Origin of the sequence: Kitasatospora sp. NPDC086791 (assembly GCF_040685975.1) — a bacterium.
GTDB lineage: Bacteria > Actinomycetota > Actinomycetes > Streptomycetales > Streptomycetaceae > Kitasatospora.
This window is the reverse complement of record NZ_JBFBOC010000039.1, coordinates 1-57,019: the sequence shown is the minus strand read 5'-3', so window position 1 is coordinate 57,019 and position 57,019 is coordinate 1. Positions and strand designations below refer to the sequence as shown.

Annotated in this window: 45 protein-coding genes and 1 pseudogene; 30 read left to right on the top strand and 16 right to left on the bottom strand. The window is 71.4% G+C overall.

Going from position 1 to position 57,019, the window contains the following annotated elements; all coding sequences use genetic code 11:
• The first annotated feature begins 185 nt into the window (after positions 1–185).
• Complete coding sequence (locus tag AB0Q99_RS30960) at positions 186–554, top strand: DUF4180 domain-containing protein (protein ID WP_363576996.1); 369 nt, start codon at positions 186–188, stop codon at positions 552–554.
• A 166-nt stretch (positions 555–720) separates the two neighbouring features.
• Here the strand turns inward: AB0Q99_RS30960 and AB0Q99_RS30955 are convergent, their stop codons facing one another.
• From AB0Q99_RS30955 to AB0Q99_RS30940, 4 genes are all read right to left on the bottom strand, one after another.
• On the bottom strand, positions 721–2,700 hold the full coding sequence (locus AB0Q99_RS30955) for a hypothetical protein (RefSeq protein ID WP_363576994.1): 1,980 nt from the start codon (positions 2,698–2,700) through the stop codon (positions 721–723).
• Positions 2,701–2,711: 11 nt separating this feature from the next.
• A complete protein-coding gene (locus AB0Q99_RS30950; RefSeq protein WP_363576992.1) occupies positions 2,712–3,575 on the bottom strand; it encodes a carbohydrate ABC transporter permease in 864 nt (287 codons plus the stop codon).
• Positions 3,572–4,516 (bottom strand): sugar ABC transporter permease, encoded by a 945-nt coding sequence (locus AB0Q99_RS30945; protein WP_363576990.1) that lies wholly within the window; start codon positions 4,514–4,516, stop codon positions 3,572–3,574. The genes AB0Q99_RS30950 and AB0Q99_RS30945 overlap by 4 nt, the downstream gene beginning before the upstream one ends.
• A gap of 180 nt (positions 4,517–4,696) precedes the next feature.
• Positions 4,697–6,016, bottom strand: a complete 1,320-nt coding sequence (locus AB0Q99_RS30940; RefSeq protein ID WP_363576988.1) for a sugar ABC transporter substrate-binding protein — start codon at positions 6,014–6,016, stop codon at positions 4,697–4,699.
• A gap of 179 nt (positions 6,017–6,195) precedes the next feature.
• On the opposite strand from AB0Q99_RS30940, the gene AB0Q99_RS30935 reads away from it, so the two are divergent.
• The 11 genes from AB0Q99_RS30935 (at position 6,196) to AB0Q99_RS30885 (ending at position 21,292) form a co-directional block, all read left to right on the top strand.
• Positions 6,196–7,476, top strand: a complete 1,281-nt coding sequence (locus AB0Q99_RS30935; RefSeq protein ID WP_363576986.1) for an ROK family transcriptional regulator — start codon at positions 6,196–6,198, stop codon at positions 7,474–7,476.
• A 193-nt stretch (positions 7,477–7,669) separates the two neighbouring features.
• On the top strand, positions 7,670–10,282 hold the full coding sequence (locus AB0Q99_RS30930) for an RICIN domain-containing protein (protein ID WP_363576984.1): 2,613 nt from the start codon (positions 7,670–7,672) through the stop codon (positions 10,280–10,282).
• A gap of 214 nt (positions 10,283–10,496) precedes the next feature.
• Positions 10,497–10,757 (top strand): transposase, encoded by a 261-nt coding sequence (locus AB0Q99_RS30925; RefSeq protein WP_363576982.1) that lies wholly within the window; start codon positions 10,497–10,499, stop codon positions 10,755–10,757.
• Positions 10,754–11,164, top strand: a complete 411-nt coding sequence (locus AB0Q99_RS30920; RefSeq protein ID WP_363576980.1) for a hypothetical protein — start codon at positions 10,754–10,756, stop codon at positions 11,162–11,164. The genes AB0Q99_RS30925 and AB0Q99_RS30920 overlap by 4 nt, the downstream gene beginning before the upstream one ends.
• A gap of 780 nt (positions 11,165–11,944) precedes the next feature.
• Positions 11,945–12,844 carry a slipin family protein gene (locus tag AB0Q99_RS30915; protein WP_363576978.1) on the top strand — a complete coding sequence of 300 codons (900 nt, stop codon included), beginning with the start codon at positions 11,945–11,947 and terminating at the stop codon, positions 12,842–12,844.
• An 82-nt stretch (positions 12,845–12,926) separates the two neighbouring features.
• Entirely contained in the window at positions 12,927–13,292 is a 366-nt protein-coding gene (locus tag AB0Q99_RS30910) for a hypothetical protein (RefSeq protein ID WP_363576976.1), read from the top strand.
• 262 nt (positions 13,293–13,554) lie between these two features.
• A complete protein-coding gene (locus AB0Q99_RS30905) occupies positions 13,555–14,871 on the top strand; it encodes a GAF domain-containing SpoIIE family protein phosphatase (RefSeq protein ID WP_363576974.1) in 1,317 nt (438 codons plus the stop codon).
• 199 nt (positions 14,872–15,070) lie between these two features.
• The gene (locus AB0Q99_RS30900) at positions 15,071–17,827 is read left to right on the top strand and encodes a cation-transporting P-type ATPase (RefSeq protein WP_363576972.1); all 2,757 of its coding nucleotides are present in this window, start codon (positions 15,071–15,073) and stop codon (positions 17,825–17,827) included.
• Positions 17,828–18,020: 193 nt separating this feature from the next.
• Positions 18,021–19,760, top strand: a complete 1,740-nt coding sequence (locus AB0Q99_RS30895) for a proline--tRNA ligase (RefSeq protein WP_363576970.1) — start codon at positions 18,021–18,023, stop codon at positions 19,758–19,760.
• Entirely contained in the window at positions 19,757–19,939 is a 183-nt protein-coding gene (locus AB0Q99_RS30890; protein WP_363576968.1) for a hypothetical protein, read from the top strand. The genes AB0Q99_RS30895 and AB0Q99_RS30890 overlap by 4 nt, the downstream gene beginning before the upstream one ends.
• 786 nt (positions 19,940–20,725) lie before the next feature.
• Positions 20,726–21,292 carry a hypothetical protein gene (locus tag AB0Q99_RS30885; RefSeq protein ID WP_363576967.1) on the top strand — a complete coding sequence of 189 codons (567 nt, stop codon included), beginning with the start codon at positions 20,726–20,728 and terminating at the stop codon, positions 21,290–21,292.
• A gap of 133 nt (positions 21,293–21,425) precedes the next feature.
• Here AB0Q99_RS30885 and AB0Q99_RS30880 read toward each other — a convergent pair whose 3' ends face one another.
• On the bottom strand, positions 21,426–22,310 hold the full coding sequence (locus AB0Q99_RS30880) for a UbiA family prenyltransferase (RefSeq protein ID WP_363576965.1): 885 nt from the start codon (positions 22,308–22,310) through the stop codon (positions 21,426–21,428).
• Between the two features lie 79 nt (positions 22,311–22,389).
• Here AB0Q99_RS30880 and AB0Q99_RS30875 point away from each other — a divergent pair, with 79 nt between their 5' ends.
• From AB0Q99_RS30875 to AB0Q99_RS30860, 4 genes are all read left to right on the top strand, one after another.
• Positions 22,390–23,454 carry a 3-oxoacyl-[acyl-carrier-protein] synthase III C-terminal domain-containing protein gene (locus AB0Q99_RS30875; protein WP_363576963.1) on the top strand — a complete coding sequence of 355 codons (1,065 nt, stop codon included), beginning with the start codon at positions 22,390–22,392 and terminating at the stop codon, positions 23,452–23,454.
• Between the two features lie 6 nt (positions 23,455–23,460).
• A complete protein-coding gene (locus tag AB0Q99_RS30870) occupies positions 23,461–23,982 on the top strand; it encodes an isoprenylcysteine carboxyl methyltransferase family protein (RefSeq protein ID WP_363576961.1) in 522 nt (173 codons plus the stop codon).
• Complete coding sequence (locus AB0Q99_RS30865) at positions 23,979–25,001, top strand: NAD(P)/FAD-dependent oxidoreductase (RefSeq protein ID WP_363576959.1); 1,023 nt, start codon at positions 23,979–23,981, stop codon at positions 24,999–25,001. The genes AB0Q99_RS30870 and AB0Q99_RS30865 overlap by 4 nt, the downstream gene beginning before the upstream one ends.
• A gap of 352 nt (positions 25,002–25,353) precedes the next feature.
• Positions 25,354–26,706, top strand: a complete 1,353-nt coding sequence (locus AB0Q99_RS30860; RefSeq protein WP_363576958.1) for an endonuclease domain-containing protein — start codon at positions 25,354–25,356, stop codon at positions 26,704–26,706.
• 378 nt (positions 26,707–27,084) lie between these two features.
• On the opposite strand, the gene AB0Q99_RS30855 is transcribed toward AB0Q99_RS30860, so the two are convergent.
• Both AB0Q99_RS30855 and AB0Q99_RS30850 read right to left on the bottom strand, forming a co-directional pair.
• Positions 27,085–27,513, bottom strand: coding sequence for a thioredoxin family protein (locus AB0Q99_RS30855; RefSeq protein ID WP_363576956.1), 429 nt, complete (start codon positions 27,511–27,513; stop codon positions 27,085–27,087).
• Positions 27,506–27,964 (bottom strand): DUF4395 domain-containing protein, encoded by a 459-nt coding sequence (locus tag AB0Q99_RS30850; protein WP_363576954.1) that lies wholly within the window; start codon positions 27,962–27,964, stop codon positions 27,506–27,508. The genes AB0Q99_RS30855 and AB0Q99_RS30850 overlap by 8 nt, the downstream gene beginning before the upstream one ends.
• 829 nt (positions 27,965–28,793) lie before the next feature.
• Here AB0Q99_RS30850 and AB0Q99_RS30845 point away from each other — a divergent pair.
• The gene (locus AB0Q99_RS30845) at positions 28,794–30,152 is read left to right on the top strand and encodes a bifunctional o-acetylhomoserine/o-acetylserine sulfhydrylase (protein WP_363576952.1); all 1,359 of its coding nucleotides are present in this window, start codon (positions 28,794–28,796) and stop codon (positions 30,150–30,152) included.
• On the top strand, positions 30,149–31,297 hold the full coding sequence (locus tag AB0Q99_RS30840) for a homoserine O-acetyltransferase (protein WP_363576998.1): 1,149 nt from the start codon (positions 30,149–30,151) through the stop codon (positions 31,295–31,297). Before AB0Q99_RS30845 ends, AB0Q99_RS30840 begins: the two co-directional genes overlap by 4 nt.
• A gap of 393 nt (positions 31,298–31,690) precedes the next feature.
• Here AB0Q99_RS30840 and AB0Q99_RS30835 read toward each other — a convergent pair whose 3' ends face one another.
• Entirely contained in the window at positions 31,691–33,235 is a 1,545-nt protein-coding gene (locus AB0Q99_RS30835; protein WP_363576950.1) for a nucleobase:cation symporter-2 family protein, read from the bottom strand.
• 1,460 nt (positions 33,236–34,695) lie between these two features.
• Positions 34,696–35,481 (bottom strand): HAD family acid phosphatase, encoded by a 786-nt coding sequence (locus AB0Q99_RS30830; protein WP_363576949.1) that lies wholly within the window; start codon positions 35,479–35,481, stop codon positions 34,696–34,698.
• A gap of 417 nt (positions 35,482–35,898) precedes the next feature.
• On the opposite strand from AB0Q99_RS30830, the gene AB0Q99_RS30825 reads away from it, so the two are divergent.
• Together AB0Q99_RS30825 and AB0Q99_RS30820 are read left to right on the top strand one after the other, a co-directional pair.
• Positions 35,899–38,037: a hypothetical protein gene (locus AB0Q99_RS30825; protein ID WP_363576947.1), complete on the top strand. Its 2,139-nt coding sequence runs from the start codon at positions 35,899–35,901 to the stop codon at positions 38,035–38,037.
• 91 nt (positions 38,038–38,128) lie between these two features.
• Positions 38,129–39,037, top strand: a complete 909-nt coding sequence (locus tag AB0Q99_RS30820) for an ABC transporter substrate-binding protein (protein WP_363576945.1) — start codon at positions 38,129–38,131, stop codon at positions 39,035–39,037.
• 678 nt (positions 39,038–39,715) lie between these two features.
• Here AB0Q99_RS30820 and AB0Q99_RS30815 read toward each other — a convergent pair.
• Positions 39,716–40,225, bottom strand: coding sequence for a hypothetical protein (locus AB0Q99_RS30815; protein WP_363576943.1), 510 nt, complete (start codon positions 40,223–40,225; stop codon positions 39,716–39,718).
• Here AB0Q99_RS30815 and AB0Q99_RS30810 point away from each other — a divergent pair.
• The 4 genes from AB0Q99_RS30810 (at position 40,224) to AB0Q99_RS30795 (ending at position 44,356) form a co-directional block, all read left to right on the top strand.
• Positions 40,224–40,784 carry a CAP domain-containing protein gene (locus tag AB0Q99_RS30810; protein WP_363576942.1) on the top strand — a complete coding sequence of 187 codons (561 nt, stop codon included), beginning with the start codon at positions 40,224–40,226 and terminating at the stop codon, positions 40,782–40,784. The genes AB0Q99_RS30815 and AB0Q99_RS30810 overlap by 2 nt on opposite strands.
• Before the next feature lie 109 nt (positions 40,785–40,893).
• Positions 40,894–42,408: a sigma-70 family RNA polymerase sigma factor gene (locus tag AB0Q99_RS30805; RefSeq protein ID WP_363576940.1), complete on the top strand. Its 1,515-nt coding sequence runs from the start codon at positions 40,894–40,896 to the stop codon at positions 42,406–42,408.
• An 882-nt stretch (positions 42,409–43,290) separates the two neighbouring features.
• Positions 43,291–43,767, top strand: coding sequence for a DUF5994 family protein (locus AB0Q99_RS30800; protein ID WP_363576938.1), 477 nt, complete (start codon positions 43,291–43,293; stop codon positions 43,765–43,767).
• 358 nt (positions 43,768–44,125) lie between these two features.
• The gene (locus tag AB0Q99_RS30795) at positions 44,126–44,356 is read left to right on the top strand and encodes a hypothetical protein (RefSeq protein WP_363576936.1); all 231 of its coding nucleotides are present in this window, start codon (positions 44,126–44,128) and stop codon (positions 44,354–44,356) included.
• A gap of 118 nt (positions 44,357–44,474) precedes the next feature.
• Here the strand turns inward: AB0Q99_RS30795 and dnaK are convergent, their stop codons facing one another.
• Positions 44,475–46,331 carry a molecular chaperone DnaK gene (gene dnaK / locus AB0Q99_RS30790; protein ID WP_363576934.1) on the bottom strand — a complete coding sequence of 619 codons (1,857 nt, stop codon included), beginning with the start codon at positions 46,329–46,331 and terminating at the stop codon, positions 44,475–44,477.
• 352 nt (positions 46,332–46,683) lie between these two features.
• Between dnaK and AB0Q99_RS30785 the strand changes: the two are divergent.
• From AB0Q99_RS30785 to AB0Q99_RS30775, 3 genes and pseudogenes are all read left to right on the top strand, one after another.
• Positions 46,684–46,901, top strand: a pseudogene (locus tag AB0Q99_RS30785) (SpoIIE family protein phosphatase); the annotation flags it as partial.
• Between the two features lie 155 nt (positions 46,902–47,056).
• Positions 47,057–47,548 carry a DUF5994 family protein gene (locus tag AB0Q99_RS30780; RefSeq protein WP_363576933.1) on the top strand — a complete coding sequence of 164 codons (492 nt, stop codon included), beginning with the start codon at positions 47,057–47,059 and terminating at the stop codon, positions 47,546–47,548.
• A 54-nt stretch (positions 47,549–47,602) separates the two neighbouring features.
• Positions 47,603–47,851 carry a hypothetical protein gene (locus tag AB0Q99_RS30775; RefSeq protein ID WP_363576931.1) on the top strand — a complete coding sequence of 83 codons (249 nt, stop codon included), beginning with the start codon at positions 47,603–47,605 and terminating at the stop codon, positions 47,849–47,851.
• 198 nt (positions 47,852–48,049) lie between these two features.
• Here AB0Q99_RS30775 and AB0Q99_RS30770 read toward each other — a convergent pair whose 3' ends face one another.
• On the bottom strand, positions 48,050–48,223 hold the full coding sequence (locus AB0Q99_RS30770) for a hypothetical protein (protein ID WP_363577000.1): 174 nt from the start codon (positions 48,221–48,223) through the stop codon (positions 48,050–48,052).
• 594 nt (positions 48,224–48,817) lie between these two features.
• On the opposite strand from AB0Q99_RS30770, the gene AB0Q99_RS30765 reads away from it, so the two are divergent.
• Entirely contained in the window at positions 48,818–49,201 is a 384-nt protein-coding gene (locus tag AB0Q99_RS30765) for a hypothetical protein (RefSeq protein ID WP_363576929.1), read from the top strand.
• Positions 49,202–49,221: 20 nt separating this feature from the next.
• Positions 49,222–50,226 (top strand): IS3 family transposase, encoded by a 1,005-nt coding sequence (locus AB0Q99_RS30760; RefSeq protein ID WP_363576927.1) that lies wholly within the window; start codon positions 49,222–49,224, stop codon positions 50,224–50,226.
• Here the strand turns inward: AB0Q99_RS30760 and AB0Q99_RS30755 are convergent.
• The 3 genes from AB0Q99_RS30755 to AB0Q99_RS30745 form a co-directional block, all read right to left on the bottom strand.
• Positions 50,221–50,625: a hypothetical protein gene (locus AB0Q99_RS30755; RefSeq protein WP_363576925.1), complete on the bottom strand. Its 405-nt coding sequence runs from the start codon at positions 50,623–50,625 to the stop codon at positions 50,221–50,223. The genes AB0Q99_RS30760 and AB0Q99_RS30755 overlap by 6 nt on opposite strands.
• 43 nt (positions 50,626–50,668) lie before the next feature.
• A complete protein-coding gene (locus AB0Q99_RS30750) occupies positions 50,669–51,154 on the bottom strand; it encodes a hypothetical protein (RefSeq protein WP_363576923.1) in 486 nt (161 codons plus the stop codon).
• A 673-nt stretch (positions 51,155–51,827) separates the two neighbouring features.
• Positions 51,828–53,279 (bottom strand): hypothetical protein, encoded by a 1,452-nt coding sequence (locus AB0Q99_RS30745; protein WP_363576921.1) that lies wholly within the window; start codon positions 53,277–53,279, stop codon positions 51,828–51,830.
• Positions 53,280–53,585: 306 nt separating this feature from the next.
• On the opposite strand from AB0Q99_RS30745, the gene AB0Q99_RS30740 reads away from it, so the two are divergent.
• A complete protein-coding gene (locus AB0Q99_RS30740; RefSeq protein WP_363576919.1) occupies positions 53,586–55,529 on the top strand; it encodes a hypothetical protein in 1,944 nt (647 codons plus the stop codon).
• 118 nt (positions 55,530–55,647) lie between these two features.
• On the opposite strand, the gene AB0Q99_RS30735 is transcribed toward AB0Q99_RS30740, so the two are convergent.
• On the bottom strand, positions 55,648–56,769 hold the full coding sequence (locus AB0Q99_RS30735; RefSeq protein ID WP_363576917.1) for a Fic family protein: 1,122 nt from the start codon (positions 56,767–56,769) through the stop codon (positions 55,648–55,650).
• Between the last annotated feature and the right edge of the window lie 250 nt (positions 56,770–57,019).

Sequence of the window (57,019 nt, the reverse complement as noted above, 5' to 3'; positions counted from 1 at the left end):
CACCGCGCCGATCGAGCCGATCGCCACCTGGCAGCGCCTGGAGCGCCGCCCGGCCTACTACTCCCCGGTCAGCTGGCAGCAAGCCGCCTGACGGAGCGTAAGGCCCCCTGACGGAGCGTCGAGTCCCGTGACATACATTGGACCTCGCTCAGTACGTGATCACGTTCAGCCCACCGGGAGGCACCATGTCCGACGAACTGCAGGAGCGGCACGGAGTGCAGGTGTTCGTCTGCGACCCGGCCGGCCCCAAGGTGACCACCATGCAGGACGCCCTGGACCTCGTCGGCGCGGCCTTCCTCGGCGCCGAGATCGTGGCCGTCCCCGCCGAGCGACTCGACGAGCAGTTCTTCTCCCTGGGCACCCGATTCGCGGGCGAGATCATGCAGAAGTTCGTCAACTACCGCGTCCGCCTGGCCGTCATCGGCGACATCTCCCGCCACCTCGAAGCCAGTTCGGCACTGCGCGCCCTGGTCCACGAGTCGAACGGCGCCGACCACATCTGGTTCCTCCCCTCCCTCGACGACCTCGACACCCGCATCAAGTCCCTGACCTGACCCACCCCGATGCTGCCCGCCGGCCCCACCCTCCGGCGGGCAGGGTGGAGCGTGGCGGTCGGAAGGCAGCCGCCTCGGTGCCACGACCGGTCGCCGGTTCCGCTGGAACCGGCGACCGGTCGTGGCACGCGGGCTCCGCCATGCCGAGGAGCCCGGCTTCCCGCCGCTACCGCCAGTCGAGGAGCAGCCAGCCGCGGTGCGGCAGGTTCCGGTCGAACTCGACGGTGCGACCGGTGGTGATGGCGTCGACGGCCTCGGGGTCGGCCAACGGGCGGAGCAGGGTGGCCTCCGCGCGGACGGGTCCGCCGGGCAGGTGTACGCGCGGACGGGCGGGGTCGGCGCTGCCGTTGGCGACGGCGAGTCGCCAGCCGTCCTCGGTGCGGGTCAGGTGTGGGATCAGGTGCGGGCCGCCGGTGACCAGCGGCAGGGTCGGCGTGTCGCCTTCCAGGTAGCGGAGCATCGCGTGCAGCAGGCGCTGCCCGTCGTCGTCGTAGGGCAGCAGCTCGACGGCGGTGGCGGCCAACACTCCTACGCGGCCGCCGAGTTCATTGGTGAAGACACACCGTCCGGGACCCCAGGCCCGGTGGTCCGAGGTGAGGATCTCGGTCCAGGTCTCGGCTCCTGCCGCAGGCCGCAGCCGGGCCAGGGCCGGCTGGACGTTGACGCTCAGGTACGCCCCGGCGCCGTCCCCCGAGAGCACGCGCTCCAGCGCGTACGGGCCCGGCTCGCACGCGCCCTCGCGCTCGACGACGTCCTCGACGGTGATGCCGAGCAGGTCGCCGAACCCACGCGCCCGCAGGATGTGGGCTGCGGTGCCGTCGAGCATCAGGCCGCCGGAGAGCATCCGCCGGATCTCGGTGTCGTCGTAGGCCCAGGCGAGCTGCCCGAACAGAACCCGCACGGGGGCGTCCTCGGCGGTGACCGGCACGCCGTAGCGGAGCAGGAAGTCCGCGGCCGGACCGGGGTCGACGGCCAGTTCGGCGAGGTCGCCGCCCCGACGGGTGCGGACGTGGGCGGCGGCGTCCTGACGTACCGGCAGCGCCACGCCGTAGGTGCGCGACGCGGGCCCGGCGATCAGGTCGAGCGCGGGCCGGGAGTGGCGCAGCAGCTCGGCCACCCGGGGAAAGCGCTGGGCGCGGCCGGACTGCATGGGGTGGATGTTGAGGAACATGGCGTCCGCGCCGGCGAGTTGGGCGGCGACCAGTTCGGACCAGGTCTGGGTGTCGGACTTGGACCAGGCGGTGTGCGGCCAGTTCTCGATCTCGGGTTCGCTGCGCACGTAAGCCGGCCGCAGCGCCCGCTGGAGCTCCAGCATCCAGACGGAGAAGCTGAGTTCACGTCCAGGGGCGTCGCCGTACCGGGCGAAGTGCGGGCGGTGCGAGACCTGCCCGTCGATGGCGAGTGCGTCGAAGAGGGCGGGCCAGTCGCGGCCCTCGACGGAGTGGACGCCGGGTTCGGAGCTCATCAGGCCGAGCTGCGAGCGTCCGCCGGAGGCCTTCGCGACCGCTGCCGCCACCTCGGCCGCCACCTCCAGCTGCGCTGTGCGCCAGACCTGTTGCAGGAGGGCGCGCCACGGATGTGGGGCGCCCGGGGCGGTGACGGCGGCGACCGCCTGTTCCCGGGTCACGGGCTCCCCCACCAGTTCGGCGAGGCGCTCCAGCATCAGGGGTTCGAAGCCGCCGCCCCAGGTCAGCGGAGCGTGGTTGTGGTAGCGGAAGTCGTCCTCCAGCCACAGCACGCGGGAGCCGAGGTCGGCGAAGCGGGCGTAGTGGGCGGTGATCCAGGAGCGGAAACGCGGGCAGGCGAAGGAGGCCTGGGCGGTGGCCACCGTTCCGTCCGGTCCGACCATGGGGGTGAAGCCGAGGCGGTCTGCCCGGCCGCGGTCGGCGTGGCCGGCGGTGACCCAGGGGTTGAGGCTGACGTCGAGTCCCGCCCCGCGCAGGACCTCGACGGCCGTCGCCGCGGTGTCGTACAGGTGGTCCTCGGCCTCGCCCGTGGGGTGGCCGGTGTACAGCTCCTCGGCGCCGAGCAGCAGGACGACCTCGTCCACGCCCGCCTCCCGGCAGAACGCGGCGAGTTCGGCGGCGCGTTCGGCGGCGTCCGGGGTGGGGTGGAGCTGGAACCGCAGGTGGTACCGGGCGGGCACGCCGGGCCTCCTCATTTGACGCTGCCGGCGGTGAGGCCGGCGCGCCAGAAGCGTTGCAGGGACAGGAACAGGACGACCAGGGGTATCGCGGAGACCATGGCGGCGGTGACGACGATGTTGAGCGGCGGCGCACCGGGGCCGATCGCGCGCTGGGCCTGCCAGCCGACGACCCCGACGGTGACCGGTTGGAGGTGGTCGTCGGCCAGCATCAGCACGGGCAGCAGGTAGTTGGTCCAGATGGAGACGAACTGGAACAGGAAGATCGTGACCAGCGCCGGGGACATCACCCGCAGCGCGATGGTGGCGAAGATCCGGAACTCGCCGGCGCCGTCGATCCGCCCGGCCTCGATGAGCTCGTCCGGCACGGAGGCGGCGGCGTAGATCCGGGCCAGGTAGACCCCGAACGGGCTGACCATGCTGGGCAGCAGCACCGCCCAGTAAGAGTTCACCAGGTGCAGCTGGGAGAACATGAGGTAGAGCGGGACGGCCAGCAGCGGCTGCGGGACGAGCACGGCGGCGAGCACGCCGTTGAACGTCAGCTCCCGTCCCCGGAAGTGATACGTCGCCAGCGCGTAGCCCGCCATGGCGGAGATCAGGGTGGAGACGCCCGCGCCGCCGACCGCGTAGAGGGCGCTGTTGCCCAGCCATCGCCAGTAGATGCCGTCCTGACGGGTGAACACGTCGTCCAGGTTGTCGAAGAGCGCGAAGTCGCCGAACCAGAAGCCGTTTCCGGAGAAGAGGCCGCTGCTGGTCTTGGTCGAGGCGACCAGCAGCCACCACACCGGGGCGAGGAAGTAGACGGAGGCGATCAGCAGCACGCCGAGCGTGAGCCAGCGGGAGGCCGCGTACCGGACCGCGCGGGTGGTGGTGTTCACAGGACGTCTCCGCGGCGCTGGACGAGCTTCAGGAAGCCGAAGGACAGCACGAACGCCAGGGCCGCGAGCACGACGGACTCGGTGGCGGCGAGGTTGAAGTTGTTGGCGTCCACGGCGTTGTAGGCGGCGTAGATGGGGGTGTAGCTGCTGCTCAGGTTGGGCGCGACGTTGTGCAGGATCGCGGGCTCGTTGTAGAGCTGGGCGGTGCCGATGATGGAGAACACCGTGGTCAGCACCAGGGCCGGACGGATCATCGGCACCTTGATGCGCCAGGCGATGCCGAAGGCCGAACAGCCGTCCATCGTGGCCGCCTCGCTGAGCTCCGCGGGGATGGCCTGGAGGGCGGAGTAGATGATCAGCATGTTGTAGCCGGTCCAGCCCCAGGTCAGCATGTTGCCGACGGTCGGGCCGAGCATGCCGTCGGAGGTCAGGTTCAGGTGCAGGCCCAGGTGGTGGGCGGCGGCGGTGATCGGGCTGAGCCCCGGGGCGACCAGGTAGGACCACATGATCGCGCCGACCACCCCGGGCAGGGCGTAGGGCAGGAAGAAGGCCAGCCGGAAGAACCGCTTGAACATCGTCGACCGGGCGTCCAGCAGCAGCGCCAGGACCAGCGCGAACAGCAGCATCAGCGGCACCTGGACCACGCCGATCAGCAGCACCCGCAGCAGCGAGCCACGGAACGCCGGATCGCCCAGCGCGGTGGCGTAGTTGCCGAGGCCGGCGAAGGTCTGGGTGGGTGCCGAGAGGCCGAGGCCGGAGCGCCGCATCCGGTACAGGCTCTGGTGGACGGTGTAGCCGATCGGCGCCAGGTACAGGGCCGTGAACAGCAGCAGGAAGGGAGCCAGGAACAGCGCGGCGGTCCGGGCCTGACGGCGTGCCCGCCGGGCGGGCCGGGCGGCCGCGTCCTGCCGTGCTGTCCGCCCGGCGAGGGCGATGGTCATGGGTGTCGTCTCTCCTTGATCGGGCCGGGCACCCGGCCCGGCCGGTCCCGTGCCGCCGGGCGGCGGGCGGCACGGAACCGGCCGGTGCCCGGCCCCGCACCGGCGTGGTCGGGGTTGGTGCGGGGCCGGCCGGGGGGTGTCCCCGCACCCTGGGGGTTGGCGCGGGACCGGTCGGTGGTGTCAGCCGGCGACGGCGAGGCCCTGCTGCTTCATGCCGGCCGCGGTCCTGCCCTGCACGTCGGCGAGCACGTCCGGCAGGGTGGCGCCGCCGGTGCCGGCCTTGCCGAGCCCGTCGCCGAGGTCGGTGGAGGTCTGCGTCATGGTCGGGCCCCACTGCCAGTCGGTGGTGATGTGGGCGGTCTCCGCCTTGAAGACGTCGTAGATCACCTGTCCCCCGTAGAACGCGTCCGGCTGGGTGAGCGCCGGGTTGGACAGGCCCGAGGTGGCGGCCGGGTAGATGCCGGTGACCTTGATCAGGTTGCCCACGCTGTCGGCGTTGGTGCTCATCCAGGTGGCGAACTCGGCGGCCTCCTTGGCGTGGGCGCAGCCCTTGAGGACCGCGGTGGCCGAGCCGCCGTCGTTGCCGTACGCGGGGTTGGCGGCGTCCCAGACCGGCATCGGGGCGACGGCCCACTGACCGGCGCCGTCCTTGACGCTGCTCGCGATGATCGGGGCGTCCCAGACGGCGTTGACGTCCGAGAGGATCTTGCCGCTCGCCATGTCGCCGAACTGCGAGGCGTCGTTGCTCGGGTCGGTCTTCAGCAGCTTCCGGTCCAGCAGGTCCTGCCAGTAGGAGGCGACCTTCCGGTTGGCGTCGCTGTTCAGCGTCACCCGCCACTGGTCGTTGCCCGTGCCGAACCAGGCGGCGCCCGCCTGCCAGGCGAGCCCGGCGTAGTTGTAGGCGTCGTTGCCGAAGTTGCCGAGGTAGACGGTCGGGTCGGCGGCGTGCACCTTGGCCGCGTCGGCCGCGTACTCCTCCCAGGTGGCCGGGGGCTTGTCGATGCCGTACGTGGCGAACAGGTCCTTGCGGTACATCAGCGCCATCGGCGCCGTGTCGACCGGGATGCCGTAGGTCTTGCCGTCGATGGTGACCTGCTTCCAGGTCCAGTCGGCGAACTGGCCCTTGACGTCGGCGGTGTACTTGCCGATGTCGGTGAGGGCGCCCGCGGCGGCGAAGCTGGGCAGGGTCTCGTAGCCGACCTGGCCCAGGCAGGGGGCGTTGCCGGCCTTGGCGGCGGTGAGCATCTTCGTGTAGCCGCCCTTGGAACCGGAGGCGGTCTTGTCGAAGGTGACCTGGATGTCCGGGTGGGTCTTGTTGAACTGGGCGACCGACTCGTCGTAGCCCGGGGCCCAGCCCCAGAAGTCGAGCTTGACCGGGCCCGCCGCGGCACCCGAGTCGCCGCTTCCGCTGCCGCTGCCGCTGGACGAACAGCCGGCGACGAGGGCCGCCGCCGTCACGACCGCGAGCGCGGCGGCCATCGAAACAGGTCTTGCCTTCACGTGTGTCTCCTCGTACCCGGCTGGGGGGAAGCGGGGACCAGCCAATTCGTTCGGTTATTGTTTGAACCAACCCTGATAAAGTCAAGAGGCAGCGGGAGGAGACCGGCGGCGCCCGTGACCACAGGTCACGCGGCATGAGCCCGGCCGGCCTCGGGGTGGACGCAGGAGAGGAACCGTTCATGAAGGCAGCGCTTCAGGGGTCGGGCGTACGGAGTCTGGCCATGGCGGGACCGGCCGTCGCCCGCGACCGCTCGTCGTCCCGCCGGGCCAACCTCGGCATGGTGCTGCGACTGCTGCGCGACGAGGGCCCGCGCTCGCGCGCACGCATCTCCGAGGATGCCGGCCTGCCCAAGGCGACGGTCTCCAACCTGACCGCCGAGCTACTGGAGGGCGGCCTGATCCGCGAGGGCGAGGCCGAACGCGACAGAGGTACCGTCGGCCGGCCCGGGCAGGCCGTGGAGATCGACGGCAGCGGCGTGCACGGCATCGGCGCCGAGATCAACGTGGACTACGTCAGCCTGCTCGCCCTCAACCTCAAGGGCGAGGTCACCGCGGAGCAGCGGATCCCCTTCGACGTGCGGGCCGCCGGGCCCGACGCCACCCTGGACACCACCGCGCAGCTGGTCGCCCGAGGTATCGAGGTGCTGCGCCGCGACGGCGGTCGCGTCGTGGGGGTCACCCTGGCCACGCCCGGCGCCACCGACATGACCACCGGCACCGTCGGCTTCGCCTCCAACATCGGCTGGCGGGACGTGCCGGCCATCGCCGGCCTGCGCGAGCGCCTGGGCACGGGCGCCCCGGAGATGCACCTGGAGAACGACGCGAAGCTCGGCGCCCTGGCCGAGTACGTGACCGCCTCCGCCGCGGGCGTCCGCGACCTCGTCCACGTCACCGGCCAGACCGGCGTCGGGGTGGGCATCATCGCCGGCGGGCAGCTGGTGCGCGGCGCCGGCGGCTACGCCGGCGAGGTCGGCCACCTCCAGCTGGTGCCCTCCGAGCAACTGTGCGCCTGCGGCCGGCGCGGCTGCTGGGAGACCACCATCGGCCGCGGCGCCCTCCTGCGCTACGCCGCCGACCCCGGTGATCTGGTCTGGGATCCGACGGTGGACCTGGAGCGCCGCCTCGCCGAGCTGCGCGACCGCGCCCGCGCCGGGGACGCCCGCACACTGGAGGCCCTGCAGCGGATCGCCGACAACCTCGCCCCCGGGCTGGCCCTGCTGGCTGACATCCTGAACCCCCGGCTCATCGTCCTCGGCGGCCACTTCGCCTTCTTCGGCGAGTACCTGCTCGACAGCGTGACCCCCCAGGTGCGCGAACGCGTGATGGCGCCGAACGCCGGCGGCTGCGAGATCGTCCTGTCCACCACCGGGCTGACCGGCACCGCCCGCGGCGGCGCCCTGCTCGCCCTGGACACCGTCTACCAGGACCCGACCCGCGCCATGACACCCACTCAGCGCTGACCGTGCGCCGCCACGCGGGCCGTCGACCCCGGGTCGGCGACCCGCGCCAATGGTCACCATCGGATCACCATGCGATCAGTTCTCGTGCGCGGGGTTGACATCACCCGGGATAAGTTCGGATTCTGGCGGAACTAATCGCCAGTCGTGCTGCCTCCCCCACTCCGCCGGCAGCGCGCCTCCGGAAGGATCCCCCATGAGACGAACGACGTCTCGGCTGTCACGGGCCTCGCTCGTGCCGGTCCTGACCCTGGCAGCCGCGACCTGCCTCCCCCTCGCCGCCGCACCGGTCGCCACGGCAGGACCGGTCGCCACCGCCGGCACGGTCACCATCGGCGGCAAGTGCCTGGACGACGCCAACGCCGGCACCACCGACGGCAACCCCGTCCAGTTGCTCGGCTGCAACGGCTCGGCCGAGCAGCAGTGGACCTGGAACACCGACGGCAGCGTCACCGTGTTCGGCAAGTGCCTCGACGTCACCGACGCCTCCAACGCCACCGGCGCGCTGCTCCGGCTCTACAGCTGCAGCTCCCAGGCCAACCAGAAGTTCGCCTGGCTCCCGGACGGCACCGTCTACAGCGCCAAGTCGGCCAAATGCGTCGCCGTCCAGAGCACTTCGATCACCGACAACGCCCGCGTCGGCCTCGCCCCGTGCGCCCCCTCCCCGACCGAGGTCTGGGGCGGCACCTCGGCACCGCCCGCGCCGTACACGCTGTCGGCCGGCACGCCCGTTCCCTTCGGCAACGCCGACGACACCCCGGCCGCCGGCTACACCGACGCCAACGGGCGTTTCTACTACCAGTCGGCGCACTCGCTGTACGGCGCGGCAGACGGCCGCAGCTGGCAGTTCTACAGCGGCTCGAACTTCGACACCGCCACGCTCGCGCCGATCAGCACTGCGGTGAACCCCGCCAACTCCCAGGACAGCAACGCTGACACCACCTGGCGCTGCAACAACAGCCCCACCGGCCTCGCCGCCACCAACGCGCCGGCCGGCTCCAACTACGCCCAGCGCAACTACTGCGACCTGGCGGGCGTCTGGGTCGACCCCGACACCGGCTGGTGGTACGGCCTGGTCCACAACGAGTTCACCCCGCAGCCCTTCGGCGACGGCCTGCACTACGACGCCATCGACTACACCGTCTCGAAGGACCAGGGCCACACCTGGACCATCGCCGACCACGCCATCACCACCCCGTACAGCACCGTGCGCGGCGACGACACGACCTTCCCCAACAGCACCTTCTCCTACGGCGACGGCGACCCCCGCCTGTTCGCCGACTACCGTTCCGGCTACTTCTACGTCTTCTACATGTCCCGGCCCGTCGACAAGAAGGGCGGCTGGGGCGGCTTCGAAGAGCACGTCGCCCGCGCGCCGATCTCCGGCAAGATGGCCCCCTCCTCCTGGACCAAGTGGAACAACGGCTCCTGGTCCACCCCCGGCATCGGCGGCGCCGAGAGCGACATCGTCCCCGCCCAGGGCGTCGGCACCGGCTACCTCGCCCCCGGCGACAGCTACTCCCCGGCCAAGACCGGCGACATCAGCACCCAGATCGCCGCCGGCACCATGCCCGCCCCCTCGCAGCTGTCCGTCCTGAACATCGCCTGGGACGCCTACCTCGGCACGTACATCGGCACCCCCGAGAACGAGGCCGGCTCCAACCAGCCCCAGCACTACTACGTCACCGACGACCTCGCCACCCAGAAGTGGACCGACATCGGCACCGCCGGCGGCCCGCAGAGCTCCTGGTACCGCTGGCTCGTGGACTCCGGCAGCAAGACCGGCACCACCGTCCTCGGCAAGACCTTCCGCTCCTACTGCTGGTGGAGCTGCTCCACCGGAAACAGCGAGTACTCCGAGGTCACCGTCGCCCCGACCTCCGCGGCAGCCCTTCCGACCGCCCCCGTCAACAGCGGCGTGTCGTACCAGCTCGGCGCGGGCAACGGCCGATACCTGGCCCAGAACGGCAACGCCCTCACCACCGCCACCACCGCCGGCACCGCCGCCCAGCAGTGGACCTTCACCCCCACCGGCGACGGCTTCTACACCATCGCCAACGCCGGCTCCGGCCAGCTGCTCGGCGTCAACACCAGCACCGACGCCGGCCGCGCCTGGGGCGCGGCCCCGACCCTCCAGAACCGCGGCGCGACCCCCACCGCCGGTCAGCAGTGGTCCATCCAGACCCTCGTCCAGACCCCCGCGAGCAGCGGACCGTCCACGCCCACCAGCAACTACCGCCTGGTCAACCGCTACAGCGACCTCGCGCTCAGCCTCACCACCGGCCCCCAGGCCGTGACCACCTCACCCCAGCGCACCTGGGACAACCCCGGCACCGCCGGTGACACCCGCCCGGTCGCCGCCCAGACCCTCGCCTTCACCGCGACCACCGCCACCCCGAGCCTCGACGGCCCCCACATCCTGTCGATCTCGGGCAAGGCCCTGGACGACCCCAACTGGTCGAAGAACACCGGCACCCAGCTCGACACCTGGACCACCAACGGCGGCCAGAACCAGCGCTGGACCTTCACCCGGCAGCCCGACGGCTCCTACACCCTCACCAACGCCTACTCCCAGCTGTGCGCGGACGACCAGGGCGGCGCCACCGCACCCGGCACCGCCGTGGTCCAGTGGACCTGCACCGGCAACGACAACCAGCGCTGGAAGGCCGACCGACTCCCCTCCGGCACCTACACCCTCACCAACGTCCACACCGGGCTCCTGCTGACCACGACAGGCACCACCGACGGCGCCCTGCTGGCCCAACAGCCGGACAGCGGAACGCCGTTGCAGCAGTGGACGCTCAACTGACCTTCTGAACAACCCGCTTGCGGCACCAACGTCGCGGGAGTCCGTGCACGGACTCCCGCGACGAGCCGTGCCCTCCCCAGTCGGACGGGCGGGAGCCCCTGCACCTCCGTTCCACACCGCGTCCGGGCGGTGATCACCCGCGAATACCCGCAGACGATGACCAGCACCGGTGGTCGGCCGGACCGGCCGTAGCCGAGCGGGATGTCCACGGCCGGTGCTCGCCGCCGAGATCGCGGTGATCCATCTGGCGTCCCGTGGCGCATACGGCGTCCCGCGCGTGCACGTGGAACGGCGTCGCCAGGGCTGGGCGGTCCGCCGGAAGACGGTGGAGCGGATCATGCGCGAGCGCGGGATCACGGGCATCACCCGCCGCCGGCGGGCACGAACGAGGGCGGGACCACCGCGCCGAACAGGTGCGGGAGGCCTGGCGTCGGCAGACCCTGGAAGAGGGGCCGACCTCGGAGGAGAGCGATGACCGGTACCAGTGCCTCACGGGAACCGAGCGCCATGGTGCACATGTCGGTCTCCGGTGCGCCCCGTGCGGCGAACGTGATCGCCGACACGGTGGCGCAGTCATTCAGGGTGATCACTGTCCCTGGCCCTGGCGCAGCGAGGGACTACGCCCCACCCGCCGATCAGGTGACCCACACCCGTTGGCAGATCGACACGTCGGCGCCGATCGCAGAAGCCGCCGCACGGGCGATCGCCCGCGCAGGTGCCGGTGTCGGCCCGGTGAAAGTGGAGCTCGGCGGCCGAGCCGATGCCGTGGCCAAGGTCGATGCACTGATCCGCAACCGTTTCCGCGCCGGACCGCCGGCGGGATTCTCCCAGGCGTTCGAAGTGTGGCCGGAGAGTCCGCCGGACGACACGGGCCGGCCGTGAACTGCGATCGCCGGAGCTACCGCCGCTGCGGCACGGTACAGGAGCCGCACGAGCCGGCCCGAGGCGCGCTGCGGAGCCGTCGCCTCTGACACAACCAGGAAGCCCCGAGCCGGGGCTTTCGGTGTCCGGGTGCACACCGGCCACGGCGGACGAACCTCGCCGCAGTGCCGTGCGGGCAGGCGAAGACCTGCAAGGTGGGCTCCCTTCGCCGGCATTGTCCGGATCAGGTGGTGGAGGTCGCCTTCCGGTCTCACAGACCTTCCAGCCTCTCAGCCCGACCGTCGACAAACACCCCGCGCGGAGCCTCCGCCCGTCGCCCGGGGCCATCCGGTCGAACTCCCTCGCTCGCCCTGCAGGCCAATTCCCACAATACGCTCGTCCCCGCCCGGCACCAGGGCCGAAGCGGACGGGGATGCTGTGCACTCCTCACCCACGTGCCAGGCCTTGCCTGCGGACGGTCATCCCCGGGTGTGGTTGCGGGCGAGCCGCAGGGTGGCCGGCTGCGTGCGTTCACCGGCCCGCCCCGCTCCGGTGTCGGCGTTCGGGCAACGGATGCACCCTCGGGGACGCCGTCGGTGACCCGTCCAGCCGGAGGCCCTGCACTTGGGGCGGGCCGGTCACGACCGGAGCATGCCCGTCCGGCCCTGTCGCTGGCAGAGGATACGGGGCAGGCTCACGGTAGGACCGAGTACCAGTCCCGCGCCTCCCGGTCACTCTGCTCGCGGCGACGCGTTCCCGGACCTGGCTGTCGACGCAGGTCCGCTATCGAAGGGAACCGAAATGACCGCCGTGATCGCAGTCCTGGTGGTGCTCGTCATCCTGGTCCTGATCGCGCTCGCGATGTCGATCCGCATCGTCCGCCAGTACGAGAAGGGGGTCGTCTTCCGGTTCGGCCGGATTACCGGAGCACGCGACCCGGGACTGCGCCTGATCATCCCGTTCGCCGACGTCATGCACCACATCTCGCTGCGGATCGTCACCATGCCGATCCAGTCCCAGGGCATCATCACCCGCGACAACGTCAGCGTCGACGTCTCCGCCGTCGCCTACTTCCGCGTCGTGGACGCGATCAAGTCGGTCATCGCCATCGAGAACGTGAGCTCCGCGATCAACCAGATCGCCCAGACGACCCTCCGGAAGGTCGTCGGCCGGCACACCCTGGACGAAACCCTCTCCGAGACCGACCGCATCAACCTGGACATCCGCCGGATCCTGGACGTCACCACGACCGATTGGGGCGTGGACGTCACCCTGGTCGAACTCAAGGACATCCAACTGCCCGACACGATGAAACGCGCGATGGCCAAGCAGGCCGAAGCCGAGCGGGAGAAGCGCGCCAAGATCATCAGCGCACAGGGAGAGGCACTGGCCGCCTCCGCACTCGGCGAAGCCTCGGACACGATGATGGCTCACCCGCTCGCGCTCCAACTGCGCAATCTGCAGAGCCTCGTCGAGATCGCCGTCGACAAGAACAGCACCGTCGTCTTCCCCGCGCCCCTGATGAGCACCATCGGCGAACTCGGCTCCTTCCTCTCCCGCGAGGCAACCGCCGCCGCCGCTCCCGCACCGCAGCCGCCCCTGGGCCGCCCGGACGCCCGGATCCCGGCCAAGCCCGTCCACCTCCCTGCTCCCGACCCCGTTCACGTACCGGCGCCCGACGGGGCAACCGGGACCCCGTAGACATCGCCGTCCCTTCCGGCCGAGGACACACGGCGTCCATCGGCGACGGACGGAGAGCACCACGCGAAAGGCCATCGCGAAGATGACGCAGCCATTGCACACACCGCGCCACGGGCCGCGCCGCCTCGTCGAGCGTTGGAGAGCCTCAGCGGCCGACCACCGCGCGCGTGCCGCCGCCCGGCGGTGGCAGCACGTCGGCACCGAACCGCGCTGGGCGCGCAGCGATCTGCCGGCCCGGCGACTGCTCGGACGGATCTTCGCCCCGTTCTTCCTGCTCGGGACCATCGTCTTCACACTGCTCGCGGCGAACGTACTCCCCGCACCGAGCGCCGACCGTGCGTTCTACACGGGGCTCGCCGTGCTGTGCGCCGTGTCCACCGCCGTCGCGGTGATCGACCTGATCGTCATCCGGCGCCGGATGGCCGAGCAACGACGGTGGCACCGCTGACGACGCGGCCGAGCGGAAGGCACGGCCACAGCGGGACCACCGCAGAGCGTAACGGCGCCCGTCGCAATCGCGGTCGGCGACGGGCCCGCCTACGGTTGAAAAGCAGGACGCGCTGATGCGTCCGGCTTCCGGTTGCGCAACGCGTCGAAGGTACGGTCGTCCAGCAGAGGAATCGAAGGTGGGCCGGGTGGATCGGGTGGATCCGGAGGATGGATCCGGGTGGGCGGATGTTCCCGACCGCAGCCACCGAATCGATGACGAGATGGACCAGATCGTCGGACGCCTGCGGGACCTCGCCCGCACCCAGCGCCGGTTCCAGGACCTGCTGAACGCGGTCATGGCGGTGGGCCGGGAACTGGACCTGCCGGTCGTGCTCCGCAGGGTGATCACCACCGCGATGGGCCTGGTCGACGCACGCTACGGCGCACTCGGTGTGCTGAGCGAGGACGGCGAACACCTGGAGGAGTTCATCCCCGTAGGGCTGAGCGAGCAGCAGGTCGCAGCGCTGAGCGGGGTCGCCCTTCCACACGGACGCGGACTCCTGGGACACCTCATCGACCACCCCGAACCACTGCGTGTCGCGGACATCGGCGCCCACCCGCACGCGGTGGGCTTCCCACCGGGCCACCCGCTGATGCGGACACTGCTCGGGGTGGCGCTCACCGGACGTGGACGGGTCTACGGCAACCTCTACCTCTGCGAGCGGCGCGACGGACAGCCCTTCGACGACCACGATCAGGACATCCTCGTGGCGCTCGCCGGCGCGGCCGGCCTCGCCATCGAGAACGCCCGCCTCTACCGGCAGGTCCGCGCCAGCGCCGAGTACTTCCAGCGTCTCCTGCTTCCCAGCCTGCCCGAGGTGGCGCCCTTCTCCGTCGCGGCGATCTACCGGCCCGCCGCCGCCCCGGACCACGTCGGCGGCGACTGGTACGACGCCCTGATGCTCCCCGACGGCGCCTGCGCCCTGGTCATCGGCGACGTCGCCGGGCACGACCTGAAGTCCGCCGCCGCCATGGCCCAGACCCGCAACATGCTGCGCGCTCTCCTCTACGACCGCCGCACCCCGCCCAGCGCCGTCCTGACGCAGCTCGACCGCACCCTCCAGGCGATCACCGACAACCCGATCACCACCACCTGCCTCGCCCGCATCGAACCCGCCGAGGACGGCTGGACACTCCACTGGAGCAACGCCGGACACCCGCCACCGCTCCTGATCGGCCCCGACGGCACGGCCCGCTACCTTCACGCCGACCCCGGCCTGCCCCTCGGCGTCGACCCCGACGTGCCCCGCCCCGACCACAGGCACCCCCTGCCCGGCGACGCCACCCTCGTGCTCTTCACGGACGGCCTGGTCGAGCGCCCCCACCGCCCCCTGGACGTCGGCCTCACCGCCCTTGCCCAGGTCGCCGCCGCCCACGCCGAGCTGCCCCTCGAAGACCTGTGCCGGACCCTGGCCGACGCCGGCCTCTCCGATGGACGCGACGACCTCGCCGTCCTCACCCTGCGTACCCCGCCCACTCCACCCAGCACCGGAGCCGAGCCGCCTCCACCCGTGTCCGGGTCCCCTGCCGCTCCGTGATCCGGAGGGCCCTGACCGCCGGGGCCCTGACCGCCGGGGCCCTGACCGCCGGGGGCACGGACGGCCGGGGGGGTCGGTCACGAACCGGCTTGCCGTTTCCTCCGCACCGCGGGGTAGCCGGCACGGGCCGGCAGGCACGCGGGCCGGCCCGAGGTGTCGCTCCGCCGGCGGGCTCCGGACCGGACCTACCGTCTGTTCGGTGAAGAGTCGACACGAAACCTGGGTGCGGCCTCCCGGACTCGATCCCGAGGAGGCGGCGGAGCTGCTCCTGCGCGATCTGCACAGTTCACGGGCCGGACTGACCTCGATCGAGGCGCAGCGGCGCCTGCTGCAGTACGGCCGCAACGAGCTGCGCCGGCGCGGCGGCCGACGCTGGCCGAGGGAGCTGGCGCGCCAGTTCACGCACCCGCTCGCGCTGCTGCTGTGGCTGGCCGCGGCGCTGCTCACGGCCGTGGGCTCGTTCGTCGTGGCGGTCGCGGTCGTACTGATCATCTTCCTCAACGCCGCGTTCGCGTTCGTCCAGGAGGTGCACGCCGAGCACGCGGTCGAGGCGCTGGCCGCCTACATCCCCCAACGGGCGAAGGCCCTGCGCGACGGTGCCCCCCGGGAGATCGACGCCACCGAGCTGGTCCCCGGCGACATCGTCGTCATCGAGGCGGGCGACCGGATCGCCGCCGACATCCGCCTCCTGCAAGGTGCCGTCGAGGTCGACATGTCGGCGTTGACCGGCGAGTCGGTGACCACGCTGCGCTCGGCCGCGATCCTGGACGTGAACGTCCCCGTGCTCACCGCACACGATCTCGTCTTCAGCGGCACCAGTTGCACGGGCGGCGAGGCGCACGGCGTGGTCTTCGCCACCGGGATGAACACCGAGCTCGGCCGCATCGCCGCGCTCTCGGAGCGGGTCGAGCAGGAGCCCAGCCCGCTGGAGCGCCAGGTGCGCCGGGTCGCCTGGCTGATCGCGGTCGTCTCGGTGTCCCTGGCAGTCGCCTTCATCCCCCTGGCCACGTTCGGCATCGGTCTGTCGCTGGTCGACTCCGTGGTCTTCGCCGCCGGCCTGCTGGCCGGCATGGTTCCCGAGGGGCTCCTGCCCGTCATCACCCTCGCGCTCGCCGTGGCCGTCCGGGCGCTCGCCGGCCGCGGCGCCCTCGTCAAACGGCTCAGCGCGGTGGAGACCCTCGGCTCGACGGACGTCATCTGCACGGACAAGACCGGCACCATCACCGAGAACCGCATGCGCCCCACCCGGGTCTGGACCGCCTCGGGCCTCCTCGACCTCGACGACGCCGCGGCGCTCCATCGCGACACCCCGCCCGACCCGGCCCAGGTCACGGTCGGACGGATCGCGGCCACCTGCAACAACGCCCGCCTCGAACCCGGTGAGGAACCCAGCGGCGACCCCACCGAGATCGCCGTCCTGCTCGCCGCCCGCGAACTCGGCGCCGGTCTCGCAGCCACCGAACGCGAGTCGGACCGGTGCTGGCAGTTCCACTTCGACCCGGAACTCAAGCTGATGTCGACCATCGACCGCCACCACGGCCGGCTCGCCATCCGCACCAAGGGAGCACCCGAAGCACTCCTGCCGCACTGCACCACGTTCCTCGCCGCCCAGGGGAAGCAGCTGCCGCTCACCGACTCCGACCGGCAGCGCATCGCCGCCCAGGTCGACGCGTTCGCGGCCGACGGCCTGCGCGTGCTCGCCCTGGCCGAACGGGAACTGCCCCCCGGCCGCCGGCCACCGCACCGGCGGAGCGACGCCGAGACCGACCTGTGCTTCGCCGGACTGATCGCCATGCTCGACCCGCCCCGTCCCGAGGTCGCCGAAGCCGTACGCGACTGCCGCACCGCCGGCATCCGCATCATCATGATCACCGGCGACCACCCGCTCACCGCGGCCGCGATCGCCCGACGCGTCGGCATCACCGGTAGCGACCCCACCGTGATCAGCGGCCAGCAGTTGGAGGAGCTCGGCGAGACCGAACTCCGCGCCCTCGTCAGCCGGACACCCGACATCGTCTTCGCGCGCGCCTCCCCCGAGGCCAAGCTCCGCATCGCCGACGCCCTGAGCGACGAGGGACACGTCGTCGCCATGACCGGCGACGGCGTCAACGACGCCCCAGCGCTGCGCCGCGCCGACATCGGCATCGCCATGGGCCGCTCCGGCACCGACGTCGCCCGCGAAGCCTCCACCATGGTGCTCACCGACGACGACTTCGCCTCGATCGCGACCGCGGTGCGCGACGGCCGCCGGATCTACGACAACGTCCGCAAGTTCATCATCTACATCTTCGCCCACGCGACACCCGAGGTGACGCCGTTCCTCTTCTTCGCGCTCGGCGGCGGCCGCATCCCGCTCCCCCTGACGATCCTGCAGCTCCTCGCCTTCGACGTCGGCAGCGAGACGCTCCCCGCCCTCGCCCTCAGCCGCGAACCCGCCGAACCCGGGCTCATGGACCGCCCGCCCCGTCCGCGGTCCGAAGGCGTCGTCCAGGGCCCGATGCTGATCCGCGCCTGGCTCTTCCTCGGCGCCATCGTCGCCGCACTCCAGATGACGGGCTTCTTCTTCGTCCTCACCAGGGCCGGCTGGACCCCGGGCGACCCGACCGGGCCCGGGGATCCCCTGCACCACGCCTACCAGCAGGCCACGACCATGACCTTCCTCGGCATGATCGCCGGACAGATCGGCACCGCCTTCGCCGTCCGCACCACCCGCGCCTCGCTCCGCTCCGTCGGCGTCCTGTCCAACCGCTACCTCCTCGCCGCCATCGCCGGCGAACTCCTCCTCGCAGCCGTCTTCGTCTACACCCCGCCGTTCCAGAAGCTTCTGGGCACCGCCGCCCTCCCGGCGAGCGACCTGCTGTTCCTGCTGCCCTACCCCTTCATCGTCTGGGGCGCCGACGAACTGCGCCGCTACCTGATCCGACGGCACAGCTCCCGTTCCCCCCGACGGCACTAGCCTCGACGCCGTCGGTCTCGGCCACCCTTGTCGCCGGATGTCCCGGACGTGGAGCACCATCGAAGGGGGGCGGGCCGCACCCGGCCTGCGGGTGCGGGTCCACCGGAATGACGGCATCGAGCCGTCTGCTGTCGAAGAGCCCCCGGAAACGGCCACGGCAGACCCGTCTGCCACCGAACGAAAGCTGCTGGCCATGCGCTGGTCCCGGACGCACATCCCGACCCTTCGCGAGAACCCGGCGGAGGCCGACGCGCCGAGCCATCGGCTGCTGCTCCGCGCCGGATTCGTCCGGCAGCTCATGGCGGGCCACTACTCGCTGCTGCCGCTCGCCGTCCGGGTACGGTCGAAGATCATCACCATCATCCGGGAGGAGATGACCGTCATCGGGGCGCAGGAGTTCTCCCTGCCGGCCCTGCACCCGGCGGAGGTGTGGCGGCGCAGTGGGCGGTGGGACGCCATGGGGGAGGAGATGTTCCGCCTGAAGGACCGTAAGGGCGCCGAACTGACGCTGGGCATGACCCACGAGGAGATCTTCACGTCGCTCGCCACCGAGCTGAAGTCGTACCGCGAACTGCCGCAGACGTGGTACCAGTTCCAGACCAAGTTCCGCGACGAGCCCCGCGCCAAGGGCGGCCTGCTACGGACCCGGGAGTTCACGATGAAGGACTCCTACAGCTTCGACCTGACGCAGGAGGGCCTGGACCGGTCGTTCGACCTGCACCGTGAGGCCTACCTGCGGATCTTCGCCCGGCTGGGGATTCCGGTCATCCCGGTGGAGGCGTCCAGCGGCAGCATGGGCGGGGCCGCGTCGACGGAGTTCATGTGCCCGGCCGAGGCCGGTGAGGACTTCGTCGTGCACTGCCCCGCCTGCGGTTACGCGGCCAACAGCGAGAAGGCCGTCTCCCGGCTCGCCGCGATCGCGGACGGTCCGGGCCTGCCCGCCCCGGAGCCGTTCGACACCCCCGGTGTGCGGACGATCGACGACCTGGCCTCGCGCTTCGACGCGCCCGCCGAGCGCCAGGTGAAGACCCTCGTCTACGTCCTGGACGGGCGGCTCTCCCTCGTCCTCCTGCGCGGGGACCACGCGCTGGCCGAGCAGAAGCTCGCGGACGCCGGCGGGGCCGGCGCGGTTCGGCCCGCCCGGCCGGAGGAGATCCGGGAGGTCCTCGGTGCCCTGCCGGGAAGCCTCGGCGCCGTCGGGGTGGCGTCGGTGACCATCCTCGCGGACGAGGCTCTGCGAGGCCGACGGGGCATGGTCACCGGCGCCAACAGGGACGGTGTCCACCTGCGAGGTGTCGACGTGGAGCGGGACATCGCCGTCTCCCGGTGGACGGACCTGCGCGAGGTCGCCCCCGGGGAGCCTTGCGTGCGGTGCGGACAGCCGCTGCAGGTCCGGAAGGCGATCGAGGTCGGCCACATCTTCAAACTCGGCTGCACGTACAGCGATGCCTTCGGCCTCACCGTCCTGGACGCCGACGGCAGACCCAGGAAGGTCGTCATGGGCTGCTACGGCATCGGCATCGAGCGGGCGATGGCAGCCGCCGTCGAGTGCCACCACGACGACAAGGGCATCGTCTGGCCGACGGCCGTCGCCCCCTTCGAGGCGGTCGTACTGGTGGCCCAGCCCGACGACGAGGCCACCGCCGCGGCCGGTGAGCAGGTCTACCGGCAACTGCTCGCCGCCGGGGTGGACACGATCATCGACGACCGCTCGGAGCGGGTCGGCGTCAAGTTCCGGGATGCCGAGCTCGTCGGCATCCCGCTGCGCGTCACCGTCGGCAAGCGCGGACTCGCCGACGGGGTGGTGGAGCTGACCGAGCGGGCATCGCACGGGACGCGGCGGGTCCCCCTGGAGGAGATCGCCGTTGAGGTGCGCAGGACCGTGTCGTCCACGTCGGGTGGTTCGAACAGGAGCAGGACGCGGGCGAGGTGATCGTGTGCTCCTTCGTTCCTCTGCGCCTGGAACTCCTGGTGATTCCCCCCCCCGAGGCCGAAGCCTCCGCCGCCGAGTGGCTGATGGCAGCGGCGTCCGACCCCGCCAACACCCGCACCGGCACCGACCTCCTGACAGCCGCGGGCGCGCCGACCGCGGACCCGCGGGCAGACGGATGACAACGTCCGGCGGCGGACGGGACCAGGCCGTTCGGCGCCGACCCCTGCCGTGACTTCCCGCTGCCGGCCGCGGTCGGTCCGGCTACTCGCGTGACCACTCGGTCTCGGCCTGGGGGTCGCCGACCGTGTCCCGCCCCTCCCAGACCCGGACCCTGATCGCCCGGGGGCCGGGAGCCGGCCTGGAGAGCGTGCGAACGAACACGTCCCGCAGGTGATTGGCCGCCCGCTGGGGCGGTCCGTCGTATTCCACGGGGTCCGGCATGGGAGCGCCGTCCTGCCGGGACCAGCGGCCGCCGTCATCCTGCGTCTCGAGAATCCACCGGTAGTGCCGCATCCTGGCCTCCCGTGACGACGGGCCCGTGTCAGAACACGACCGTACGGGTCCGACGGACCGCCGGCGACCGGAGGACTTCCACCGGCACGAGAGGGCTTCGGCGGCGGACCCGCCGTCTCCGGCACACGAGCGCGCGGTGGTTCTTCGACGGTTTCCACGTGCCGGGGTTTCCGAATTCGCAGACCCGCGGGCCGCCGATGTGATCAGGATCCAGCGGACCAGGCCGGCCCACGGCGCCCCAGACCTGCCGGTCGGCTGATGCCCACGGACGTCCCGGCTGACGGCCGGACGCGGCTGCGCCCCTTGGTCACCCGCACGAGTGAAGGTCGGCGTGCGGCCGGATCGCCGGCGGACGGCAGGCCGGGGGTTCGGTGCCTACGGTGGATCGGAAAGTCACCGTCGGTGAGCCGGTCGACCGGCGTCGCCGCGTCCCCAGGGCCAAGAGGTACGTCATGAATCGTTTCATCGCGCTTACTGTCGGTGTGATCGCCGCGGTGGCCACCGCCTCCGGATGCAGCAGTTCCGGTACCACGGCTTCCTCGACCGCGACCTCGACCGCGAGCACAGGCGCCCCCACGACCGCCGCCGGCTCTGCCACTGCCGGCGGAAGCGCCGCCACGGTGAAGACGGCGGATTCCCCCTTCGGCCAGATCCTGGTCGACGGTTCCGGCAGGACGTTGTACCTGTTCAAGGGCGATACCGGGACGACCTCGACCTGCAACGGGACCTGTACGCAGAATTGGCCGCCGCAGACCACGACCGGGACGCCCAACAGCAGCGGAGTGACCGCGTCCCTGGTCGGAACGACCACCCGTTCGGACAACTCGACCCAGGTGACCTACAACGGCCACCCGTTGTACCACTTCGTCAAGGACACGAAGCCCGGGGAGACCAACGGCCAGGGCGTCAACGCCTTCGGCGCTTCGTGGTACGTGGTCAGTCCCAGTGGTGACGCGATCACCGGCGCAGCCTCCGCGTCGGCTTCACCGTCGGCCAGTTCCACGGGCGGCGGCTACTGAGGCCCGCTCCTGACGCCGCTGAGCTGTCCGGGCCCCGCGTGGACATCCCTGCTCGGCGCTCCGGCCTCGGCGGGACCGCGGGCTCCGTCCCGGACGGCGCCCTCGGCGCTCCGGAGCGCCCTCCGCGTTCCGGTCAGGTGAGTGCGGCGCCGCGCAGCAGGAGCAGGCCGACGTCGATGGCGGCCAGGGCGAGGGTGGCCAGGAAGGGCAGCCGGCTGCGCGGGCCGGACCGCGGCGGCGACGCGACGGCGAGCGCCGACGCGCCGGTGAGGGCGAGTGAGGTCATGCCCGCGGCGCCGACCCGACCGGACGGCCCCAGGACGAGGACGAACGCCCCGGCGAGCAGCAGCACGGCGGCCAGGACCCTCGCCCCTCGCGGGCCGAGGCGCTGGGGCAGGCCGCGGACGTCCGTCGCCAGATCGCCGTCGATGTCGGGCAGGACGTTGGTGACGTGGGCGCCCGTGCCCAGCAGTGCGCCGGCGACCATCACCCATCCGGCCGGCCAGGGGTGTCCGGGCAACGCGAGGGTGACGAAGGCGGGCAGCAGCCCGAAGGCCGCGGCGTAGGGCAGCCAGGAGAGCACCGTGCGCTTGACGCCCAGGTTGTACGACCAGGCCGCGGCGACCCCGACCAGGTGAGCCGTACCGGCCGCGAGCCCGTTGGCCAGCGACAGCGGAACGCACAGCGCGAGCGCGCACCCGGCGGTGACGGCCACGGTCCGCGGGCGCACCGCGCCGGCCACCAGCGGCTTGTCACCCCGACCGGTGGCCAGGTCCCGGCGCAGATCGACACGGTCGTTGCACCAGCCCACCGACAGCTGTCCGGCGAGCACCGCCGAGGCCACCAGCGCGCTGCCCGCCGGGCCCCGCCCGGAAGCGACCGCCAGAGCGGTGATCACGGCGGTGACGGCGATCGAGGGAAGGGCGTGGGAGGCGGCCAGCAGCCCCCGGACCGAGCCGCCCGCGCCCGGACGGGACTGCGTGGCCGCGGGCGGGTGCTGGGCTCCGGCGGTGTGCACGGACCCATGGTAGATCGGGCGAACTGCCGAATTTCCACCATGTCGTGATGAATGGTCAGATTGGCCGTAGTCTGGCCGGATGACCAGAGTCGCCGCCGTCTGCGGGGTGCTCCCGCCGCACCGGTACGAGCAGGGCGAGATCACCGAGGCCCTCGCAGCGATGTGCCTGCCGCCCGACGGGGAACGCGCAGTGCTGGAACGGCTGCACGCCACCTCCACCGTCGGCACCCGCCATCTGGTCCTGCCGCTGGAGCGCTACCCGGCGCTGGACGGTTTCGGGCAGGCCAACGACCTGTTCGTCGAAGCCGGGGTGGAACTCGCCGAGCAGGCGCTGACCGGTGCCCTGGCGTCGGCCGGGCTGGCACCGGAGGAGGTCGACCTGGTGATCTCCACCTCCGTGACCGGCATCGCCGCGCCCTCGCTGGAGGCCCGGCTGGCCGGACGCGTGGGCCTGCGGCCGGACGTGAAGCGCGTGCCGATCTTCGGCCTCGGCTGTGTCGCGGGCGCGGCGGGCCTGGCCCGGCTGCACGACTACCTCGAAGGACATCCCGGGCAGGTCGCGGTCCTGCTCTCGGTCGAACTGTGCTCGCTCACCCTGCAGCGCACCGACGCCTCGGTGCAGAACCTGGTGGCCGGCGCGCTGTTCGGCGACGGCGCCGCCGCGCTGGTGGCCGTCGGCCGACAGCACCCGCGCCACCAGGAGTGTGCGGGTCCGGAGGTGGTGGCCACCCGCAGCCGGCTGTACCCCGGCACCGAGCGCGCGCTGGGCTGGGACATCGGCGACACCGGATTCAAGATCGTACTCGGCGCCGAACTGCCCGATCTGGTCCGCCTGCACGTCGGCGAGGACGTCAGGGCCTTCCTCGCCGAGCACGACCTGAAGCCGCCGGACGTCACCGGCTGGGTCGCCCATCCGGGCGGCCCCAAGGTGCTGGACGCCCTGGGCGAAGCACTCGGGCTGGACGCCCGGGCGCTGGAGCTGACGCGGCGTTCGCTGTCCCGGGTCGGCAACCTCTCCTCCGCCTCGGTACTCCACATCCTGCGGGACACCCTCGAACTGTGCCCGCCGCCGCCCGGCACGCCCGGCCTGCTCCTCGCCATGGGACCGGGCTTCTGCTCCGAACTCGTCCTGCTCCGCTGGTAGGTCCACGTGCTCCCCTACACCCTGCTGATCCTCCTGGTGGCCGCCGAACGCGTCGCCGAGCTCGCCGTCGCGCGCCGCAACGCCGCCTGGAGCCGTGCGCGCGGCGGCGTCGAGTACGGCCGCGGCCACTACCCCGTGATGGTCCTGCTGCACACCGGACTGCTGGCCGGCTGCCTGGCCGAGGTCCGGTTCGCCGACCGCCCGTTCCCGCCCGCCCTGGGCTGGCCGATGCTCGTCCTGGCGCTCGGTGCCCAGGCACTGCGCTGGTGGTGCATCGGCACGCTGGGGCCGCGCTGGAACACCCGGGTCATCGTGGTACCCGGACTGCCCCTGGTCACCACGGGCCCCTACCGGCTGCTCAGCCACCCCAACTACCTCGCCGTCGTCGCCGAAGGGGCCGCGCTGCCCCTCGTCCACGGCGCCTGGCTCACCGCGACCGCCTTCACCCTGCTCAACCTGCCCCTGCTCGCCACCCGGCTGCGCTGCGAGAACGCCGCCCTGGCCGGCTGCACCGCGGTGCCGACGTGATCGACCTGCTGGTCGCCGGCGGCGGACCCGCCGGCCTCGCCACCGCGATCCACGCCGCCCTGACCGGGCTCGACGCGGTGGTCCTCGAACCACGACCGGCCCCGATCGACAAGGCGTGCGGCGAGGGACTGATGCCCGGGGCCGTCCACGCCCTGGCCACGCTGGGGGTGCCCTTGGCCGGCCACCCGATCCACGGCATCCGCTACCTCGACGACCGCCACCGCGCCGAGGGCAGGTTCCGCCGCGAAGCGGGGATGGGCGTACGGCGGACCGTCCTGCACGCGGCGCTGTCGCGCCGGGCGGCCGAGCTCGGCGTGCCGACGCTGCCGCGGAAGGTCACCGCCGTCCACCAGGACGACGACAGCGTCACCGCCGCCGGCCTCACCGCCCGCTACCTGGTCGCCGCGGACGGTCTGCACTCGCCCGTCAGGCGGCAGTTGGGCCTGGAACGCCCCGACCCGCGACCACCGCGCTACGGACTGCGGCGGCACTTCGCGGTGGCGCCCTGGACCGACTGCGTGGAAGTCCACTGGTCCGCACTGGGCGAGGCCTACGTCACCCCGCTGGGCCCGGACCTGATCGGCGTCGCCATCCTGACCGGCGAGCGAATGCCGTTCGACGCGTTGCTGCCCGCGTTCCCCGCGCTCCTTCACCGCCTCGCCGCCCAGGCCGACTTGGCCGCCTCCGGCGTCCGCGGCGCCGGACCGATGCGCCGGATGGTCCGGGCCAGGGTGGCCGGGCGCGTCCTTCTGGTCGGCGACGCCGCCGGCTACATCGACGCACTCACCGGAGAGGGCCTCTCCCTCGCCCTCACCGGTGCCGCCCACCTGGTGCGCTGCGTACGCGCCGACCGACCGCAGGAGTACGAGCAGGCCTGGCGGCGGGCCACCCGAAACCACCGCCTGCTCACCGACGCGCTGGTACGCATCCGCGCCAACCCGCTCCTGGCCCCGCGCATCGTCCCACTGGCCACCCGCGCCCCTGCGCTCTTCACCGCCCTGGTCAACCGCCTCACCTGACCTCCTCATCTGACCGCCCCGGCGCATCTGGGCGAACAGGTCGTCCACGGCGATCCATCGACCGACGGTGCGGGCGGCGGGCGCCCGGCCGACGAGCTCACGGCGCGGTCGGACGGCGGTGAGCACGTTCGCGGCGCGCTGGCCCTTGATCTCCTCGATCCGGGAGAACGCGTCCGGCAAGGCCTTCTTCAGCCGGCGGTGCCGCCGGGCGACGATGGCCTCGTGCGCGGGCTCGGCGAGTGCGGTACGGCCGCGCGGGGTCAGCGTGAGCCTGCCGGGCGCGAGGGTCGCCGGGCCGCCGGCCTGGAGGAGCAGCGGCCGGGCGAAGGCGGCGACTGATAGCGTGCCGGGCATGCCGCACCGCGCCACTCCGCGCCGCACGGGCCACCTTCTGCCCCTGGCCGTCGCCGATGCCTTGTGGGCCGAGTTGATGGCCGACAGTGTGTTGCCGGCCGCCGGGCAGGCGTTCACCGGCCTCCCGGCCGATCCGCGGGCGGGGTACGTGCTGCTCGGCGCGCGTGCGGTGCCGACGGTGAAGGGCGTCGGCGGCCGGTGGCATGTTCAGGAGGCCGATGTGCGCCGGGCGGCCGAGGAGCTGCGTGCGGTCACGGTGAGCGGGGTCGGCCTGGTCCGGGTCGCTCCTTTCCGCGGGTCACGAGGAGCGGGGCAGGGGAAGGGGCCGGCGCTGCGGTGGCGTCAGCGCCTGGGCGAGGAATGGGCCCGGGCCCGCGTCGGTGCTGCCCCTGGGCGGTTGCCGCACGACAGCGACCGTCTGCCGCATCTGGCGGGGATCGACTGGCGCCTGTCTCTGCTGGAGCGGACCGGAGCAGGGGCAGGGGACACATGGTGGCTGCCTCGCACGCTGGTGAAGGTGCTGGACGCGGCCGAGCACGCCGAGGAACGGTGGTTGCTGGCCGCGCGGACCTGCCAGAGGTGCGACTCTGTGACGGATCAGCCCGAGCAGTGGCGGGTCCAGGCCGACACCGGCCGGCAGACGATCTGCCCCGGCTGCCGCGCGATCACGCTGCGCCCGTACAACGGGGAGCTCGAAGGCCACGTCTACTCGGTGCTGAGCAAGAAGCGCGCCTCGCTGGAGGTGTCCGGGTGGAGCTGCGCCGTCTGCCGGGAAGCACCTGCCCTCGCGGTCGACCACTGCCACGAGCACGGCTACGTCCGCGCGCCCGTCTGCCAGTCCTGCAACACACGGGAACGGCCGAACTACCTCTACGCCAACGACGTGTACGTGACCAGCCGCTACGCGCCCCTCTTCCGTAGCCACGCCGAGGACTGGCTGCGGCACTGGCACCGCTGCCCCGGCTGCCGCGCCCGCACCACCCTGCCGTTGCCGCACCTGGCGGCGCTGACCGCACTCCTGGTCGGCGAACCGCTGCGCCCGACCCACCGTGCCCCCCACAGCTCCCGCGGGCGCAAGCCTTGCGGTGAACTGCGCGCCTCCTGGACGGGAAGTCACAACACGCCCGGCTCCTGCCTGATCACCCTGAGCGTGGACTACTGTCCCAGCGGGGAGCACCGCGTCCTGGCACAAGTCCCCTACCGCGAAGCCGTCGACCGATTCCGCACCTGGCTGGCCGAGACGGCCCCGGCGGTGGCCGCTGCCGCGGGGCCCGGCCGCCACGACACCGTCCCCGCGCAGTTCAGGCCCGTCGTTCCGGACACCAGCAGCGAGGGCCTGGCCCTGTTCTGAGCGCAGTCGGGGGCGTGTTCCTCCCCGGTCAGGTGGGAGAGGGCACGTCAGAGCTGGTGATCTCGCCGACGGCTGGGGACAACCCCGGTCCGCCACGAGCCCGCGGACCGCTTCCGGCCGGCCGCGCTCTCCAGCCCGGTACCCCGTCCCCGGTGGCGCGAGGTCTTCGCGATCACGCCCGGTACTCTGCCGGCCCGGCATCGCGGACTCGTCGACACCGCCCTGGGCAGACACCCGTACCCACTGGCGTTCCTCGGACACGCGCCGGTCCTCGAGGTCCGCGGCGGGCCTGACCGGAATGTCATCTCGACGGCCGGCCGCTGTTCGCCCGCCGGGCACTCTCGGCGATCGACGACGACCGAAGCCAGCGACCCACGCTCAGCCCGCGGCGGCGACCTCGATCGCGGCGACGACCTCCGTGCGGCGCTGCGGGCCCGAGGCGCGCCGCACGATCCGGCCGTGGCGGTCGAGCACCAGCACGGTCGGAGTGCGCAGGATGTCGAGCCGACCGACCAGGTCGGGGCGTGCCTCGGCGTCGATCTCCACGTGGGCGGCCCCCGGTGTGGCGGCAGCGAGCTCACGGAGGAGCCGGCGTGCCGCCGGGCAGGAGGAGCACAGAGCGGTGGAGAACTGGACGAGCGTCACCCGCTCGCCGAGGTGGCCGCCCAGCTCGGTCGCCGAGAGGAAGCGGCCCGCGTCGGCGCGCCGCCGGCGCAGCCGGCCGTCGTGTGCGGCGCGGACCGTACCGAAGAGGCCCGCCGCGGTGAGTACCGCTGCGCAGACCACGAGCCCGGCCGGGTCAACCACGGTCGGGCTCCGCTCCGCGCAGCCGGACGGCGAGCAGGTAGAGCTCGCAGCCGAGGCAGTAGCCGAAGGCCGCGTTGAGGAACGCCGCGGCGAGCGCGCCCGCGCAGGCCGCGATCCCCAGCCATACCGGTCCGACCAGGTATCCGATGGTCCCCAGGACGCCGAAGCCGAGGCCGACGGCCTGGGCGAATCGGGGCGGCCGCTCGTCCTCCACGTCTTCGGGCGGACCGAGGCGAGGCCGGAGGACAGCGCGATAGAGCAGGCCGTAGGGGGAATACCGCAAACCGAGCAGTGCTCCAACGGCGAAGACGAGCGTCTGCGCGGCCAGCAGCGGGCCGCTGCCGGTCACCAGGCTCACGGCGAGGACCACGGTGGTGACCGCGGCGGCGAAGCGCGGGCCGCGCGGATCGATCACGGCAGCGGCAGGTGTTCCGACGAAGGCGTCAGACATGAGGGGCTCCGAGCAGGGGGCGGGAAACGTCGCGGCGAGGTCAGTGACGACGACATGCCGCGGACCACACCCGACCGAAGTCGATGTGGGCCCTCATCACCAGCGGGGTCTCGGGGAGCACCCGGCCATTGCAGCAACACCGACGGACGGCGTCAACCGAAGTCCGCCCCTCGAACGCAGGCACGCTCCCCCGCCGGCGCGAGTCATCGACGACGCCGCCCTCAACACCTCCTGGCGCACAGCGCTCCGGTGCCCGGCGACCGCCGACCGCCGACCGCCGACCGCCGGGCACCGGGCACCGGGACGGCGAGCGGGAGAACCTGGGAACGCTGTTCCGCCGTGACCGCCTTCGCCCGGCAACTGTGCGCGCCCGCGCCTCCCTTCCGATCCCGGCCGGCCTCGGGGCAGCGAGATCGCCGGTGCCCGAACTTCCTCACCGGTCCGATCCGTTCCCGAGTCGCCACCGAGCCCGCGCAGCCCTGATCCCCTCCCCTTGGCATCCGGACAGTGCTGGTGCTCCGGAGGCCGCCTGTGGTTATCTGCTCCCATGACCGTGCTCGTGACCCGCCGCCACGTGGACTACGTGCGTGTCACCAGCACGGCGTGTCCCGCCGCGCGCTGACGCCGCCGGCCCTCGGGCACGTCGAAGCCGCCCGTCCGGTGCGCTGACACCGAACCCCGGCAGAACGCCTCCCGGCCCGCCACGCGCCGCCCTGCCACCCACACCCATGCCCCCTTCCCGGACACGCGGCTGCTCTCCCGTACCCGTCACACGGACGGTGATCCGCTTCCCGGTCCGGGCGATCACTCGTTGTTCCCAGGGAGAACCATGAGCCAGCCGATCGACTCCGTCACCGCAGGCCTCGCCCCCGAACCGGCCCCCGAACCCGCTGCCCCGGCCTGGTCGTTCGAGACCAAGCAGATCCATGCCGGTGCCACACCGGACCCGACGACCGGAGCCCGCACCGTACCGATCTACCAGACCACCTCGTTCGTCTTCCGCGACACCAAGCACGCCGCCGACCTCTTCTCCCTGGCCGAGCCCGGCAACATCTACACCCGGATCCACAATCCGACCCAGGACGCCTTCGAACAGCGCGTCGCCGCGCTGGAGGGCGGGGTCGCGGCGGTGGCAGTCGCCTCGGGCCAGGCCGCGGAGACGCTGGCCATCCTGACCGTGGCCCGCGCGGGCGACCACATCGTTTCCAGCGCCTCGCTCTACGGCGGCACCTACAACCTCTTCCGGCACACCCTGCCGAAGTTCGGCATCGAGGTGACCTTCGTCGAGGACCCGGACGACATCGACGCATGGCGAGCGGCCATCCGGCCCACGACCAAGGCGCTGTTCGCCGAGACCCTGGGGAACCCCCGCGGCAACGTCCTGGACGTGCGGGCCGTCGCCGACGCCGCGCACGCCGCCGGTCTCCCGCTGATCGTGGACAACACCGTTCCCACCCCGTACCTGCTCCGGCCGATCGAGCACGGCGCCGACATCGTCGTCCACTCCGCGACGAAGTTCCTCGGCGGACACGGCACCACCGTCGCCGGCGTGGTCGTCGACGGCGGCACCTTCGACTTCGGCACCCACGCCGAGCGCTTCCCCGACTTCAACGAACCGGACCCCAGCTACCACGGCCTGCGCTACTGGCCGGCTCTCGGTCCGGGCGCCTTCGCGGCCAAGCTACGCGTCCAGTTGCTCCGCGACCTCGGCCCGGCCATCGCGCCGCACTCCGCCTTCCTGCTGCTGCAGGGCGTGGAGACGCTGTCGCTGCGCATCGAACGGCACTCGGAGAACGCCCAGGCGCTGGCGGAGTGGCTGGAGCGGCGCGACGAAGTCGCCGCCGTGCACTACCCGGGGCTGCCGTCGAACCGCTGGTACCAGGCGGCACGGCACTACCTCCCGCGTGGCGCGGGCGCGGTGCTCGCGTTCGAGCTCCGCGACGGGGTCGAGGCGGGCAGGCGGTTCGTCGACGGAGTCGAGCTGTTCAGCCACCTCGCCAACATCGGCGACGTCCGGAGTCTGATCATCCACCCCGCCTCCACCACCCACAGCCAGCTGGACGAGCGGCAGTTGGCCGCCACCGGCGTCTCCCCGGGCCTCGTGCGGTTGTCCGTCGGACTGGAGAACGTCGCCGACCTGACGGCGGACCTGGAGGCCGGGTTCCGCGCCGCGAAGGGCGCGTCCTGAGCACCGTGGCACAGGCCCCGGTCCCCCTCCCGCCGGCGACCGGGGCCTGGCAGGAGGGGGATCCTCCCGGCGACCGCCGTTGGTACGTCCGGGAGAAGCCGCTGCCCCTCGAAGCCGGTGGAGAACTGCCCCGGGCGCGGCTCGCCTACGAGACCTGGGGCCGGCTCGCACCGGACGCCGGCAACGCGGTGCTGGTCCTGCACGCTCTGACCGGCGACAGCCACGTCGCCGGACCGGCCGGGCCCGGACACCCCACCCCGGGCTGGTGGGACGGGCTGATCGGGCCGGGGCGTCCGCTGGACACCGACCGCTGGTTCGTGGTCGCGCCCAACGTGCTGGGCGGCTGCCAGGGCAGTACCGGCCCGTCCTCCCGGAGGCCGGACGGACGTCGCTGGGGCAGCGCCTTCCCGTTCCTGACCCAGCGTGACCAGGTGTGCATGGAGGCGGGGTTGGCCGACGCGCTGGGGATCGAGCACTGGGCCTTGGTGATCGGCGGCTCGATGGGCGGGATGCGCGCCCTGGAGTGGGCGGTGTCGCACCCGGACCGCGCGCGGGCACTGCTCCTCCTCGCCTGCCCTTCGGCGGCCGGCGCCGAGCAGATCGCCTGGGCCGGCATCCAGCTCCGCGCCATCCGCTCCGACCCGCAGTGGAGCGGCGGCGACTACCACGACCACGGGCCCGGGCGGGGCCCCCACGTCGGCCTGGGCCTGGCCCGGCGCCTCGCCCAGGTCACCTACCGTGCCGAAGCCGAGCTGAGGACCCGCTTCGGGCGGGCCGCACAGGACGGTGAGGACCCGTGGCACGGCGGGCGGTACCAGGTGGAGTCCTACCTCGACCATCACGCGGCCAAGCTGGTGCACCGATTCGACGCCGGCAGCTACGTCACGCTGACCGAGGCCATGAACAGCCATGACGTAGGTCGCGGCCGAGGTGGCACGAGGGCGGCCCTGCGTCGGGTCACGGCCAGGACGTTGGTGGCCGGCGTCGACTCCGACAGGCTGTACCCGCCGTCCCAGCAGGCCGAGCTGGCGGCGGGCATCCCCGGGGCCGACCGGCTGCGTGTGATCGAGTCCCCGTACGGGCACGACGGGTTCCTCGTCGAGACGGAGCAGGTCGCCACCCTGATCAGGGAGCTGACTTCCTGATGCCGCTGGCGTGGCGGCGGTGTGCCCGGCCAGGCACACCGCCACCACGACCCGCACCGCCCTGGTGCCGGCTTTCGGGACGACACGGGTTCCACTCGCTCCGACGGCCCGCGGCCCGCTGAACCCGATGATGACCGCGCTCGCCGCGCCGGACTTCGCTCCTGGTGGTGGCCGACAGCCCGCGCCCGCAGGTCAGGCCGCCCGCAGCGCCCGGCCGTAGCGGCATCCGGCAGGGGTCCGAAAGAGGCCTTTTCCATGTCAGATCGAACAATCACCCGCCTGTTCGGCACTTCCGAGCGGCCGGGGGACCGCTGTGCCGGACGCCGTCGGATGACGGCGTGGCCCGTTCTGACCCGCGACAACCACGGCGGCCGGACCCACGACGAGCCGGGTTCACCGTGGACGACGGCCGCATCCGCATTGTCCGCCACGCGCTGCGGAGACGCCGGGGTACGGGGACTCCCAGAAGTAGGTGTGCGATGACAAGGTGATCCGCCGCACGCATGACGCCGAACAGCTCTCCGGCACCGGATCCCCCTCCGCCGCGGCGGGAGAGACGTCCGAGGTCGCCACGGAGCGGAGAGGCGGCAGCTTGAGGTGGTTGAAGAGCAGGTTCAGGGTGAACGCGAGCATCACCGTCAAGGTGATCGGACTGCCGAAGACGGTCTGCGCCCACGCGGGGAAGTGGTGGAAGAACACCTCGTTGCCGTACGGGTCGGTGGCGACCACCGGCAGCAGGCCGACGCCGAGCGAGACCGCGACGACCAGGAGGTTGTGGTTCCCGTTGAACTCGACGTTCCTCAGCATCTGTACGCCAACGGCGGTGACCGTCGCGAACATCACCAGGGCCGCGCCGCCGACCACCGGCTCGGGGACGGCCGCGATCAGCGCACCGACTTTGGGCACCAGGCCCATCACCAGCAGGAAGCAGCCCGTCATCGCGACCACCCAGCGGCTGCGCACCCCCGTCATCTGCACCAGGCCGACGTTCTCCGCGTACGCCGTGTCGGGGAAGGAGTTCATGAAGCCGCCGAGCACGGCGGACAGGCCGTCGGTGGCGAGACCGCGCGCGAGGTCCGCGTCGGTCAGCTCCTTGCCGGTCATCTCGGCCACCGCGAGCATGTCCGCGGTGGACTCGGTGTAGGTCACCAGCATCACGATGCACATCGAGACGATCGCCGCCGCGTCGAACCGGGGTGCGCCGAAGTGGAACGGCGCGGCGATGCCGAACCAGCCTGCGGAGCGGACGCCGCTCAGGTCGAACAGGTGCACCGGGATCGAGGCCAGCGTGCCGAGGGCCAGTGCCAGCAGCGGCGCGAGCTGGCCCAGGAAGCCGCGCAGCAGTCGGCTGAACAGCACGATCAGCGCGATCACGGCGAAGCCGAGGGCGATGTGCGACAGCTTCCCGTAGTCGGCGGCCGAGGTGTCGTGCCCGGCGATCATGCCCGCTCCCGGACCGATCAGCGAGAGCCCGATGATCATGATGACCGTGCCCGCCACCAGGGGCGGGAAGAACTTGATCATCTTGGCGAACGGTTTCGCGATGAGCAGGCCGAACACGCCGGAGACGAGCATCGCGCCGTAGACCGTGGGCAGTCCGTGGCTGGCCGCGATGGTGATCATCGGACTGACCACGGTGAAGGTGGCGCCGGCCACCACCGGCAGCCGGACACCGAGGAGGTGGGAGACGCCCACCGCCTGGATGATCGTCGCGATACCGGCGACCAGCAGGTCGGCGCTGACCAGCAGCGCGATGGTGTGCAGGTCGAGCTTGAGGGCGCTGCCCACGATGAACGGGACGGCGACGGCGCCCGCGTACATGACGAAGACGTGCTGGAGGCCGAGGATCGCCAACCGTGGTGCGGGCAGCATCTGATCGACGGGGTGGACCGGCGCGGGGCCGGATGTGGCGTTCTCGGACTCGCCGTGCGAGCGCATGGGTACCTCCGGTGGTACGCGGACAGCGTCCTTCCGGACCGGGCGCGACGCTGCGGCGGTCCTGGTGGCAGACGAAATGGCGGCCAGGTCGTGAAGGTGAGGGAAAGACGTCCGGGAGCGTTGATCCCGCCTGGAACGCGGGTGCCGGCATCGGGCTGTAAAGACTCTAGAGGCCCGGCCGGTGACCAGAGCCACTGTGTGATCCGCCATCCGGCGGGATCGAACAGCCGCACCCGGCTGTGGATACCGCCAGCATCCGCAAACCGGTCCACTGGTCGTGACAATTCGTCAAACTCGCCGAAACGCAACACTGCTCCCATGAGCAGGCGGCGCCGGCGAGCTGCTGCCCGACCTGCCCGTCAGAACGTTGCGCGGGTCCCGGGCACTGGAACGGACCGCTGATGCCCGCACCGCCCGCGCCGTCAGGCTGTCCGAGTCCCCACGCGTCCACGCGGAACGCGATGTCCTCATCACGGAGCTCAAAGGAGGGCCCGATGCGCCTCGCTCCACGGGAGACCGACAAGCCGTACGTCTACGTCGCGGTCGATCCGACCCGCCGCCGCCCTCGTCCTGAGCGACGGCCATGAGAGCGGTGGCGCCCGGGACCGGAAGGGCCGCACCGCGCACGGGTAGGCGCGCCGACGTGTCGTGCATCGGGGCTCATCGCGCCGTGCCGAGGCGGTCTGCTGTGCGGTTGGTGCAACACTTCGCCCAGTACGACGAGTTCGCCGTCGAATCCGCGGTCGCGCAGGCGTTCCGCCGCGCTGAGCCCGGCCGAGCCGCCACCGGCGACCACGGTCCGCCGACCGCCGGCCTTCTCGTACGCGTCCGACGGCGAGCCGGGAATCGCGGCCGTCCCGGCCCCGGGCGCTGTGTGGAGCGCGGACAGCACGTGCGGCACCGCTACAGCGAACATGGTCAGGACCGGTCCTTGACTTCTCGTCCGAGCGGGCGCCCCGCAATGGCGTCGCCACGACGTGGTCGCCCACGAGTGCTCGACGACGGCGGACGTGACGGGTGGGGGAGTTGACCGCCCGTCCGCCGACGGGGCACGTCGGCCGCACGGGGAAGGCGGGCCGACGCAACCGATCGTAGACACGTTCGAACCTTCGGATCGCCGCCCGCAGAGGGCCCTATGGAACCCCTGAGGTTCCGCTCACCCGCCCCTGCGGCGGCGCCGGCACGTCCTCGGACGCCCGGGGTCGGCGACGCGGCGGTCCGGCACCGTAGCGGTGAACCCGGCGTCGTCCGTCTGGTGTCCGCGGTGCCGGCCTCCGGCTTCACGATGAAGGTGAAGCGGCCCGAGCCGGCCCCGCCTCGCTCGCGGTGGACTTCTCCGACGGCACGCAGACCTCCGAGACCAGCGTCACCGGCAGCTGAGTGCCTCACGGGCAGCGACAGCGCCGATGGCCCGATGCCGCCGATTGGTGGCATCGGGCCGGCTCAGCGGCGCTCCCCGGCTACGGCAGGTAGTACATCGGGTTCGGCAGCTTGAAGGTCCGGTCGGCGTGGCCGCCGGACAGGTCGCTCTGCTGGTCCCCGAAGTTGCCCACGATGTCGTAGCCGAGGCTCTCTATGTGGGCCCGGGTACCGGACTTGTACTCCACGACGGAACAGGTCGCGCCGCAGCTCAGGTAGGACGGGGGTGCGCTCTTGTCCTTCATGAACAGGTGCGCCGGGTCCGCGGCGGGGTAGCCGACGGCGGCGAGGTTGGCCGCGGTGGCGGCGCGCTGGGACTCGGGGCGGCCGGTGACGTAGAAGACGGTGTAGCCCTGCTGCTGCGCGCGGGCCGCCAGTTCGTTCATGCCGAAGACGGCCGGCATGGTCTTGGTGGCGATGTACTGGGCGTTGCCGGCGGGGCTGTAGACGAAGGTCGTCTCCAGCTCGTAGTTGTACGTGGACAGCGAGGTGTCGTCCACGTCGAGGACGATGGCCTTGCGGTCGCCGTGGCCCTGCTTCGCGCGCTGGGCCAGGTACTTCTCGGCCTGGTTCTCGATGCCGCGGACCTGGACGGCGTAGTTGCTGTCGGCGGACGGCCAGTGCTCGCCGTTGGCGTCGACGGTGTCGCCGTAGTACGCCTTGATCTTGGCCACTTCGTCGGTCATGTTGGTGATCTGACGGTCCGTCCGGGGGACTTTCGCGTCGGCCGAAGCGAGTCCTCCGCCGGCCACCGACGCACCGACGGCGACGCCGACGGCAAGGGTGGCCAGCATCCGGGCAGGCGGCATCGGGGTACTTCTGCGCATGAGGGTTGGCTCCTTCTGCCGCGTGCCACGACGGACGTGACTCGCCCGTCGAGCTGTGCGGCGGCTCCGTGTGCCCCGCACCGTAGGGTCGATCAACCTGGCAGGTCAAGGCACGTCTACGCGCACGGTCTACGCGCGATGCCGACCGGACCACGTCTCAGCAGGTGGAATATCAACCCGATTGCCTTCTACAGACTGTTGCAATTGGTTCAGACTGTGGCAACCTTTCGTCCACTTCGCCGGATCACCCCCGGGCGATGCGTACCGTCCCCGCGTGCTGTCCTTCATGCGCGCCGCCGTGCCCGCACATCGCCGTGCCCGCACATCGCCGTGTCTGCGCACTGCCGCTCCCGCACATCGCCGTGCCCGCGCACTGCCGTTCACGCGTGCCCCCTACCCGCCCCACAAGGAGTCAGCATGGGCACCCGACGCCCCACCGTCGTCGCCCTGGCCGCAGCCGCGGCACTCGGCGCAGGCCTGCTCGCCGTCCCGCAGGCCTCCGCCGCCGACGAGCACCCGGACCCCGGCCATCGCGAGAGCGGATGCGTCATGCGGGCCGGAGACCAGCGGGTCGACCACGTCATCTACCTGACGTTCGACAACGTGCACTTCACCCGCGACAACCCGAACGTGCCCTCCGACCTGGAGCAGATGCCTCACCTGCTCGACTTCCTGGAGCACAACGGGACGGTCGACACCTCCCACCACACCCCGCTGATCGCCCACACCGGCAACGACATCCTCACCCAGCTCACCGGGCTCTACGGCGGCGATCACGGACAGCCGGTGTCCAACTCCTACCGGTACTACAAGCCTGACGGGACCAGCGCGTCCGCCCGCACCTTCGCGTACTGGACCGACGGCATCGCCGACCCCTCCACGCCGGCTCCCACCGACACCGCTCCGACCATGGTCACTCCGGACGGCCGGAACACCCCCGCCCCCTGGACCGCCTACACCCGGGCGGGCTGCGACTTCGGCGCGGTCTCGACGGCCAACACCGTGCTGGAGAACACCACCTCCGACGTCGCCAAGGTCTTCGGCCCCGACTCCCCCGAGGCCGCCGAGGCCAAGGCCGACCCCGTCCGGGCCCAGGCCGACATCGTCGGCATCGGCGTCCACTGCGCGCAGGGCTCCGCGCACTGCGCCACACCCGCCGCCCGGCCGGACCTGCTGCCCGACGAACCCGGCGGCTACCACGGGTACCAGGCCCTCTACGGCGCCCACAGCGTCGACGCCGTGATCTCACCCGACCACCCGGTCCGCACGATCGGCGGAGCCCCCGTCACGGACAAGGCCGGCAACCCCGGCTTCCCCGGCTTCGACTCGATGTCCGCCGACAACACCCTCGGCTACCTCGCCACCATGCAGGAAGCCGGCGTGCCCGTCACCTACGGCTACATCTCGGACGCCCACGACCGCTACCCCGGCGGCAGCGCCTACGGCCCCGGCGAAGCCGGATACGTCGCCCAGCTGAAGGCCTACGACCAGGCCTTCGACGGCTTCTTCCAGCGCCTGGCCAAGGACGGCATCACCCCCGCCAACAGCCTTTTCGTCGTCACCTCCGACGAGAACGACCACTTCGTGGGCGGCAAGCCCAGCCCGGCCGGCTGCGACGGCGTCACCACCCCCTGCAGCTACCAGCAGATCGGCGAGATCAACGTCAACGTCCGCGGACTGCTCGCCACCCAGCAGCACCTCGCCACCCCCTTCCAGCTGAAGTCCGAGTCCGCCCCGAGCTTCTACCTCGACGGCAACCCCGCCCCCGACGCCGCCGCCACCCGCGACTTCGAACGCGCCGTCTCCCGGCTGACCGCGGTCAACCCGCTCACCGGCACCACCGAACCGATCAGCAACCGACTCGCCGACCGCACCGAGATGAAGCTCCTCCACATGGTCACCGGCGACCCCCTGCGCACCGCCACCTTCACCGACTTCCTCGACCCCAACTACCTCGCCATCGCCGGTGCCGCGAACTGCACCACCCCCTGCGTCGGCCTGAACGCCGCAGAGGCCTGGAACCACGGCGACTTCGCACCCGACATCAACACCACCTGGCTCGGCCTGGCCGGCCCCGGCGTCAAGCACCTCGGCGCCACCGGCGCCGTCTGGTCCGACCACACCGACATCCGCCCCACGATGCTCGCCCTGCTCGGCCTGCACGACGTCTACGCCCACGACGGCCGCGTCCTGACCGAGTTCCTCGCGCCCTGCGCACTCCCGGCAAGCCTGCGCACCGCCGACCAGGCCGACTACCGGCGCCTGGCCGCCGACTACAAGCAACTCAACGCCGGAGTCGGTGAGTTCGCCTCCGCCACGCTCGCCGCCAGCACCACCGCCGCAGCCTCCAGAACCCCCGGTGACACCCGCTACACGGACACCGCGGCCAAGCTCGCCGCCCTCGGCGACCAGCGCGACCGCCTCGCCCGCCAGATCGACGACCTCCTCGACTCCACGACCCCTCGCTCCGGCCGGCCCACCCCGGCAACGGCCAGGACCCTCGCCCGCCAGGCCGAGGACCTGATCCACCAGGCCGACCGGCTCGCCCGCGGCTGACCCCGCCACGCGGCGGTGGACGGGACCTCCCCGCCCACCGCCGCCGCACGTCCACCCACCACCCCACGTCGCCCGCGCCCAGGACTCACCCATGCCCCGAACCCCCGCCGGCCGGACAGCGCTGGCCGCCACCGGCCTCTGCGGCCTGCTGGCAGCCGGCTGCGCCTCCGCCCCGGCCCCGCCCGACTCGCCCTCCGCCCTCCGAGCCCGGCTGCCGCAGTCGATCCGTGCCAGCGGCGAACTGCGCATCGGCTCCTACCTCAACTACGTCCCCGTGGACTTCAAGGACCCCGGCGGCACACCCATCGGTCTCGACCCGGACCTCGCGGCGGCTCTCGGCTCCTACCTCGGCCTGCGCGTGAAGATCCTCGACATGCCCTTCAACGACCTCATCCCGGCCGTCCAGTCCGGGAAGATCGATCTGGCGATGTCCGCCGTCATCGACTCCCGCGACCGCCAGCAGGGCAAGGACGCCACCGGCCACTTCACCAACCCTGGCGTGGACTTCGTCGACTACTTCCTCACCGGCACCTCGATCCTGGTCAAGGCCGGCAACCCCCTGGGCCTCACCACCCTGGACAGCCTGTGCGGCCACACCATCGCCGTACAGACCAACTCCGTCCAGATCAAAGTCGCCAAGACCCAGTCCGCCGCCTGCACCAGGGCCGGCAAACCGCTGCGGATCGACTCCACGGACACCGACGAGCAGGCCGCGGCCGAAGTCTCCTCCGGAACCGCCGCCGCCGACCTCAACGACTACCCCGCCGCCTCCTACAACACCACCGCGCCGGCCCGCCGGGGCATGTTCCAACTGGTCGGCAAATACCAGGAGTCGAGCCTCTACGGGATCGTGGTCGGCCGGGACCGGCAGAACCTGTCCGACGTGCTGTCCCGAACCATCCGGGAGTTGATCAGCAACGGCACCTACCAGAAGATCCTCGACAAGTGGAACGTCGGCAACGGCGCTGTCGTCAGCGCCACCGTGAACGCCGGGCTCTGATCCCGGCCCCACACCGACGACCCACGGACGGCGTGCCCGGGGCAGTGCGCCCCGGGCACGCCGCCATGCACCGATCCGGCCTGCCGCCCGCTGCCGGCTGCCGGCTGCCGGCTGGACTCAACACAGCTTCGGGAAACCCCCGTCGCCATACTTCCGGCCTCCCCTACCACTTCCGCGCCCCCGTCCCCTTCGGCGACCCCGTCGCCCACCAGCACCGCCTCCCCCTTCAAGCCCACGCCCAAGCCGGTACCGACGCCCGCACGAGCCGCTCACCCCTCGGCAGCCGCCTCCGCCGCTCCGGCCCCGAAGCCCGCGGCCACCGCGCAGGCCCCCGTCGATCCCGCCTCCGGACCGGTCGGACCGGACCCGGTGCTCCCGGGCCGTCCGCCGACACTGCGTCTTGTCCCGCTTCGCAACGCTGCCGCCACCGGCACCGGCCGTGTCGGCACAGCCACGGCCGCGAAGTCCGTCTGCTGGGCCGAAGGCCCGGTTCAGCCGGCCGAGCAGCTCACCCGTGGCCGCGTCACCGTCCCGCCGGGAGATCCCCCACCCACCGCCGCGACGTCTGGCCGACCGCTGCCACGAGGTGCGGTCGGGGCAGACCGTGCGCCTCCTGCCGCGGCCCGTTCCTTGTCGCCCTGGCCGAGTGCGTCACCGCGGATCCGCCGGCGAACAGGGTTACGGCAGACGGACCATCAGGCGAGGCTGGGGGGCGAAAACCGCTTTTCGGATTTTGTTATCGGGGCCCGGTTCGTCGGTCTCCTGGGGGATCGGCGTGAACGACGCGTCGACGAGGAGCGGAGGCGGATCCATGAGCAGTGAGTTCGAGACCGTGGTGATCGATGCGGTGGCGTCCGAGCCGGACGCTGCGGGAGGCGGCCGGTCGGGGGTGTCTCGGCACGAGCGTGGGCGTGGTCGGCGGCGGGCTGCGGGGCGGCCGCGTGGGAAGGCGGCGATTGCCGGGGTGGTGGGGTTGGTCGCGGTCACGGGTGGGGTGCTCGCTGCCGCGGCGTCCTCGGGGGGCGGGTCCGCTTCGCCGTCCGCCGCGGCCGGGGTGTTGTCGCCGGGGCCCGGTGTCACGCCCGTTTCCTCGGCCCAGCCGACCAGTACGCCGAGCTGGGCGGTCACTGCGACCGCGACGGCGAGTGCCGCGGCGACCCCGACGGCGAATGCGTCGACGACCAGCATGCCCACCGGTACACCGAGCGGTACGCCTACCGTTCGGAAGGCCCAGGCGGGGCCGGCGAGCAGTGCTCCGGCGATCCCGGCGAGCGGTGCTCCGGCGACCCAGGCGGGGCCCAAGCCCACCAGTCCCGCCACGCACAGCGCGCCGGTCGCGGGGACACCGGCGACCGGTACCGCTGCCCGGTTCGCCCAGCAGATCGTCGACGCGGTCAACGCCGAACGCGCCAAGGCCGGCTGCAAGCCGCTCACCGTGAACGCGAAGCTGCAGGCCGTGGCGCAGGAGCACTCCGACGACATGGCCGCCCGCAACTACTACGAGCACGACACCCCGGAAGGCATCGACCCCGGCACCCGGATCACCAACGCCGGGTACGGCTGGCAGAACTGGGGCGAGAACATCTACGAGAGCCCGAAGGACCCCGCCACGGCCATGGACGGCTGGATGAAGAGTCCCGCACACCGCGACAACATCCTGGACTGCGTCTTCACGGAGACCGGCGTCGGCGTGAACCTCAGCGCCAACGGGCCCTGGTGGACCGAGGACTTCGCCCGTCCCCGGTGAACGGACGGTGAGCCCCACCGCCGGCTCGATTTCTGCAATTCCCACCCTCCCGCCGGGGTCTCACACGGCGCGGGAGGAACGATCACCCAGGTGAGGACGACGGACGCTGATGAACAGTGAAAGCGGCAGCTCGACGGTCGCCGCGGCGCAGGCAGGGGACGCGGCGGCCCGGGACCGGTTGATAGCCGACCACCTGCCGCTGATCTACAACATCGTCGGCCGCGCGCTGGACGGCCATGCCGACGTGGACGACGTGGTGCAGGAGACCATGCTCCGCGTCGTCAACTCCCTGGACACGCTGCACGAGCCGTCCTCCTTCCGGTCCTGGCTGGTGGCGGTGGCGATGAACGAGGTCCGGAGGCGCTGGACGGCCCGAAAGGCGGCACCCGTGCCGGGTCTGCAGGAACTGACGCAGGTCGTCGATCCAGCCGCCGACTTCGTGGACCTGACCATCCTGCGGCTCGGCCTGACGGGCCAGCGCAGGGAGGTCGCCGAAGCCACCCGCTGGCTGGACGAGCGCGAGCGCGACCTGCTCTCCCTCTGGTGGCTGGAGACCGGCGGTGAGCTCACCCGGGCCGAACTGGCGACGGCCCTCAACCTCACACCGCAGCACACCGCCGTACGGGTCCAGCGGATGAAGGAACAACTGGAGATCGGCCGCCTGGTGGTGCGAGCACTCGCCGCCGACCCGCCGTGCGCCGAACTGTCGACGCTCACCGCGGCCTGGGACGGGCAGCCGGCCGTGCTGTGGCGCAAACGCATCGCCAGGCACGCCCGGAACTGTCCGCACTGCGCGGGGCACCAGCACAGCCTGGTACCGGTCGAGGGACTGCTCGCCGGCCTCCCCCTGCTGCTCCCGCCACCGCACCTGGCCGCCTCGCCGCACCTGGCCGCGTTCGCCACCACGGCCGCGCAGCAGGCACTCCCCCGCACAGCGCGCGCGGCGACACGGTCGGCCGCCCCGACGCGCAGGCTCCACCCGCGCGATGGGCGAGCGGTCAGGACGGCCAAGGCGGTCGGGGGAGTCGCGGTCGCCTTGACCGTCCTTGCCGGAGTGCAGATCCTCCGCCCCGGCCCGGACCACACCGCGCCCGCTCCGTCGGTCGCGGTCACGCCCGCATCCCCGGCGCCGGCCCCCACCACGCCGTCTCCCGCACCAACCGTCACCGAACCCCAGCCCACCACCACTCCTCCTCGTCAGGCCACTCCCACCCCGACCCCCTCCGCGCCCACACCCCAGAAGACACTCGAACAGCAACTCGTCGACCTGATCAACATCCGACGGGCGAAGAGCGGCTGCAGGCCACTGCGCGTCAGCCAGCGCCTGCACACGGCCGCGCAAGGGCATTCCGACGACATGGCCGTCGCCGGTTACTTCGACCACGTCGACCCGCGCGGCAACCACGCCGACGGCCGCATGACCGCCTCCGGCTACCAGTGGAGTGTGTGGGCCGAGAACCTCGACCGGGACACGAACTCGCCGAACACAGTGCTGAAGGACTGGTCGGACGGCGCGATCCACCAGCAGAACATGCTCGACTGCCAGTACACCGACGCCGGCGTCGGCACCGCCCCCACCCCGAACGGCCTGCTCTGGACCCTCGACCTGGGCAGCCCAGGCTGACAAGCCCTGCCAGTCCGCTGGCTCCTCCACAGTGAAATCCCTTGGCGCGGCGTTGGCTGGTCCTGTTCGCGCAAGGCCAGGGCCCATCTCGTCCGCTCCGCAGAACGCCCGATGCCACCTCGTGGCACTCAATCCGTGAGAGCCCTGCGAGAGGTGCGCGATGACACACGGCCCCGCCCCAGAAAAAGGCCGTTCCCCGCATCGCTGCGGGGAACGGCCTTCCGGCCTGCATGAACGTAGCGCCGACCGGGGCAACAGGATCTGAATCTGCACCCCCCTGACCCCCATCACCCCGTGATCTTTCCCGCCGAAAAGGCGGACATTTTTTCGATCACAAGTCGCAGAGCCAGGGATCCTGCCTCAGTGATCTGCATATTCGCCTCCTCGCGATCGTCCTACCGGTAACTTCTCCGGCTAATTTCCAGGATACTCCTTGTTGCGAGAATTCGAGCCCGTCATGCACATGAGTTAATGTTTAGAATTCCCCCCGCGTGGCGTTTGACCAGAAATTCCACCCGAGAGATTTCCTGCGCCTCACCCCACAGTCACAGGACCCGTCCCGGCCGAGGTGCTCGGGGTGAGGGCCGGTGCCGTGCCGGGACAGGGAAGTACCGGTGAGTCGTACACCGATCCACGGGGAAGGCCAGGCGATGAAGCCGACCGGCAGAGCGGACCGCTACGGGTACACCGGGGCGCCCGTGGCGGAGTTCGAGACGAAGGTCGACCAACGGAGACCCATCGAGCACCCCTGCTCACCCCGGAGGGCGGGGCCGCGGCCGGAGTACGGTGGAAGAGCGCACCGTCCACGGTCTGCGGATTTCTGCGGCGCCCTGGCGGTAGCACGAGGCCGTCCACGAACGAGCCCGAGGCAGGTGTTTCGACATGACCGCGACCTCTGATCCCGCCGCCGCCCAGCCACCTGGGCCAGGGCCGGCGGTCCGCCTGTCACTGACACCCGAGGGCGCCACGCGCGGCCGGCTGGACGGGGCCTGGTGGCCGCGCTCGCACGACCTCCTGCGTGAGCTGCCCCCGCTGGCAGCAGCACTGGACCCCACCTGGGGGAAGGTCACCCGTGTCACCGTGAACCCGACGCACTGGCCGGTCATCCCCCGGCGCGTCCAGGTAGCGGGCCACGTCATCCACGTCGGGTGGTTCGAACAGGAGCAGGACGCGGACGAGGTGATCGTGTGCTCCTTCACCCCCCTGCGCCTGGAACTCCTGGTGATTCCCCCCGAGACCGAAGCCTCCGCCGCCGAGTGGCTGATGACAGCGGCGTCCGACCCGGCCAACACCCGCACCGGCACCGACCTCCTGACAGCCGCGGGCGCGCCGACCGCAGACCCGCGGGCAGACGGATGACGAGGCCGAACGCTACCGCGCGTACTGGAACCCGTGGGGCGACCACCTACCGTTGAAGATCGTCCTCTCCCCCTATCGCGCGATCGTCGCAACCACTGGTGAACCACATCGAGTCGCTGCACCACCAACGCCTTCCACGTGTAGGACAGCGGCGGCACCGGGCAACCCGACGCGTCCGACCGCGCACAGCGACACATCCGCTTCGTCGGGCCACCGGGACGGTTCCTCACCCGCGCTGGAGAGCCGACCCTCGGCAAGGGCGGGCGCAACGGATGGTCGATCCCGGGCCGACCAGGGCACGGCGGTGGACGCCAGGCCCCCGGGCGGGCACGACAGGACTCCGATGGTGGACCCCGGCATGAACCTGGACAATCAGGTCATGGCAGGCCTTGAGGCGAACCCCGGAACAGTGCATCTGGCCCGTGGAGCGGGATACGTCAGCCCCGGCGTCGCGCTCGGCGAGTCGGTCGGAGGCATCATTCGCATCGACGAGCACGGATGGGTGCACGTCACCCAGAAGGACGGATCTCGAGTGTCGTTCCCGCCGCATGCTGTGGAACGCATCGACTGGGGCGAGCCCGCTTCCTAGAGACGAGGCTCCGCGCCTTGCCATGAGCAGAGCACGGGTCGTCGCGACCGGAGGGTGGCCGCTGTCACGGATGACGCCCCCAGGGCGGTCGTCCCGGCCCGGGTTTGGCGGGCCGGGCTCATCCGGTGGCTCCTTTCGGGGTCTGGTCGTCGACGATCTCCGCATCGACGATCTCCTCCTCATCGCCGCTTTGCGTCGGGCCGGTGCCGGCCGCGGATTGCGGGCCGCCGGCCTGGGCGTAGAGGGCGGTGCCGATCTTCTGTGCGACGGTGGCCGCGCGCTCCATCGAGGTACGGATGGCCGTGGTGTCCTCGCCCTTGAGCTTGTCCTTGAGATCCGCCAGGGCCCCGTTGACCTCGGACGTGACGTCTGAGGGGATCTTGTCCGGGTTGTCCTGGAGGAGCTTCTCGGTGGAGTAGACGAGGTGTTCGGCCTGGTTGCGGGTCTCGGCGGCCTCCCTGCGGCGGCGGTCCTCCTCGGCGTGCCGCTCGGCCTCGTGAATCATCCGGTCGATGTCCTGCTTGGGCAGGGAAGAGCCGCCGGTGACGGTCATCTTCTGCTCCCGTCCCGTGCCGAGGTCCTTCGCGGCCACGTGCATGATGCCGTTGGCGTCGATGTCGAAGGTGACCTCGATCTGCGGCAGGCCGCGCGGCGCCGGCGGCAGGCCGGTCAGCTCGAACATGCCGAGCTTCTTGTTGTACGCGGCGATCTCGCGCTCGCCCTGGTAGACCTGGATCTGCACGGACGGCTGGTTGTCCTCGGCCGTGGTGAAGATCTCGGAGCGCCGGGTGGGGATCGTGGTGTTGCGCTCGATCAGCTTGGTCATGATGCCGCCCTTGGTCTCGATGCCGAGGGACAGCGGGGTGACGTCGAGCAGCAGGACGTCCTTGACCTCGCCCTTGAGGACACCGGCCTGCAGGGATGCGCCGATGGCGACCACCTCGTCCGGGTTGACGCCCTTGTGCGGGTCCTTGCCGGTCAGCTCCTTCACCAGGCCGGTGACAGCAGGCATGCGGGTCGAGCCGCCGACGAGGATGACGTGGTCGATGTCGGACACCTTGATCCCGGCGTCCTTCACCGCCTGGTGGAACGGGATCTTGCAGCGTTCCAGCAGGTCGGCGGTCAGCTGCTCGAACTGGGCGCGGGTGAGCTTCTCGTCCAGGTGCAGCGGGCCCTCGGCGGAGGCCGTGACGTAGGGCAGATTGATCGTCGTCTCGCTCGTCGAGGACAGCTCGATCTTGGCCTTCTCGGCGGCCTCGCGCAGACGCTGCGCGGCCATCTTGTCCTTCGACAGGTCGATGCCGTAGCCGTTCTTGAACTGCTGGACGAGGTGGTCGACGACCTTCTGGTCCCAGTCGTCGCCGCCGAGGTGGGTATCGCCGTTGGTGGCCTTCACCTCCACGACGCCCTCGCCGATCTCCAGCAGGGAGACGTCGAAGGTTCCGCCGCCGAGGTCGAAGACCAGGATCGTCTGGTCGCTCTCCTTGTCCAGCCCGTACGCGAGGGCTGCGGCGGTCGGCTCGTTGACGATGCGCAGCACCTTCAGGCCGGCGATCTCCCCGGCTTCCTTGGTGGCGGTGCGCTGGGAGTCGTTGAAGTAGGCGGGGACGGTGACGACGGCGTCGGTGACGTCTTCACCGAGGTAGGCCTCGGCGTCGCGCTTGAGCTTCTGCAGTACGCGGGCGGAGATCTCCTGCGCGGTGTACCGCTTTCCCTCGATGTCGCCGGTGTCGGGGAAGCGCCAGTGCGGGTCTCCTACGTGGCGTTTGACGGAGCGGGCGGTGCGGTCCACGTTCGTGACGGCCTGGCGTTTGGCGACTTCGCCGACCAGCACGTCGCCGCCCTTGGCGAACGCCACGACTGACGGGGTGGTGCGCGCCCCTTCCGCGTTGGGGATGACCGTGGGCTCGCCGCCTTCCAGGACGCAGACGACGGAGTTCGTGGTCCCCAGATCGATACCGACGGAGCGAGCCATCGCGGGGCCTCCTCCCGCACGAGCGGATTCCTGGGCCACCCCCCTTACTCACTCGTAAAGCTTGAGTTGCTCGCTGTCAAGGGCTGGCGGGAGTCCCGTTGGCGGAGCCCGCGCCGGACCGCGGGGGCGACGGCCCGCGCTGTTCATGCGGTGGAAGTGCCGGGCCACCTGCCGTGGGACGGGAGGGGTCCGAACGCTCGGTGGTGGGGAGGTCCGCCATGCCTTCCGTACTGCGGTGCGCGATCGCCCTGCCCGGTGCTCCCGGCACCCCCGCGCCGCCCGAGACGGTCGTCGCGCATTCGAACGCGCCGAAACCAGGGGCGAGCAGCCCTCGCGCGACGCCGGACAGCGGGACGGTGACCGTGTCCTGTGCTTCACCGACGGCCTGGTCGAGGCGAGGCCGGCTGGGAGAAGTTCGGGGAGGAAGGGCTCATCGACCGGGTCGACCGCGTCGAGCGGCCGCTGGACGGGGTGCGGGCCGTGGTGCGCGCGCTCTCCCCCGTCCTGAAGGAGAAGCGGGGCGGTCGTACGAGCGACGACGCGACCCTGTTCCTGATCGAGCGGCGCTGAGCCACCCGCACCCCCGCCGCGGCTCTCCTGCGCGGCCGGACCGGCGAGGTGCGGGCGGAGTACCGTGGGAATATCGGGGCGGCCCGGGCGTCGCTCCCCGATGGTCGGCCCTCGCTCGGTAAGGTCGGCGCGCGCCCACGGACAGGTGGCGAGCCATGTCGGACGAAACCGGTGCTTCGCACCACGGGTTCCTGCCGGACCGGTTCCGGCAGACCGCGAAGCCGGGGACGGTCCTGCTGCGCCTGGAGACCACCCGGTCACGCGCAGGTGCGCTCGACGGCGCGTGGTGGCCTCACTCACGGGACATCAGCGTCGAACTACCCGGCCTGGTCCGCGCGTTGACCGAACACCTCGGCCCCGTGGAGAGCGTCGGGCTGGACGCCGAAGCCTGGGACGACGTCCCGGCCCGGCTGGTCGTCGACGGCCGGTCGGTGCACATCGACCGGTACCCGGTCGGCGACGACACCGTGATCGTCACGCGGGGTGACCGCGATCACTTCAGCCTGCTCGTCGTCCCCCCGCAGGCGAGCCGGGAGGCAGCCCTGGCCGCGATGGCACGCGCGGTCGAGGCCGGCGGAACCGACTCCGCGCAGCAGATCCTCATCGCCACCGGCATCGGCCCCGAGGTACCGGCCGAAGAGACCTGAGGACAGGCCCCATGGGCCTGTCCCCTCGGGCAGACAGGAAGGCAGGACACCGAGATGTCCGTCTACGTGAAACTCTCGGCCGAGGCCCGGGCACCGGCGGAACCGTCGAAGGGGCCGCTGGACATGCAGTACGAGGACGGCACGGACGACGGCGTCACCTTCGAGTACGACCTGCACCCGAGCGGCGCGCTGCGCGTCCTGCGCGTCTTCGAGGACACGCCGCACCGGATCGAGGCGCACTTCAGCCCCAGGGCGTGGCTCCAGGTCGCGGGCACCTACCTGCGAAGCGGCTCCGAGTACTGACGGCGATCCGTTCCGGCGAACCGCAGGCCCTCGGCGGCGTTGCCCGGTTGCTCAGCGGTGCGCGGATCGGCCTCCGTGCCGGAACCGGGCGGCGGAGAGGACCGGTGCGACGGCCGGGACGACGATGCCGATGAACAGCGAGGTAGGGCAGGCTCATGGCGTCGACGCCGACCAGCCCGAGCACGATCGCCACGATGATCAGGAGAGCACGATCTTCTGCCGCCACAGCGCCATCTCCAGCGCGTCCGGTGGCAGGTCGGCGCGCATGCGGGTGACAGCCCGCCGGCCCACGATCCGGCGCGAGTGCGCGTCCAGGGCGAAAGCGGTCGCCGGTGGGTGATTGACGACGAGGCGTGGCGCGTGATGCGCCACGAGGCCCTGCTGCAGAGCACACAGAGCCAGTGGAAGCTCTCCCGAGGGCTGGGCATCGCCAACATGACCTGGGTGATGGGGGCATCGGCTATCGCGGGCTCAGGAGAGGCCGTCAGCACTACCGCGGTTTGACGACTCGTGTGGTCAGGAGTCCGGCACATCCCACCAGTACTGGCCCGTCGCCAGCAGTCGAGTCGTCGCGGGGTGCCGGGCGGCCAATCCTTGTAAGCCACACCAGCGGCAAGGGAACACAAGCCACACCCGGAACCCCTGGGTGTCCCGATCGTACGAGTGACCGGGATCAGCCCGAGATCAAGGTATGGAGCGGAACACCGTCGAGCGCCTGATGTGCGCCACGAGGCGCCTTGTTGTATCCCCGGCTCAGCCGGGAGGAATTGGAGGGATATTCCTGGGCCTGATGGCTTACCTGGATCCGAAAGGTGATGGGGACCAGAGCATGCCAGACAATCAGTGACCGGGCTCAGTTGCCAGGGACGGTGCACTGAGCCCGGATCCCTCTCTGTCAGCCTTGGGTGAGACATCCCGCTTTGTCGGGTTAGCCTGAGAGGGCCCGAGGTAGGAGTTTCGCCCCTGATGACCAGCACCAATCCGTCCGCAGCCGACCCGGCTCCCAGGCCGAAGCGCCGCACGTTCAGTCCCGAGTACAAACTGCGGATCGTCGCCGAGTACGACGCCGCGCCCGAGGGCGAGAAGGGTGCGGTCCTGCGCCGCGAGCGCCTGTACCACTCGCACGTCACCGAGTGGCGGGCCGCACGCGATGCCGGGGCCCTGGAGAACCTGGCCGACCACCGCACGAGCCCGGCCCGCCCGAAGAAGTCCGCCGCCGAGGTCGAGAACGAGAAGCTGCGTCGACAGGTGGAACGGCTGGAGAAGGAGCTCGCCCGGAACAAGGCCGCGTTGGAGGTCCTGGGAAAAGCGTCGGCGCTCTTGGAAATGATCTCCGAGAGCGCGGACTGAGGCACGCCGCCGATCCCGTTGTGGACGAGGCGTTCACCGGCGTCGAAGACGAGCTGGGCACCACGGCCGCGTGCCGGCTGACCGGCCGCTCCCGGGCCACCCACTACCGCAGGCTCAAGCCGCCGCCCGTGCGCGGGCCAAGGTCGCCGCAGGTCCAGCCGTCGGCCCTGACAGCCGAAGAGCGTGATGCGGTATTGGAGTTGATGAACAGCCCCGAGTACGCGGAGCTGGCGCCCGCGCAGATCTGGGCCCGTGAGTTGGACACCGGGCGCTACCACTGCTCGGTCTCCACGATGTACCGGATCCTGCGCGAGCGGGGGCAGTCCGGTGAGCGCCGCCGCCAGGCCACCCACCCGGCCAAAACGGTGCCCGAACTGGTCGCCGACGGACCCTCCCAGGTCTTCACCTGGGACATCACCAAAGCTGCCGGCCCCAGCAAGGGCATCTGGTACCACGCCTACGTCATCATCGACATCTTCAGCCGCTACATCGTGGGCCACACCGTTGAGCTGGCCGAATCCGCGGAACGGGCCGAGGAGTTGATCCGCGAGACCATCGCGTGCAACGGCATCGTTCCCGACACCGTGCACGCCGACCGCGGCACCTCGATGACCAGCAAGAAGGTCTCCCAGCTGCTGATCGACCTCGGCGTCACCAGAAGCCACTCGCGCCCGAAGGTCTCCAACGACAACCCCTACAGCGAGGCCCAGTTCAAGACCACCAAGTACATGGCCGACTACCCCGAACGGTTCGAATCCCTGGCCCGCGCCCGCGAATGGTTCGACGCCTTCACCTCGTACTACAACCACGAGCATCGGCACTCGGGCATCGGACTTCACACCCCCGCCAGCGTCCACTTCGGGACGGCGGAGGAGATCCGCGACCAGCGCGCCGTCACCCTCGCCGAGGCCTACGCGCGGCACCCCGAACGCTTCGGCCGCCGCCCCAGACCACCCCAGATCCCCAAGACCGCGTGGATCAACGACCCCGCCAAGCGCCGCGAACCCACACCACAAACCTCATAGCGTCACGACCGTCTCACTGGACTTGAAATCTTCCGGATCCACCGGTTGATCTCCGGTGCGGGAGAAGGCCGGAACGAAGAGATGCCTTGCGACCTGCGATGATGTGAGTTCTCTACGCTCCATCAGCACAATCAGCAAGGCATCTCTGAAGTGCAATCCTCTCACGCCGTAACGACCGTCTCCGCCGTGTTCGACGAGCCGAATCTGGTCGCGGACGCGGGCCTGGTCCCGCTGGTCCGCCTGGCCGAGCGGCTCGGTCTGCCGGGCCTGATCACCGACCGGCTGCGGATCAACGGGGCCGGCAACAGCGGCGGAGCCAACCCGGCGGCGAAGGCGATGACGCTGGTGGCGGCGATGTGCGCCGGATACCCATGGCGCGCGGTCCAGCGTCCTGCTCATCGTACGGCGGTCCGCTACTGGTGGCCTCGCGCGGGTCAGTCGGTCACGGCCGCTGGTGTCCGGGCAGGACCACGCCGTCGTGCATCCGGGTGGGCAGTTCGCTCCAGTCGTGGAGGGCGCCTTGGAGGAGGTTCTCGAACTGCGCCCTGCCCTCGTGCTCGAGGAGGTCTCGCAGGCATGCGCAGTCCTGCATCACGGCGCCGCCGGTGAAGCAGACGAAGATTCCGGCCGCCTGGAGGCCCCGTGCGGCGACAGCGACCTCCTGTCCGAACGGCAGCGGTATCCGGGCGGCCAGTTCCCGTGCGAAGACCTGCTCGATCCGGGGCCGCCCCAGTGCGGCCAGCAGCCTGCCCACGGCGTTGCCGAGCATGCCGTGCAGCGACTTCTTCCCGTCCAGGAGTGCGCGGGCTAACGTCGCGAGCGCCTCGCAGCCCGTTCCCCGGTGGCGTTCGACGAGGGCGTTCCAGGTGGTGTCGCTCACGTGCCGCAGCGCCTGGGCGGCGATGGTGTCACCGCCGCCCGCCGCCACGAGGTTGGTACACGCACGGGCGGCGCTGTCCGTCTCAGCGCGGCTGACAACTCGCAACGGACTTGGAACCGGCCTGGACGGAGTGCGCTGGGCCGGAATCCGGGGTTTCCTCGACGGCGACGTGGCCCGTGTGCTCGATGACGGGCGGTTCACCGTGGAACTGGGCCGTCGCGGCCTTCGGCCGGCCGGCGCCGCGGGTGCGCCGCCCGCAGCCCGCCTGCGTGACGACGGCTCAACGGGGCGCCGGTCGGCGGGGAGACCCTGGTGCAGGTGGCAGCGGAGCCCGGGGCGGGCGACCCGGTTCCTGCAGAGTTTCATGTCCTTCTTCATCGCACGGCACCTGTTGACCATCCGCAGAGAGTGACCAACAGAGGACCTGCGGGAAAGAGGACCGGGGCCTCGCCAACCTGATCGAGTCATCCCGCGCAGCGCTGTGACCTCCCCGGTCGGGCATTCTCCGACGACGGGGCAGCCCAGGGGCGGGCCGCCGCTGCAGGAGGCTGCCTCGATCCGTTCGACCGCCCGTTCGCCCTGGAGACCCAAACCGAGGAGCGGCCGAGCACTATGTCGGCCCCGGAAGATCCCCGTCGCTCGCTCTTTCCCGGTCATCGCGAACGGCGGGCCGAAGGTGTCTACGCACATTCGGCCCGCCGTTCCGCGCACCCCCGTCCGATCAGCGGCGGAACCCGCGGTGGGGGTCGCGTACCTTGACGTTCCCGAACGGCTCGAACCATGCCTGCGCGCGCAGGTCGCCCACGCCCATCTGGCGGTTGGCGTCACCGTCAGGGTCCTCGATGCCGTCGAAGCGGGAGCTGTAGAGCATGAGGACGTCGGTGTCCTGGAAGAACATGTCCGTGCAAGCGCCGAAGTCATAGTCGTCGCGGTGCGTTGGCAGTGTGCTGTACGTGCCGTCTTCGGTGTCGCCGGGGTCGTCCCCGAGCTCGTCGGCGCTGTCGCCGGCGTCGGCGATGGCGAGGTGCAGGGCGAGTTCTTCGGCGGTGCAGGTCGGCTGCGGCCAGCGGCCGCGCTCCAGGTCGTCGGCGAGGTCGTCGGCGGCGCGGGCGAAGCGGCGCCGCCACTGGAGGTCGGTGGTGAAGGTCAGCTTCGGCAGGCGTGGGAACACGCCCCAGTTGCCTTCGTGCTTGTCCGGGATGAGGTGTCCGTCGCCGAGTTCCTCCGCGTCGTCGTACGCCTCGTCGGCCAGCAGCGACAGCGCGGTGTGGAGGAGGTCGGCTGTGCGGGGGGTCAGCTGCCACAGGCAGCGCTCGTCCTCGCACTCCGGGTCCTCGCAGTGCGGAGCCTGAGCGGGGAACAGCGCTGCGAAGTCGGGGAGGTCCTCGTCGAGGCCGCTCTCGTCGGGCTGCCCGGCCTTGGTGTCTTGTCGGCCGGGGCCGAAGTCCGCCACGACGGGTTCCGTGCTCCACGCGGCGACCTCGTCGCCGTTGCTCCGCTGGAGCAGCGAGCCCTGGCTGTGGTCGGTGAGGCTGTCCGTCCCGTCGACGTGGACGGGCGGTTCGGCGAGCCACATGACCGCGCCGACCACGTCGTGCGGGTCGCCGCCGTCGAGCTGGTCGGCGGGCATCGGTTCCCAGCCCTGCTCGCCCGCCGCGTTGAGCAGGGCCTGCCGGTCGCGGACGTGGAACTCGCGGAGTGTGGTGATCCGCACGACGTGGCCCGACAGGTCACGCAGCCGCACCTCGCTCGGCGCGGGGCCGTCGGGGCCCGGGGCTTCGTCGCCGTCATCTTCGTTGTCGGTGTCTTCGTCCCGGCTCGGGGCCTCGACCGCGGCCTCTTTGGGCCAGGTGATGTGTGTTCCGTCCGTGGCCGGCCAGGTCCCGGAGCCCGCATAGGCGGCTGCCCGCCGCAGCGAGGACGCTGGGGCGTCCGGGAGCTGCCCGCACAGCCCGTCCACCAGCTCCGCCGCCTGCGTGGCGGCCGGCCTGCGCAGGATACGGCGCAGCAGTTCGACTGCTTGGTGGGCGAGTTGGGGGTCACGGCAGGTGAGGACGGCCTGGAGCGAGTCGGGGCCGTTGTCGTGGGCGAGGAGGGCGAGGACGCGGCTCTTGCTGGGGGTGTGTTCGCAGTGGAAGTCGCGGGGTACGGCGGTGAGTTGGTGCTCGGGCATACGGGAACTCCGGTGCGATGGAAGGCGCGTCCCGGTACGGGCGCGCGAAAGAGAGTGGAGTTCCGCTGGTGGGCACGCTGCTGACGTGCCTCCGGACGGTGGAAAAGTGCATCGGCCGAGGCTGGCTCCGCCGATGCCGTCAGCGGTCCGGACCTGATCCTGTCCGACACCGTACCCGAGTCACCGAGGGGTTGTCCCCGATGAAGCCGTGACAGTCCCGCCCCTCCTCTGGTCGCTCGTTCCCGGATTGTCCGACCGATGGAGCAGGATGGGCTCTGACGAGTCACCGGGGAGAGGGAAGCAGGAATGGCCACCGAAAAGACCAGGCTGCCTGTGGAGTTCCTGGCCACTGTCGCGGCCGGTGCCGAGCCCGGGTCCGCGGCGGCCCGGATGGTAGCCGAACAGGCCCGTGGCCTGGCCGACAGCCAGCAGGGCGGGCCGCTCCTTGCAGCACTGCTCGCCAAGCCGTACCGGGATTCGGCACCCGCCTGGCTGCTGGAAACCGCAGTGGCGAACGGGCTGCGGCAGAGCGAGAGCGAGTACGAGTACCTCAGCGGGTCGACGTCGCTGGTGGTCCTCGCGCTCATCCACCCCGACTGCGATCCGGTTCTGCGGGCTGACGCGTTGCGCCGCTGCTCCGACCGCCGGCTCGGCTCCCTCGGCGCCGCCGACCGGCCGGCCGACCTCTGCGCGGCCGTCGCCGACGAACTGCGCAGGCGGGTGCCGCAACCAGCGCACATGACGCCCGAACTGCTCAAGGAGCCAACGCCCGCACAGGTGGTTCTGCGTACGGGACGCCTCCACGACGCCGTATTCGAGGCCGCCGTCGCTCTCCTGCCCGACGGCCTCGACCGCACGCGTCTGGAGGGCGAGGATTCCGGTGCCTGGTCCGAGCGGATCAGGGCAGCGTTCGGCGCGTGGGGCCGCATGTGGTCGGCTGTGCTCGAACAGCACCCTGACAGGCACTCCCAGCTCATCGACAGGACCGCCGGCACCACGGCGAACCGGGTCATCCGCGACCAACTGCTCGGCAGCGTGCCGTGGACGGTCGAGCCGAAACTCCTCAGGCAGATCGCGCTGGACGACCTGTCCAGGTTCGACGCCGCCATGCTCACGACCCGGATCTGCGGCTTCTTCCAGGACGGCTCCTCGAAGGAGGAGGCCCGGCAGCGCTTCGCCGCCGAGCTCTCAACCCTGGACGAGACCGATCGGAAGGACATCGAGTTCCTGTACCTGCGGGACGACGGCTTCGACACCGACTGGGGCACCGATTCCGCTGTGTCCTGGGTGAGCCACGCGGCCGACGGGCGGTGGCGCCTCGTCCTGAACCCCGCCGAGGCCAAGCCCGCCTACGGCGATCCCCATACCTGGCGAAGCCATCCGGACGAACTCGCCAACTTGGGGCGGCACTTCGCCGAAACGGCCGTGCAGGCCCTGCGGACCTGGAAGCCGAAGGACCTCTACGGGATCAGCACGGCGTCCGACCTGCGCTGGGTTCGCGACATGCTGGTCCACCTGCCCGAGCTCACACCAGCCGTCGAAGCGACAGTCCGGCTGACGATCCGCGACGCCCGCCGCGGCCGGTCCGGTCCCCAGTCGTACGACTACAAGTCCCAGGAGGACCGGCGGCAGTTCGACGAACTCCTGGACGCAATCACGCGGATCGTCGCCGACCCCGCCCCGCAGCCGCCCGCGACCCGTCGCACGGCCCTCGGCAACCCCGAAGAAGTGACGCTCCGGAGCCTGTCCGCCGTCACCGCGGAGGTGCTCGACGCGTACCTGGACCGGCACGCCGGTGACGACGCGCTCGTGGAGAAGGCACTGCTGTCCGTCGCCTGGCACGGCCACCGCAGCGATCCGCCGTTCGTCTCGGTCCTCGCCCGCCACTCCGACCCGCAGCACGCCGTCCACACCCTCACCCGTGACCTGCGCCTCCGGCTCGGCGGCAACCCCGCCAACCGCGAAGCGTGGGCCAGAGAGGTCCTCGCCCTGCCCGACTGCCCCGACGAGACCGTTCTGGCCCTGCCCGCCTGGACGGCACTGAAGGCCCGCGGTCACCGCTACGGCAGCACGCATCCCAGAGTGATCGCCCTGGTGGAAGCAGCCCTCGGAGACGACCACCAGGCATGGCAGCGATTCACCGACAGCCCGATCAGCAGCTCCGGCCCCAACGCCTGGCTCCGCCTCGGAGACATCCTCACGGCCGCCACAGACGGAACGGCGTGGCCCAAGCCGCCCGGTTCCCGGTGACAGCTCCGGGCTGCGCAGAGACACACTGGCAACATGGCGACCGAGCGCCGGTGATGGCAGGCGGCGGGGTGTGAGAAAGGCGTGGCTGGTGCGGCAGTTTCACCTCCGCCCTGCCGGGTCACGCGTAGGGGTCGCGCAGCGGCCGGGGCTCACGGACTCCGCGCGTGATCTCCTCGGGAAGGTCTGGGCCGGCGAGGTAGTAGCGGCCCTGGGCCTCGCCCTTCGCGGCGAGCCAGCCGGCGCGGACCAGTTCGCGGATGTCGCGCTGGGCCTGCTGCTCGCTCAGTTCGGCGTCGGCCTGGTACGTGGCGCGGCGCAGGCGGTTGCCCATGGCCGCGGGGTAGAGGGCGTAGAGCATGCGGTCGGGCCAGCCGCGCCGCTCGACGGCTTCGTCGAGTGCGGTCCAGACCTCGCGGGTGCTGTTCACCTGCCGCTCGACGCTCTGGGCCTGCTGATGGTGGGCCCGCAGGCAGAACCGGACCCACCGGAGGGTCTCCCGCTCGGGGGTCCAGACGGGGCCGCCGACCTCACCGAGGACGTCGTAGTAGCGGTAGGTGTTGCGCGCCCGGCCGAGCCACTCCTCGATGCTGGAGAACTCCGGCGCCATGATCCCCTCGCGGGCGAGGACCAGGGTGTGCAGGGCGCGGGACATCCGCCCGTTGCCGTCCGACCACGGGTGGATCGCGACCAGGTTGAGGTGCGCCATCGACGCCCGCACGAGTCCGGGCGCGTCGAGGTCGCCGTCGTTCAGCCACTCCACCAGCTCACCGGTGAGCACCGGGACCAGGCCGACGTCCGGCGCGGTGTAGGCCGCGATGGTGGGATCCTCGGCCGACGTGACGTACACCGATCCGGTGCGCCACCAGCCGGGGCGCTTGACCAGGTGGTGGCCCTGCATCATGAAGTGCAGCGCGTTGAGCAGCCCCTTGCTGTACGCGAAATCCTCACCGGCCTCGGCAAGGCGCTGGATGTAGGTCATCGCCTGCCGATAGCCCTCGATCTCAACCGCGACGGTGTCGCTCGCCTCGATCGGGGCCTCTCCGACCATGATGTCCTCGACGTCCGACACGCTCGCCGCGTAGCCCTCGATCGTGTTCGACCCGGCGATCGCCCGCGCGGTCAGGTTGCGCCGCAGCTGCCCCTCCCATCGGCGGGGCGTGCGCAGATGCAGGCGCAGCCGATCCCGCATGTCCTCGATCTCCGCAAGGACAGTCAGGTCGGCATCTTCGAGCTCAGGCACAGAATACAGCACGACTCAATGACACCATCATGGAATCACCGCGTCAAGAAATGGGGAGACCGCCAGCCGGCAGTCAGCGCCCTGTCGGCTGCCCTACGCACAATCGGCCGCCCGTCTCGGGCCAGCCCGACTGCACGGGGGTGCCCTGCGGGCGACTACGGCGCTCGCAGGGCACCCCCCGGCCTGAGGGCTCGAGGGGAGGTCGTGTGGGGGCCCGCCGACGCAGAGCGGCGGCCGAGGTGGCGGAAGG

Excerpts from the sequence above, each read along its gene's own strand:
- AB0Q99_RS30765 (WP_363576929.1), top strand. The coding sequence starts at position 48,818 with ATGACCAGCACCAATCCGTCCGCAGCCGACCCGGCTCCCAGGCCGAAG.
- AB0Q99_RS30915 (WP_363576978.1), top strand. The coding sequence starts at position 11,945 with ATGACCGCCGTGATCGCAGTCCTGGTGGTGCTCGTCATCCTGGTCCTG.
- AB0Q99_RS30850 (WP_363576954.1), bottom strand. The coding sequence starts at position 27,964 with ATGTCTGACGCCTTCGTCGGAACACCTGCCGCTGCCGTGATCGATCCG.
- AB0Q99_RS30905 (WP_363576974.1), top strand. The coding sequence starts at position 13,555 with ATGGACCAGATCGTCGGACGCCTGCGGGACCTCGCCCGCACCCAGCGC.
- AB0Q99_RS30805 (WP_363576940.1), top strand. The coding sequence starts at position 40,894 with ATGAACAGTGAAAGCGGCAGCTCGACGGTCGCCGCGGCGCAGGCAGGG.
- AB0Q99_RS30800 (WP_363576938.1), top strand. The coding sequence starts at position 43,291 with ATGACCGCGACCTCTGATCCCGCCGCCGCCCAGCCACCTGGGCCAGGG.
- AB0Q99_RS30860 (WP_363576958.1), top strand. The coding sequence starts at position 25,354 with ATGCCGCACCGCGCCACTCCGCGCCGCACGGGCCACCTTCTGCCCCTG.
- dnaK (WP_363576934.1), bottom strand. The coding sequence starts at position 46,331 with ATGGCTCGCTCCGTCGGTATCGATCTGGGGACCACGAACTCCGTCGTC.
- AB0Q99_RS30810 (WP_363576942.1), top strand. The coding sequence starts at position 40,224 with ATGCCCACCGGTACACCGAGCGGTACGCCTACCGTTCGGAAGGCCCAG.
- AB0Q99_RS30895 (WP_363576970.1), top strand. The coding sequence starts at position 18,021 with ATGCGCTGGTCCCGGACGCACATCCCGACCCTTCGCGAGAACCCGGCG.
- AB0Q99_RS30910 (WP_363576976.1), top strand. The coding sequence starts at position 12,927 with ATGACGCAGCCATTGCACACACCGCGCCACGGGCCGCGCCGCCTCGTC.
- AB0Q99_RS30835 (WP_363576950.1), bottom strand. The coding sequence starts at position 33,235 with ATGCGCTCGCACGGCGAGTCCGAGAACGCCACATCCGGCCCCGCGCCG.
- AB0Q99_RS30825 (WP_363576947.1), top strand. The coding sequence starts at position 35,899 with ATGGGCACCCGACGCCCCACCGTCGTCGCCCTGGCCGCAGCCGCGGCA.
- AB0Q99_RS30885 (WP_363576967.1), top strand. The coding sequence starts at position 20,726 with ATGAATCGTTTCATCGCGCTTACTGTCGGTGTGATCGCCGCGGTGGCC.
- AB0Q99_RS30875 (WP_363576963.1), top strand. The coding sequence starts at position 22,390 with ATGACCAGAGTCGCCGCCGTCTGCGGGGTGCTCCCGCCGCACCGGTAC.
- AB0Q99_RS30935 (WP_363576986.1), top strand. The coding sequence starts at position 6,196 with ATGAAGGCAGCGCTTCAGGGGTCGGGCGTACGGAGTCTGGCCATGGCG.
- AB0Q99_RS30945 (WP_363576990.1), bottom strand. The coding sequence starts at position 4,516 with ATGACCATCGCCCTCGCCGGGCGGACAGCACGGCAGGACGCGGCCGCC.
- AB0Q99_RS30755 (WP_363576925.1), bottom strand. The coding sequence starts at position 50,625 with ATGAGCAGGACGCTGGACCGCGCGCCATGGGTATCCGGCGCACATCGC.
- AB0Q99_RS30745 (WP_363576921.1), bottom strand. The coding sequence starts at position 53,279 with ATGCCCGAGCACCAACTCACCGCCGTACCCCGCGACTTCCACTGCGAA.
- AB0Q99_RS30780 (WP_363576933.1), top strand. The coding sequence starts at position 47,057 with ATGTCGGACGAAACCGGTGCTTCGCACCACGGGTTCCTGCCGGACCGG.
- AB0Q99_RS30960 (WP_363576996.1), top strand. The coding sequence starts at position 186 with ATGTCCGACGAACTGCAGGAGCGGCACGGAGTGCAGGTGTTCGTCTGC.
- AB0Q99_RS30920 (WP_363576980.1), top strand. The coding sequence starts at position 10,754 with ATGACCGGTACCAGTGCCTCACGGGAACCGAGCGCCATGGTGCACATG.
- AB0Q99_RS30830 (WP_363576949.1), bottom strand. The coding sequence starts at position 35,481 with ATGCGCAGAAGTACCCCGATGCCGCCTGCCCGGATGCTGGCCACCCTT.
- AB0Q99_RS30930 (WP_363576984.1), top strand. The coding sequence starts at position 7,670 with ATGAGACGAACGACGTCTCGGCTGTCACGGGCCTCGCTCGTGCCGGTC.
- AB0Q99_RS30820 (WP_363576945.1), top strand. The coding sequence starts at position 38,129 with ATGCCCCGAACCCCCGCCGGCCGGACAGCGCTGGCCGCCACCGGCCTC.
- AB0Q99_RS30740 (WP_363576919.1), top strand. The coding sequence starts at position 53,586 with ATGGCCACCGAAAAGACCAGGCTGCCTGTGGAGTTCCTGGCCACTGTC.
- AB0Q99_RS30845 (WP_363576952.1), top strand. The coding sequence starts at position 28,794 with ATGAGCCAGCCGATCGACTCCGTCACCGCAGGCCTCGCCCCCGAACCG.
- AB0Q99_RS30815 (WP_363576943.1), bottom strand. The coding sequence starts at position 40,225 with ATGCTGGTCGTCGACGCATTCGCCGTCGGGGTCGCCGCGGCACTCGCC.
- AB0Q99_RS30775 (WP_363576931.1), top strand. The coding sequence starts at position 47,603 with ATGTCCGTCTACGTGAAACTCTCGGCCGAGGCCCGGGCACCGGCGGAA.
- AB0Q99_RS30795 (WP_363576936.1), top strand. The coding sequence starts at position 44,126 with ATGAACCTGGACAATCAGGTCATGGCAGGCCTTGAGGCGAACCCCGGA.